The organism is Helicobacter pylori (assembly GCF_006439795.1).
GTDB lineage: Bacteria > Campylobacterota > Campylobacteria > Campylobacterales > Helicobacteraceae > Helicobacter > Helicobacter pylori_CR.
Map to the genome: position 1 here is coordinate 1 of NZ_VEYL01000010.1, position 57,671 is coordinate 57,671.

The window sequence follows — 57,671 nt, forward strand, 5'->3', positions numbered from 1 at the left end:
AACTTTTAGAAGAAGCCAAAGAGAGTCTTAAGGCTTATAAAGATTGCGTATCTCAAGCCAAAACTGAAGCTGAGAAAAAAGAATGCGAAAAATTGCTCACCCCTGAAGCGAGGAAACTCTTAGAAGAGGCTAAAGAGAGCGTTAAAGCTTATAAAGACTGCGTTTCAAGAGCTAGGAATGAAAAAGAGAAAAAAGAATGCGAAAAATTACTCACGCCTGAAGCGAAAAAACTTTTAGAGCAACAAGCGCTAGATTGTTTGAAAAACGCTAAAACCGAAACTGAGAAAAAAAGGTGTGTCAAAGATCTCCCCAAAGACTTGCAGAAAAAGGTTTTAGCTAAAGAGAGCGTTAAGGCTTATTTGGATTGCGTATCAAAAGCTAGGAATGAAAAAGAGAAAAAAGAATGCGAGAAATTACTCACCCCTGAAGCGAAAAAACTTTTAGAAGAAGCCAAAGAGAGTCTTAAAGCTTATAAAGACTGCCTCTCTCAAGCTAGAAATGAAGAAGAAAGGAGAGCTTGCGAGAAATTGCTCACCCCTGAAGCGAAAAAACTCTTAGAGCAAGAAGTTAAGAAGAGCGTTAAGGCTTATTTGGATTGCGTATCAAAAGCCAAAAACGAAGCTGAAAGAAAAGAATGCGAGAAATTGCTCACGCCTGAAGCGAGGAAATTTTTAGCGAAGCAAGTGCTAAGTTGTTTGGAAAAAGCTAGAAATGAAGAAGAAAGAAAAGCATGTCTTAAAAATCTCCCTAAAGACTTACAGGAAAATGTTTTAGCCAAAGAGAGCCTGAAAGCTTATAAAGACTGCCTCTCTCAAGCTAGAAATGAAGAAGAAAGAAAAGCTTGCGAAAAATTACTCACCCCTGAAGCGAAAAAACTCTTAGAGCAAGAAGTTAAGAAGAGCGTTAAGGCTTATTTGGACTGCGTTTCAAAAGCTAGGAATGAAAAAGAGAAACAAGAATGCGAAAAATTACTCACGCCTGAAGCGAGAAAATTCTTAGCGAAAGAACTCCAACAAAAAGATAAAGCGATCAAAGATTGCTTGAAAAACGCCGATCCTAACGACAGAGCGGCTATTATGAAGTGTTTGGATGGTTTGAGCGATGAAGAGAAGCTCAAATATCTGCAAGAAGCTAGAGAAAAGGCTGTCTTGGATTGTTTGAAAACGGCTAGGACCGATGAAGAAAAAAGGAAATGCCAAAACCTTTATAGCGATTTGATCCAAGAAATCCAAAATAAAAGGACACAAAATAAACAAAATCAATTGAGTAAAACAGAAAGATTGCATCAAGCAAGCGAGTGCTTGGATAACTTAGATGACCCTACCGATCAACAAGCCATAGAGCAATGTTTAGAGGGCTTGAGCGATAGTGAAAGGGCGCTAATTCTAGGAATTAAACGACAAGCTGATGAAGTGGATCTGATTTATAGCGATCTAAGAAACCGCAAAACTTTTGATAACATGGCAGCTAAAGGTTATCCATTGTTGCCAATGGATTTCAAAAATGGCGGCGATATTGCCACTATTAACGCCACTAATGTTGATGCGGACAAAATAGCTAGCGATAATCCTATTTATGCTTCCATAGAACCTGACATTACCAAGCAATACGAAACAGAAAAAACCATTAAGGATAAGAATTTAGAAGCTAAATTAGCTAAGGCTTTAGGTGGCAATAAAAAAGATGACGATAAAGAAAAAAGTAAAAAATCCACCGCAGAAGCTAAAACAGAAAGCAATAAGATAGACAAAGATGTCGCAGAAACTGCCAAGAATATCAGTGAAATCGCTCTTAAAAACAAAAAAGAAAAGAGTGGGGAATTTGTAGATGAAAATGGTAATCCCGTTGATGACAAAAAGAAAGCAGAAACACAAGATGAAACAAGCCCTGTCAAACAGGCCTTTATAGGCAAGAGTGATCCCACATTTGTTTTAGCGCAATACACCCCTATTGAAATCACTCTGACTTCTAAAGTAGATGCCACTCTCACAGGTATAGTGAGTGGGGTTGTAGCCAAAGATGTATGGAACATGAACGGCACTATGATCTTACTAGACAAAGGCACTAAGGTGTATGGGAATTATCAAAGCGTGAAAGGTGGCACACCCATTATGACACGCTTAATGATAGTCTTTACTAAAGCCATTACGCCTGATGGTGTGATAATACCTCTAGCAAACGCTCAAGCAGCAGGTATGTTGGGTGAAGCAGGGGTAGATGGCTATGTGAATAACCACTTTATGAAGCGCATAGGCTTTGCTGTGATAGCGAGCGTGGTTAATAGCTTCTTGCAAACTGCGCCTATCATAGCTCTAGATAAACTCATAGGTCTTGGCAAAGGCAGAAGTGAAAGGACACCTGAATTCAATTACGCTTTGGGTCAAGCTATCAATGGTAGTATGCAAAGTTCAGCTCAGATGTCTAATCAAATTCTAGGGCAACTGATGAATATCCCCCCAAGTTTTTACAAAAATGAGGGCGATAGCATTAAGATTCTCACAATGGACGATATTGATTTTAGTGGCGTGTATGATGTTAAAATCACCAATAAATCTGTGGTAGATGAAATTATCAAACAAAGCACCAAAACTTTGTCTAGAGAACATGAAGAAATCACCACAAGCCCCAAAGGTGGCAATTAATTCAAGAGAAAGGATAAAATATTATGTATGTTATTAAACTCGGTTCTTTACAAAATAAAAGACAAAACCAACAACAGGCTCTTCTAGAGGATATAGTGGCGAAAAAAAACCAAGCAAAAACAATGAAAGGAAACAGCAATGGAACTCGGTTTCAATGAAACAGAAAGACAAAAGATCTTAGATAGCAATAGCTCTCTTATGAGGAATGCAAATGAAGTAAGGGATAAGTTTATTCAAAATTACGCCATTTCTTTAAAAGACAGCAACGATCCGCAAGATTTTTTGAGAAGAGTTCAAGAGTTAAGAATCAATATGCAAAAGAATTTTATTAGTTTTGACGCTTATTACAACTATTTGAACAACCTTGTGTTAGCCAGTTACAATCGTTGCAAACAAGAAAAGACTTTTGCAGAAAGCACGATCAAAAATGAACTAACGCTTGGAGAGTTTGTTGCAGAAATTTCTGACAACTTCAATAATTTTATGTGTGATGAAGTGGCAAGAATTTCAGATCTAGTGGCTTCTTATCTGCCAAGAGAGTATTTACCGCCATTCATAGATGGCAATATGATGGGCGTGGCGTTTCAGATTCTAGGGATAGATGATTTTGGGAGAAAGCTCAATGAGATTGTCCAAGATATAGGGACTAAATATATTATTTTGAGCAAAAATAAGACTTATCTCACTTCTTTAGAAAGAGCTAAATTGATAACCCAATTAAAATTAAATTTGGAATAAGAACATGACTGAAGACAGATTGAGTGCAGAAGATAAAAAATTTCTAGAAGTAGAAAGAGCTTTAAAAGAAGCGGCATTAAATCCTCTAAGGCATGCTACTGAAGAACTTTTTGGTGATTTTTTAAAAATGGAAAATATCACTGAGATTTGTTACAATGGGAACAAGGTTGTATGGGTTTTAAAAAATAATGGCGAATGGCAACCATTTGATGTGAGAGACAAGAAAGCTTTTAGCCTGTCTCGTTTAATGCATTTTGCTCGGTGTTGTGCAAGTTTTAAGAAAAAAACAATAGACAACTATGAAAATCCTATTTTGAGCAGCAATTTAGCGAATGGTGAAAGGGTGCAGATTGTCCTTTCCCCTGTTACAGTTAATGATGAAACCATTTCCATATCTATAAGGATACCTAGCAAAACAACCTATCCTCATAGCTTCTTTGAAGAGCAGGGTTTTTATAATCTACTAAATAACAAAGAACAAGCGATCAGCGCGATTAAAGATGGTATTGCTATTGGTAAGAATGTGATTGTTTGTGGTGGCACAGGAAGCGGTAAAACGACTTATATCAAAAGCATCATGGAGTTTATCCCCAAAGAAGAAAGGATCATATCCATTGAAGACACCGAAGAGATTGTATTCAAACACCACAAGAACTACACGCAGCTTTTTTTTGGTGGGAATATCACCTCTGCTGATTGCTTAAAGTCATGTTTGAGAATGCGACCTGATAGAATCATTTTAGGAGAACTCAGAAGCAGTGAGGCATACGATTTTTATAATGTGCTTTGTAGCGGTCATAAAGGCACGCTAACCACTCTGCATGCAGGGAGCAGTGAAGAAGCGTTTATTCGTTTAGCCAACATGAGTTCATCTAATAGCGCAGCAAGGAATATCAAGTTTGAAAGTCTCATTGAGGGCTTTAAAGATTTGATTGATATGATTGTCCATATCAACCACCACAAACAGTGTGATGAATTTTATATCAAACATAGGTAGTAGGCACAATGGAAGACTTTTTGTATAACACCTTATACTTCATAGAGGATTATAAGTCGGTTGTTATTTTTAGTTTCATAGGGTTAATAGCGTTATTTTTTCTTTACAAATTCACAAAAGCTCAAAAAAAGGCTTTTAAAGATAAAGCTAACCAACCTCAAAAGAAAAAAAACTTTAAAGAAATCATTATAGAGGGGCTGAAAGAAAGGGTTAAAACCTTTGGCTTTTGGTTACAAGCTATACTATTACTATCCTATTCTTTTATCACATCGGGGTTATTTTTCTTAATTCTCTTAGGTAATTTTTATGATGATAATCGATCGCCTGAGAGTGATGATGATCTTTTTGATATATGGATCTATGCGATACAAGATTTTCCTAATTACTATTTTAAAGCGCTTGGTTTTAGTTCACTCAAGATTTATGGGTTCAATATATCCTTAGTCGTATATAGTTCTATTTTATGCTCTTATATCTTCATTACCTTTTTTGTGTGGTTCTTAAAATACTTAACTCGGACTAGAGACATAGGAGCGAATAAAAAAGTTGATGATCTCTTTGGGAGCGCGAGTTGGGAAACTGAAGAAAAGATGATCAAAGCCAAGCTCATCACACCCAATAATAAAAAACGCGCCTTTGACAAACGAGAGGTTATTGTAGGCAGGCGTGGTTTAGGGGATTTTATCGCTTACGCAGGACAGGCGTTCATTGGCTTGATTGCTCCTACTAGAAGCGGTAAAGGTGTGGGTTTCATCATGCCCAATATGATCAATTATCCTCAAAATATCGTTGTGTTTGACCCTAAGGCGGACACTATGGAAACTTGCGGAAAAATCAGAGAAAAACGCTTCAATCAAAAAGTGTTCATCTATGAACCTTTCTCCTTAAAAACACACCGATTTAATCCTTTCGCTTATGTGGATTTTGGTAATGATGTGGTTTTGACTGAAGACATACTCTCTCAAATTGACACACGCCTAAAAGGTCATGGGATGGTGGCTAGTGGGGGGGATTTTTCCACTCAAATCTTTGGATTGGCAAAGCTCGTGTTCCCTGAAAGACCTAATGAAAAAGATCCCTTTTTTAGCAATCAAGCGCGAAACCTTTTTGTCATCAATTGCAATATTTATAGGGATCTCATGTGGACTAAAAAGGGGCTTGAGTTTGTCAAAAGAAAAAAAATCATCATGCCTGAAACCCCCACGATGTTTTTCATAGGATCTATGGCAAGCGGTATCAACTTGATTGATGAAGACACAAACATGGAAAAAGTCGTGTCTTTAATGGAATTTTTTGGAGGTGAAGAAGATAAGAGTGGCGATAATATAAGAGTGCTTAGTCCTACCACTAGAAACATGTGGAATAACTTCAAGACAATGGGTGGCGCTAAAGAAACTTATAGCTCGGTTCAAGGGGTATATACTTCAGCCTTTGCGCCTTATAATAACGCTATGATTAGAAATTTCACGAGCGCTAATGATTTTGATTTCAGGCGCTTAAGGATCGATGAAGTGAGTATTGGTGTGATCGCTAATCCTAAAGAAAGCACTATTGTTGGACCGATATTAGAGCTGTTTTTCAACGTGATGATTTATAGCAATTTGATTCTACCAATCCATGATCCACAGTGCAAAAGAAGTTGCTTGATGCTCATGGACGAATTCACTTTATGTGGCTATTTAGAAACCTTTGTTAAAGCGGTAGGAATTATGGCAGAATACAACATGCGCCCCGCTTTTGTGTTTCAAAGTAAGGCGCAACTAGAGAATGACCCCCCACTTGGTTATGGCAGGAATGGCGCTAAGACTATTTTAGACAACCTTTCCTTGAATATGTATTATGGGATCAACAACGATAACTACTATGAACATTTTGAAAAACTTTCTAAGGTGTTAGGGAAATATACAAGACAAGATGTGAGCCGAAGCATTGACGACAATACAGGTAAGACCAACACTTCTATCAGCAACAAGGAGCGGTTTTTGATGACCCCTGATGAATTGATGACTATGGGCGATGAACTTATCATTTTAGAAAATACGCTCAAACCTATCAAGTGCCACAAGGCGCTTTATTATGATGATCCCTTCTTCACCGATGAGCTCATTAAGGTGAGTCCAAGTTTGAGCAAGAAATACAAATTGGGGAAAGTGCCTGATCAGACGACTTTTTATGATGATTTGCAAGCCGCTAAAACCAGAGGTGAATTGAGCTATGACAAGTCTTTAGTGCCTGTGGGTTCAAGCGAACTGTGATTTTAATTTCTAATCATTGATTTCGTTCTGGAAATCCTTCAAAATCAGATCAAACGCTTCTTTGTTAAAAAAATAATCTTTGTCTTGCATGAAGCGTTTGAGTTTTCCTATATCTTTAGTGAAATTTTCACTCATCAAAAGCTTGTGTGTTCTTTGATTTGCCAGCCATCGCTCTTATTGGATTGCTGCATGCGCTAGATTAAAATTCATCAATCCATTTTTACAGCACCTATGCCTAGAGAAAATGGCATGAATTGGAAGAATTCTTACGCTATATGTCTTTATAAGGAAAGCAAAAGCCTATTCCAAAAAATAAAAAGACAAAATATCTTAACAAAAAGAAGCAAAATATATTTTAGAAAAATTAAAAGATAATGATGTAAATGATATTATTATAAATTCATAAGATAGTAGAAGTGTATCACCAAGATTGCTTATAAAAATTACAAAGATTCAAAAATAGTTAGTATGCTCTACTCGTTGTAACGCACCTGCGAATAAATGCAACGAAACTTTTTCACATAAGCGCCATTAGGGTTGTGTTTCATTCCCCCATTGTAAGCGCCTATTGCCATTTCCACTAATTGATACACGCTTTTGTTGGGATATTTCTGTTTGTAGTAGTCAAAATTTTCTTTCAAAATTTGTTTGGCTAATTGAATCGCAAAACCCACATCATTGAGCAATTTGGTTTTGAGGAGCGTTTTAGAATAGGTAGGATAGAATTTTTTAGCGGTGTTCAAAGTGATATGAAACATGGAATAAGAAGTGTCTTTTAGGGAAATTTCGTGCTTGTTGTTCAACCCTAGAGAACTTTCTAGTAAAGCGATAGAAATGAGCGTTCTGCACATTATTTCATTGTCGCAGCCTTTTTGATGGATATGGATAAGATTTTCGTATTGCTTGAAACTGATGGTTATTTTTTGGCATGGATAGGCTAAGGAATTAAGAAGTAAAGCTAGACCAATCCATTTCCCAAACAAAACTTTAATTTACTTTGAATCTTTCAGTAACGCTTTTTGTAACTTTTGCTTGTCGTATTTGAGCTTGTCCTTTAATGGCAAAAGTAAAGTTTGAACGCTCTCATAACCACACAGCATTCCCTCTTTATAGGGGTCGTTTTTGATTTTTACATAGAGGTTAATGCCATTAGTATAACACAAGCCATTAGACTTGATATAGTAGCTCTTAATTTCTTCTTCTAAGCTCCTCAAGTCATTAGGGTTGATGGGCGATTTTTTGCTGTAAGAATTTTCACTGATCAAAGTCCCCTCATAGCTTCTTTTGATCGTGGTCTCCTTATCCACTAATAACCCATTATAGTTCTCTTTTTCTTTGACAACTCTCATTGTTTCATCAGAATTACTTGTTTGAGGAGAAACAGGCACTTCCACTACTCTAGGTTTCTTAGCGTTTTTCTTTTTCAACTCTGCTTCTAAAGCTTTTAGTTTCTTTTGATTTTCTAAGTCTTTGAGCTTGTATTTAGCCAATTCAGCCTCTTGTTTTTCTTTTTCTGCTAAGAGTTTCTTTTCCCTCTCTTCTTCATTGGCTATGAGTTGGGAGTTAGCGATTAGCTCTTCTATGAGCTTCTCTTTGCTGTTTTCAGGAGCGGTTTGAGTGGCATAAGGTGATGGTTGGGCCTCATTGGCGTTATTTGTCTCTTTTAGTCTATACAGGCTATAAGGAGCAATGATATTGGGTTTTTGAGTAACGCTATCGCTAGTGGGCATAGCGACCATCTCATCTCTTAGGGGCGAACACACTTCATCATCGGGTCTGCAGATCACATCGTTGGCATAGTTGAAATACGCGCGTTTTTGTTGTTCAAAAAGCTTGTTCTCATCAATTGCCGCTCCCTTGTCAAGCGTGTGGGAATTGGGATCGCTTCTTTTTGGCACTCTCAAAAAAGTCGCTTGGGCATAAGGCATGTTCTCATTGATTTTTAACACAAACTTAGCGTTTCGTTTGTTGAGCGCTTTTAGAATGTTGTAATACCCATTGACTTGTTCTAATGAACCTGTGATGATGATGAGATCCGCATAAGTCCCCATCGCTCTTGTTTTGATAATGGGATTTTCTATGGATAAGTAATTGTTATAATCCAATAGATCCATAGCGTAGAGATAGGTTTTGTCTTTCAAAGCGCTATTACCAAACCAATCCCCAAAGCTTTTATCATTCACGTTCAAGGTGTCGTATATATCAAAAAGCGCTTGAGTTTTTGTATCATCAACAGAGGCATATTGAGGTTTCTTATGATCAGGGATCTGTCGGCGCTGTTTAGCTTCTTTTTTGAGTCGTTTAGCTTCTTTCTTGGTCTCTTTAGTTTCTTTAGTGGCTTTAATAACCTTATCGGCTTCACTTATTTCTTTAGCATAAAGAGTGTTAGAGATTAGTAAGCCTATGAGCAATACAGCGGTTGCCAGTTTTCTAAACATTAGTTTCCTTTTTTTTCAGATTGATATAGAGACAAAATTCCCTTGCATTTAAGGTAAGTGATGTAGCTGTAAAAAACTCATTGGGAGTGAATTTTCTGTTAGGAAACCCTAAAAGAACTTTTTCTTCATCAGCCACATTCTTGTTGAAGCAATCATTCTCTGAGTCCTTGTAAATCTTATATAAGTTTTTTTTGAAAGTCTCTTCAAACAAATATTCAGTAGGATAGCTTATACGCCCTTTCATGTATAGTTTTTGGACTAACTCTAATATCCGATTAGGGCTGATTTTTAACAGAGAGATTGCCTTTTTTTGTAGGGTGCTCAAGTTGTAGCCTATAGACTCTTGAAAGTTGAGCCCTACCCCTTGATCCAATTTAGCCCTTAAAAACCCCCTATTGGACAAATTCTCATACTCTTTGTTGTTTTTAGCTTCTTTGATACTTTCTAGCGTTTCTGAAACGACCCCTTTAGATTTCAAACTTGTCTCTAATGCGTTAATGACATTCTCATCAATCTTTTCTTTGGGTTTGATGTTGAACTTATTTGAATCGTCAGTGTGTCTTGAAGCCATTTTTTGCATGATTTTTTTTTGTGCGTGTTCGCAGATAAAAATAGAGAATCCTATGATATTAGAAGTCTTTAGAGAAAAAGAATTTATAGGTCGCTTGTGTGGGTCATGCAGTGAGTAATAAACCACTAGAACACCTAAATTTTTGAAATTTTCTCTCATTCTTTCTTCAGTCAAAATCGTTGTTTTACCTCAATCTTTAGTCTCTTTAGCTTCAGTTGGTTCGTTGGTAACGCTTGTTGCTTGAGATTTTTGGGTTTCGTTATTGACAGTTGTTGCCGCTTTAGATTGTTTTTTGGACAATTTTTCAACTAATTTCACTAAGTTGATATTAGAAAAAGACAAAAAGATTCCTATTGCGACAAAGATTATCCCAATAATCCCCATAGCACCGCTCAAGACACAACATAAAACCCCTGCTCCAATGAGACCTAATGCATCATAACGCTTGTCAGTCAAACTGTTTTTGAAAAAATTTACAAAAGCGTTTGGTTTCTTTGTTTCATGGGTTGTTTCAGTTGTATTGATTGTGTCAGCCATAGTGTTACCTCCATTAAGGTATATTCTCAATTTGTTACTATGAAACAAATTCATGTTATTATAGCAAAAAATATGAAACCATCTCCCTATTGCTTGTTGCCATTATGCTGTTGTTTGTAGTCTAAAAAAGAGATGATTTGATAGAATGAAGCGTTTAAGTTAGATTGATTAAGCTTGCTCTTTTGTTTGACATTTTTAAGTTTAGCTTTGAGTTTAGCTCTTTTAGTCTTGTTCTTTACTTGCAATTCTTCAACTGCTATCCATTCAAATTGCTTTGAAAGTTCGCTTGTGATCTGGCTAGAAAAACAAGCTAAAGAATGGCTCAAATTGTAAAAGGATCTGACATGTTTAAAGATTTTTATCGCACCACCCTCTCTTTTTTAAAGCCTTTATTGCTTTTATTGGGTTTATTGTTGTCATTTTCACTTTGTATAGCTGATGAATATATTAGCATCAGTGATGATTGGGATGAAAGGGCGCGAAATCAGTGGGATGAAATTGCGCGAAATCATAAGACATATTATTTTGAAAATGGTTTAGACCATTTTAATCAAGGCCAATACAAACAAGCCTTTAAAGATTTTAAATTGGCCCAAAAATACAGCATTGGGCTTGGCAGCGTTTATTTAGCCAAAATGTATTTGGAGGGAAAGGGCGTGAAAGTGGATTACAAAAAAGCGCAATTCTATGCACAAAACGCTATCAAAGGGTATGGGAGCGGATTGTTAGGGGGCGCTCTTATTTTAGGACGCATGCAAGCGCAAGGCTTAGGGATGAAAAAGGATTTGAAACAAGCGCTTAAGACTTACAGGCATGTGGTTCGCATGTTTTCTAATAAAAGCACAAATTTTGCTAACAATTTTAGATTACCAAACCTTGCGGAATTCACTAGCATGCTTATTGGATCGCGATTCATTGATCTTTCAGGTTTGAGCGCAAATCCTATAAAATTTGGAAAGAAGTTTGGAATACTTGTTATGAAATCCACTCAAATCAAAGATAAGACACTTCTTTGGGAAGACATTGCTGAAATTTCAAGCAATATTATTTTACTCAAACAACAAATGGGGGAGATCCTTTATAGGATTGGGATCGCTTATAAAGAAGGGCTTGGCACTAGAAAGAAAAGGGACATGGCTAAAAAATTCTTGCAAAAATCCGCAGAATTTGGCTATGAAAAAGCCATGGAAGCTCTGTAGTTTTAGAAAATACACCTACCTAATCTTTACTATCACTTGGCTAAAATCAAATTCTTTGCTTTAATCTTAAAAAATGCCTTTAAGCTATTTTTTAAATTTTATGATCAATACCCTATTAGAACAAAACTAAAAAGCAAAGAAAATCAATTTTTCAACCACTCTTTTAAAAATAAGGTATTTTTGCCTTATTCTAAACTTTTAAGGTGGGATTATTGATTTGCTCATTGTTTTAGCATGAATAAGTGGTGATAAATTCAAAAGGATGGGGCTTGCTCTCCCATGGGAACACTTCAGCGTTGAATTTAAGAGACTGATAGGCCTGAATAAATTCTTCGCTAAAGACATGACCCTCTTTTAAATATTGCTTATCGGCTAGCATTTCTTCTAACGATCGCCTTAAAGTGTGGGGCATTTGTTTGATACCCTTTTCTCTGATTTCATCTAAAGTCAATTTGAAAAGGTTAATATCCATCGCTTCGCCGGGATCCATTTTGTTTTTAACGCCATCCATGCCCGCCATTAAAATAGCTGAAAAAGCCAAGTAGGGGTTTGATGAGCTGTCAGGAAACCTGAATTCAAACCTAGCACTATTTTTAGAAATCCCATAAGGGATGCGCACGCTCGCGCTCCTGTTATTAGCTGAATAGGTTAAAATAGACGGAGCTTCATAGCCAGGAATCAGGCGTTTGTAAGAATTGGTGGAAGCGTTAGTGAAAGCGGCTAACCCTCTAGCGTGGTGCAACACGCCCCCTAAAAAATGCAACGCCAACTCGCTCAAGCCCTTGTAAGTTTCGCCGCTAAAAAGGTTTTCGTTGTTTTTCCAAATACTCACATGGGTGTGCATCCCGCTCCCGTTATCCCCATATAAAGGTTTTGGCATGAAAGTGGCGGTTTTGCCGTTTAAATGAGCGACCATTTTAACCACGTATTTGAGTTTTTGGACATTGTCAGCCGCTTCCACTAAATCCCCAAATTTCACGCCCACTTCGCCTTGCGCTTGCGCGACTTCATGATGGACGACAAAAGTTTCTAGCCCCACTTGGTTTAAGACTTTCACAATTTCAGTGCGAATATCCATCATCGTATCCGTTGGCGGCACAGGCATATAGCCCCCTTGCTTGCCCGGTCTATGGCCAAAATTCACGCCATTTTCAAAACTTCTATCCCGATTCCATTCGCCCTCTTCGCTATCCACTTCGTAGTATTGGGAATTGGAAGCGTCTTTGATCTTAATGGAGTCAAAGATGAAAAATTCACTCTCCGCGCCAAAATAAGCCACATCGCCCAAACCTGAATCTCTTAAATGTTGTAAGGCTTTTTTAGCGATACTTCTAGGGCATTTTTCATAAGGCTGGTTTTTATACACATCATACACATCGCAAAACACGACCACGCTCACATCCGCACTAAAAGGATCAATGAAATAACGCACCAAATCGGGGGTTAAAATCATATCGGAGTGTTCAATGCCTTGCCAGCCTTTAAAACAACTCGCATCAAAAGGAATCCCCTCTTTAAACATGCCATGCGTTAAAGCCCCAAAAGAATAAGCGATGTGATTCCAAGTGCCTTTAATATCGCTGAATCTAAAATCCACAAATTCCACTTCATTTTCTTTGCAAAATTCAAAAAATTCTTTGATCTTGCTTTCACTATTTTGAGTTCTTACTATCATTAACCACCTTTAATTATTATGAATTGAGTTTGATTGATAGGGGTGATTATAGCATTTATGGGGTAAAAAAGTAAAATCTGTATCAAGTTTGATTAAGATGCATGCGGTAAAATCCGCTAAATCAAGGAGTGTATTATGAAAGCAAAAGAAGCCACACTATTAGGATTTTTTGAAGAAAATCAAAACAATCAATTTGTCATCCCCATCTATCAGAGGTTGTATAGTTGGGAAAAGGAACAATGCGAACAATTATGGGATGATATTATAAAAATTGGCGGGAATGATAAGGCGAATGGGCATTTTATCGGTTCTATTTTGTATGTACTAGATGGTAATACGCCCTCTAGCCCATTACTCATCATTGACGGCCAACAAAGGCTCACCACTATCACGCTTTTACTCATTGCTTTGAGAGATTATTTAAACGATGAAAACGATGAAGATGAATTTTTAGAAAAATTTTCGCGCTCAAAAATCCAAAATCGCTACCTTACTAACAGCGATAAGAAAGGCGATAAGAAATTCAGACTCATCTTATCAGAGTCTGATAAAGATACTTTGCTATCTTTGATTGATAAAGACAAAAGAAAGCCGAGCGAGCCTTCATCAAAAATAGTGGAAAATTTTAAATTATTTGAATAATGGGTTAGTAACACCGACAAATTAGAAACGATTTTTAAAGGATTAGAAAAACTCATGATAGTTTGGATTGCTTTAGACAAAGAAAAAGATGATCCTCAACTTATCTTTGAGAGCATGAACTCAAAAGGTATCGAACTCACGCAAACGGATTTGATCAGAAACTATATCGTAATGGAAACGGAGGCTGAAAAACAGGAAGGCTTTTATAATAAATATTGGAGGGCTATGGAGGAGGATTTTAAACAAGATGAAAAATTGTTTGATCGGTTTGTCCGGCACTATCTCACGATCAAAACAAGAGACATCCCTAATCTCAATAAAGTTTATGAAGCTTTCAAGGGTTACCAGCAAAAAGAGGGGATAGAAATAGAGGATTTATTAAAAGATTTGCAAAAATATTGTGGGTATTTTTGCCAGATTGCATTCAAAAAAGAAGCCGATAAAAAAGCTGATAAGGATTTAAACAAGGCTTTAAGTTTTTTGGTGGATTTGGATATGGATGTGGTGTATCCGCTATTACTAGAGCTTTATAGCGATTATAGCAATGGCGTTTTATCCAAGCAGGATTTTATCCCTATTATCGCTTTAATAGAGAGTTATCTTGTCAGAATAGCGGTGCGTGGTAGCACAAATGGTCTTAATAAACTCTTTGCCTCTTTTGCAAAACATATCCAAAAAGATGAATATTTTGAAAGCCTAAAGGAACATTTTGGGTTGCTAAAGGGGGGGCAAAGATTTCCAAACGATGACGAGTTTAGAAATCTTTTTATTACGATAGAATTTTATAAGAAGTTTAAGAAAAAAACTAAATGCTTTCTTGAAAGGTTAGAAAAATTTGACACAAAAGAGCCGGTCGATACTCAAAAATGCAATATAGAACATATAATGCCTCAAAAACTCACGGAAGAATGGAAAAAGGATTTGGGTGAAAATTTTAAAGCAATACACGATAAATACCTCCACACAATAGGCAATCTCACTCTAACCGGCTATAACTCTGAATACAGCAACAAATCTCTCCAAGAAAAAAGAGATATGGAAAACGGCTTCAAGAATAGCCCATTGAGACTCAATCAAGGTTTGAGGGATTTAGAATCTTTTGGAGAAGAAGAGATTAAAAAAAGAGCTAATGATTTAGCGGATTTGGCTTTAAAGATTTGGACTTATCCAAAGCTAAATGCAGAAACGCTAGAGAAGTATAAACCCAAGAAAGACAAGAAAGAAAAAAAGGTTTATGATTTAAACTCTTATAAGTTTGGCTCTCATTCAAGGGAATTGTTTGATATTTTAAGAAAAGAGATCAAAGCTCTTGATGAAAAGATCGCTGAAAATTTTAATCAAGATTATATCTCTTATAAGTTTAGCAAAAATTTTGTGGATATTGTTGTGCAAACAAAAGACTTAAAATTGTATTTAAATATGAAATTCAATGAACTGCAAGATGAAAAAAATTTAGCAAGGGATATGACTAATAAAGGCCATTTAGGGAATGGGGACATAGAAGTCAAGCTAGAAACAAAAGAGAATATCCCTTATTGTTTGGGATTGATCAAAAAGGCTTTAGAAAAACAGATGGGTGGTAGGAATGGGCAATAAAAACCCAACTTATTAAAATAAAGAGTATAATTACAAATTACTTACAACTTAAAGGGGATATGATGAAAGTTCTATTATTAGAAGATGTGAAAAATTTAGGAAAAGCGGGTGAAGTGTGTGAGGTTAAAGATGGCTATGGGAATAACTTTTTAATCGCTAACCAAAAAGCCAAACTCGCCACTAACGAAGTGATCAACAAATACAAAGCCGAAGTCAAAAAGAAAGCGGAAAAAGAAGCCCTAGAAAAAGCACAAAAATTGCAAATGGTAGAAACTTTACAGACCATCACGCTGACTATCCATAAAAAAGTCGGCGCGAACGGCTCTTTATTTGGAGCGATCACGAAAGAAGAGATTACGGAGCGTTTGAAAGAACAGCATGCGAATTTGGATTTAGATAAAAAAGACATCGAGCTCAAACACCCAATTAAAAGCACAGGAATTTATGAGATTGAAGTCAAGCTTGGATTTGGAGTTGTGGGTGCGTTTAAAATTGATGTGGTAGCTGAGTAGAAAATGTTTGAAGCGACGACGATTCTAGGCTATAGAGGGGAGATGGGGGGCAAGAAGTTCGCACTCATTGGAGGCGATGGGCAGGTAACTTTGGGCAATTGCGTAGTCAAAGCCAATGCGACAAAAATCAGAAGCTTGTACTACAACCAGGTTTTAAGCGGGTTTGCCGGAAGCACGGCGGACGCTTTTAGTTTGTTTGATATGTTTGAACGCATTTTAGAGAGCAAAAAAGGGGATTTGTTTAAAAGCGTAGTGGATTTCAGCAAAGAATGGCGCAAAGACAAGTATTTACGCCGACTAGAGGCGATGATGATCGTTTTAAATTTGGATCACATTTTCATTTTGAGCGGCACGGGCGATGTTTTAGAGGCTGAAGACAATAAGATCGCTGCTATTGGGAGTGGGGGGAATTACGCTTTGAGTGCGGCTAGGGCTTTAGATAATTTCGCTCATTTAGAGCCTAGAAAACTTGTAGAAGAGTCCTTAAAAATCGCAGGGGATCTTTGCATTTACACCAACACGAATATTAAAATTTTGGAGCTTTAATGTCTAAATTGAATATGACCCCACGAGAAATTGTCGCTTATTTGGATGAATACATCATTGGGCAAAAGGAAGCTAAAAAGTCTATCGCTATCGCTTTTAGGAATCGTTACAGGCGTTTACAACTGGAAAAATCCTTACAAGAAGAAATCACGCCTAAAAACATTTTAATGATTGGCTCTACTGGCGTGGGTAAAACTGAAATCGCAAGAAGAATAGCAAAAATCATGGAGCTCCCCTTTGTGAAAGTGGAAGCGAGCAAATACACAGAAGTGGGTTTTGTGGGACGCGATGTGGAGTCTATGGTAAGGGATTTAGTCAATAACAGCGTGCTTTTAGTGGAAAATGAGCATAAAGAAAAATTAAAAGACAAGATTGAAGAAGCGGTTATAGAAAAAATCGCTAAAAAACTCCTACCCCCCTTGCCTAATGGCGTGAGCGAAGAAAAAAAACAAGAATACGCTAACAGCCTTTTAAAAATGCAACAAAGAATCGCGCAAGGCGAGTTGGACAGCCGAGAAATTGAAATTGAAGTGCGTAAAAAAAGCATAGAGATTGATTCTAACGTGCCGCCTGAAATTTTAAGGGTTCAAGAAAATGTGATTAAGTTTTTCCATAAAGAACAGGATAAAGTCAAAAAAACTTTAAGCGTTAAAGAGGCTAAAGAAGCCCTAAAGGCAGAAATTAGCGACACGCTTTTAGACAGCGAAGCCATTAAAATGGAAGGCTTGAAGCACGCGGAAAGTTCAGGGGTGATTTTTATTGATGAAATTGATAAGATCGCTGTAAGCTCTAAAGAAGCAGGCCGTCAAGATCCCAGTAAAGAGGGGGTTCAAAGGGATTTGTTGCCGATTGTAGAGGGGAGTGTGGTGAATACGAAGTATGGCTCTATTAAAACAGAACATATTTTATTCATTGCAGCAGGGGCCTTTCATCTTTCTAAGCCAAGCGATCTCATCCCTGAATTGCAAGGCCGTTTCCCTTTAAGGGTGGAGTTAGAGAATTTAACCGAAGAAATCATGTATATGATTTTAACCCAAACTAAAACTTCTATCATCAAACAATACCAAGCCCTTTTAAAAGTGGAGGGCGTAGAAATTGCGTTTGAAGACGATGCGATCAAAGAGTTAGCCAAACTTTCTTATAACGCCAATCAAAAAAGCGAAGATATAGGCGCTAGAAGGTTGCACACCACCATTGAAAAAGTGCTAGAAGACATTAGCTTTGAAGCGGAGGATTATTCTGGGCAAAATGTTACTATCACTAAAGAGTTGGTCCAATCAAAGCTAGAGGATTTAGTGGCTGATGAAAATTTAGTGAAGTATATTTTATAATGAAAACTAAGGCGGGCTTTGTAGCTCTTATAGGCAAACCAAACGCTGGAAAAAGCACTCTTTTAAACACTTTATTAAACGCTCATTTAGCCCTCGTTTCGCATAAGGCTAATGCGACAAGAAAATTAATGAAATGCATCGTGCCTTTTAAAGATAAAGAGGGGTATGAGAGCCAGATCATTTTTTTAGACACGCCAGGGCTTCATCATCAAGAAAAATTACTCAACCAATGCATGCTCTCACAGGCTTTAAAAGCGATGGGCGATGCTGAATTATGCGTTTTTTTGGCTTCTGTGCATGATGATTTAAAAGGCTATGAAGAGTTTTTGAGTTTGTGCCAAAAACCCCATATCTTGGCTTTGAGCAAGATTGACACCGCCACGCATAAGCAGGTTTTGCAAAAATTACAAGAGTATCAAAAATACGCTTCACAATTTTTAGCTTTAGTGCCTTTGAGTGCGAAAAAATCTCAAAATTTAAACACGCTTTTAGAATGCATCAGCAAACATTTAAGCCCTAGCGCATGGCTTTTTGAAAAGGATTTGATGAGCGATGAAAAAATGCGCGATATTTATAAGGAAATCATTAGGGAGAGTTTGTTTGATTTTTTGAGCGATGAAATCCCTTATGAAAGCGATGTAATGATTGATAAATTTATAGAAGAAGAACGCATAGATAAGGTGTATGCACATATTATCGTGGAAAAAGAAAGCCAAAAAAAAATCGTGATAGGCAAAAACGGGGTGAATATCAAACGCATCGGGACTAGTGCACGATTGAAAATGCAAGAAGTGGGCGGAAAAAAGGTTTTTTTAAACTTGCAAGTGATCGCTCAAAAATCATGGAGCAAGGAAGAAAAGAGCTTGCAAAAACTGGGCTATATCCATAAAAGGGGTATGGATTGAAAAAAATATTACCGGCTTTGTTAATGGGGTTTGTGGGCTTGAATGCTAGTGATCGTTTGTTAGAAATCATGCGCCTTTATCAAAAACAAGGCTTGGAAGTGGTGGGTCAAAAGCTGGATTCTTATTTAGCGGATAAATCTTTTTGGGCAGAAGAGCTTCAAAATAAGGACACGGATTTTGGCTATTATCAAAACAAGCAGTTTTTATTTGTGGCTAATAAATCCAAGCCTAGTTTAGAGTTTTATGAAATAGACAACAACATGCTTAAAAAAATCAACAGCTCTAAAGCCCTTGTAGGCTCTAAAAAAGGCGATAAGACTTTAGAGGGCGATTTGGCCACGCCTATTGGAGTGTATCGTATCACGCAGAAATTAGAGCGCTTGGATCAATATTATGGCGTTTTGGCTTTTGTAACGAATTACCCTAATTTGTATGACACCTTGAAAAAACGCACCGGGCATGGCATTTGGGTGCATGGAATGCCTTTAAATGGCGATCGGAATGAATTGAACACCAAGGGTTGTATTGCGATTGAAAACCCGCTTTTAAGCTCTTATGACAAAGTGTTAAAAGGCGAAAAAGCGTTCCTCATCACCTATGAAGACAAGTTTTTCCCAAGCACTAAAGAGGAATTGAGCATGATTTTAAGCTCCCTTTTTCAATGGAAAGAAGCTTGGGTTAGGGGCGATTTTGAACGCTACATGCGTTTTTATAACCCCGATTTCACTCGCTATGACGGCATGAAATTCAACGCTTTTAAAGAGTATAAAAAAAGGGTGTTTGCAAAAAATGAAAAAAAAAATATCGCTTTTTCCTCTATCAATGTGATCCCTTACCCCAACTCTCAAAACAAACGCTTGTTTTATGTGGTGTTTGACCAAGATTACAAAGCCTACCAGCAAAACAAGCTCTCTTATAGCTCCAATTCTCAAAAAGAACTCTATATGGAGATTGACAACAATCAAGTGTCTATTATAATGGAAAAATAAGCTAGAGATAGACGCTGAAGTCAAGACCACGATAAAAGACAAAGTAATGGAAGCCAAAGTCATTGGCATTAGAAATAATCGTGCAACTTTACAGAGTGAAAAAGGGAATGGAGCTTTAAAAATAACAAATGATTAAGAAACATTAATTAAGAATTATGAATAGAGGATTTTAGGAGCTATAAGGATGAAGCATGACACTGGTTTTATAGATGTGAGTATTCCATATCAGGGATATAAATTAAGTCTTTGTTTGGAAAGAATTGAAGATATAGGGGAATTCACTCTATTTTGCTTGCATGCTTTTAGAGATGGATTAAATCTTAATGAATTATCACAAGTTACAGAGATTGATTTTATGACCATTCAAAAACACCTAGATTTTTTAGTAAAGCGGGGGTTTGTCAATGAAAAACACAAGATCAGTGTTTATGGGTGCAACATTTTAAAATTACATGATGAAATCAACAAATTTAATCGCACAAATCGGGTGGTGTTTTTAGAAAATGCAGTGAGAGAAAAAGTAAAAAAATGGCGTGAACGCCAAGAGCTAACAGATCGTTCTTGTGGGTGGCTCATTGCAGGAGAAGATTTAAGCCTACAAGAATTTGAGGAACTTTATAATGCGTGCAAGGATATTGATTAGGTATTGCGCTTATTGGATAATGCGAAAGACTTCAAAGATGTTTCAGATGAGATCAGGGTGCGTTTAGAACCAAAGGGAGTAGAGCGGTTTTTAATTTTTAAAATCAATCCAAAGGCACTAACACCTACAAAGATCGAAAGGATAACATATATTCGTGCAATCCATGGGGAGCAAGAGTGTTTTATAGAGATAGAAACACTCTGCAAGCAACTATGATAAGCATCGATCTCTTTAAAACCGATGGGCGTTTTGCGCGTGGTATGCACAACACAAAAAATCATCTATAGTGCCATACGCTATGGAGCAAAAGGAATCGCTAAAGTGAGTCCAGTCTTAGTCTGTGTGGATGTGGTGCTTAGTTTGGCTGATATGATCCATTCTTATGGCCAATATCGTGCCGCTAAAGAGCAAACCAAACAATTAGAAATAATACGCAATACTTTAAGAAAACAATATGAAAATCTTTTGATAGAATTAAGATTAGACAAACAGAAGCTCAGATTACAGCTTGCCCAAGACTTAGAAAAGATAGATGCTAGAATACACAAGAATGCGGATAAAATGCATCAGCTTAAATTAGCTTATAAATGTAGCTTTATGGTTTTAAAATGTATCAAGGAACATTTAGATGAATATGAGAAAAAATTCCCTTATGACAATGCCCAAAGAATTGTAGCCTTGCGCTAACAATACCATGAAGTGCTCACAGCGCATTGCTAAGCGTCTTTAAACTTTATAGGAGGTTAATATGAAAAGCGTTAATTTACCCACGCCAAAAGAAATTCTAAAGGGGGTTTTCTTGACAATCTCTCTTTATCAGATATGTTAAAGTTGGTAACTACTTCTAAAGACTTGATTTCATCAGCGATCAATGCCCAGAAAGAAATTAGCAAAGAGCAAGAAAAGACTAAACAAGTAGAAATACAAGCAAATCAAGAGATGATAGCTTCAAACAACAGATTGAAAGAAAGATCGCTGAATTCCAAAGAGATATAACGGCACTCAATAAGATGCATGAACAAGAAATGCTCAGACTCTCCAATGAGCATGAAAAAGACATGAAGCTTTTAGAAATAATGCAAAGCATCATCAATAAGATTGATTCGCTGAATCAATTTTTAAGCTGCGAACATGGGGAATACCAAATGGTGGATGGATTGCATGCGCAACTGATTCATTACCAACAAGCTTTGCTTGCATTAACATCTAAGGTGAATTAATGCTACCCTTTATTGTGGGTGGGGCTATCCTAGCAGTTGGTTTTGGGGTGTTGGCGGCTTTTTTTGATGTTGAAACCGAAAAAGAAAAAGAACGCCAAAACACGCTCAAAAAAAATATAGAGGACTACACGCACAAAGCGCAACAGGCTAAAAAACGCCACAAACACCAACAAACCCTAAAGATCGCAGACCATTGTCTCAATATTATCCAACGCTATTTGCAAGAAATTGAAAGATTGCAACAAGAAAAGAAAGAGACACCCACGCAATTAGAGGCTGTTCTAGAGCAAATCCAACAAGAAATGAAATCTCTACCCATACAGCAAAAACATGCACTGCAAATATATTACAACCGCTTTGAAGACGCGCAACGCCGCGCTTTAGCTTATTTGGATTATTTGTCTTGTTTAAAAACTCAATTACAAGAGAAAGAAAAACGCCTTAAAAGTGATTTGGGTGAGATTAAAAAATTAAAACAAAAGGTCAAAGAGAATGAAAAGGATATTAAGAAACATCAAGAGGTATTAGAACAATTTGAAGAATGGCGTGATGAATCGCAATCTAATAACCCAAAGAATGCTGTTAAAATGCAAGAGTGGATGGATGAGAGACAAGAAAAAATTGACAGGGCTTGGCATTTTATCAATAAGGATCAAAGCCGGATAAAGAAAAAAGAATGTGCCATAGATGAAATTTTAAAGCATATCCAAACTATGGAGCCAAACTATCTCTTGCCTCAAGACTTTCTTTATGTTGGAAAACTTGCTTGTGTCAATAAAAGTGAAATCTATGCGCATGATGGAGATGAAGAAAGCAATATTTATGGGCAACGCCTAAGTTTGGAATCTGGAGAACATGAAAAAAAGTTATGGGATTCTTATAACTCTCAAGAGGAATTTTATATTTTAATCACACGGCAAAATAAAGAAGACAACAAACTTTTCAAAGCTAGCTTGTGTAAAGGTTTGATCTATAAGCACATTTTAGAAGAGAGCGTTTTTGAAGTGTCGCCTAGGTATGAAGATGCAATTGATAAGAAAATGACCAAGTGTTTGTTTCATGGGATACAACTTTCACTACCCATTGCATACAAGGAATTTAAACATAAAAAGTACACACCAAGGGATACTCTCAAGGTGTGGGTAACAAATTATGACAACTTGCTAAAAAGTGTATTCATTGCTGAAAAAGAGCCAGAACCCAAACACATGGATGTGATTATACTCTTTAATGACCGACTGGGATCTCAAATTTTAAAATACGCTTATATTTTTAATGACTTCAATCTTAATTATTCCGTGTTAGATTATCAAAAGAATGGAGCAATCAAAAATACCTCGCAATTTTACGATCCTAAGAATATTATCCGTTGGATTAATGTTGAAGGGGAGCATCAACTAGAAAAAACAAGTAGCTATAACAAAGATCAAGTTCAAAAAATCATAGAGCTTTTAGAGCAAATCAATCGCGCTCTTAACCAAAGAAAAATCAGAAAAACCATAGGAATTATCACACTTTATAATGCCCAAAAAAGACGCTTGCGATCAGAAGTGGGAAAATACGGCTTCAAGAATTTTGATGAGCTCAAAATAGACACTGTGGATGCCTTTCAAGGCGAGGAGGCAGACATTATTATTTATTCCACCGTGAAAACTTGTGGTAATCTTTCTTTCTTGCTAGATTCTAAACGCTTGAATGTAGCTATTTCTAGGGCAAAAGAAAATCTCATTTTTGTGGGTAAAAAGTCTTTCTTTGAGAATTTGCGAAACGATGAGAAGAATATCTTTAACGCTATTTTGCAAGTCTGTAGAATAGGTAATCTTTTCCAAAGATAATCATTAGACATTATTCGCTTCAAAACGCTCCTAAATTGCAAACTTATTTTTTTTGAATGCTTTACTTTATGGTGAGCCATAACTTTATAATCTACCAATCCATCGCATGACTTTTAAAATACTCAAAGATCCTAGATGAGAGCTTGAGTTGGATTGACTTTAGTTTATTTTAATTTTTCTTTATTTTGAAATATCTTGAAATGCTTAGCTCAATCAACATTTAACAAAAAAGCCAAAACATTTTTTAAGAAGAAAAAACCCTAAAACCCAATATCAGTTTGATTGCTAAAATAAAAGCTGCCAAAGTCTTTGGGCGTGTGGTGCGATTCTTTCTCTATAACGGCGTCTTTAACACAAGCAACACGCAAAGCGTCAAAATAAGTCCCAACGCTAGCGCAACCGCCGAGTAAAGACGCTCCAATAAACATGCTATTTCTAATGGTTTTCATTTTATATCCTTTTGTTTTAAAATTTTTAATAACTCAAATACTTTAATCATGCGTTTATGATAGTTAAGATTTATTATTAAACAAAAAGTAAATGAAACTCAAAACAATCACAATAACGCCCTAAATCCAAACCATAAACGCTACCCTTTGTAATCCTTGATAATTTATAATTTTTGCTATAATAAAGCCCTAACTAAAATTTCTCCTTTTATTTTAGTTAGACTTCTTGAATTAAAATTATAGTAGGCTTGTTACACCCACCTTGTTTTTAAATATTGTGGTATAATGATAGTGTTCAAAGACATGAATTGACTGATCAAGCGTGTAGCGATTTTTAGCAGTCTTTGATACCAACAAGATACCGATAGGTATGAAACTAGGTCATAGTAAGGAGAAACAATGATTGACGAAACCGTTAACCAACAACCACAAACCGAAGCGGCTTTTAATCCGCAGCAATTTATCAATAATCTTCAAGTAGCTTTTCTTAAAGTTGATAACGCTGTCGCTTCATATGATCCTGATCAAAAACCAATCGTTGATAAGAACGATAGGGATAACAGGCAAGCTTTTGATGGAATCTCGCAATTAAGGGAAGAATACTCCAATAAAGCGATCAAAAATCCTACCAAAAAGAATCAGTATTTTTCAGACTTTATCAATAAGAGCAATGATTTAATCAACAAAGACGCTCTCATTGATGTAGAATCTTCCACAAAGAGCTTTCAGAAATTTGGGGATCAGCGTTACCGAATTTTCACAAGTTGGGTGTCCCATCAAAACGATCCGTCTAAAATCAACACCCGATCGATCCGAAATTTTATGGAAAATATCATACAACCCCCTATCCCTGATGATAAAGAAAAAGCAGAGTTTTTAAAATCTGCCAAACAATCTTTTGCAGGAATCATTATAGGGAATCAAATCCGAACGGATCAAAAGTTCATGGGCGTGTTTGATGAATCCTTGAAAGAAAGGCAAGAAGCAGAAAAAAATGGAGAGCCTACTGGTGGGGATTGGTTGGATATTTTTCTCTCATTTATATTTGACAAAAAACAATCTTCTGATGTCAAAGAAGCAATCAATCAAGAACCAGTTCCCCATGTCCAACCAGATATAGCCACTACCACCACCGACATACAAGGCTTACCGCCTGAAGCTAGAGATTTACTTGATGAAAGAGGTAATTTTTCTAAATTCACTCTTGGCGATATGGAAATGTTAGATGTTGAGGGAGTCGCTGATATTGATCCCAATTACAAGTTCAATCAATTATTGATTCACAATAACGCTCTGTCTTCTGTGTTAATGGGGAGTCATAATGGCATAGAACCTGAAAAAGTTTCATTATTGTATGCGGGCAATGGTGGTTTTGGAGCCAAGCACGATTGGAACGCCACCGTTGGTTATAAAGACCAACAAGGTAACAATGTAGCTACAATAATTAATGTGCATATGAAAAACGGCAGTGGCTTAGTCATAGCAGGTGGTGAGAAAGGGATTAACAACCCTAGTTTTTATCTCTACGAAGAAGACCAACTCACAGGCTCACAACGAGCATTGAGTCAAGAAGAGATCCGAAACAAAATAGATTTCATGGAATTTCTTGCACAAAACAATGCTAAATTAGACAACTTGAGCGAGAAAGAGAAGGAAAAATTCCGAACTGAGATTAAAGATTTCCAAAAAGACTCTAAGGCTTATTTAGACGCCCTAGGGAATGATCGTATTGCTTTTGTTTCTAAAAAAGACCCAAAACATTCAGCTTTAATTACTGAGTTTGGTAATGGGGATTTGAGCTACACTCTCAAAGATTATGGGAAAAAAGCAGATAAAGCTTTAGATAGGGAGAAAAATGTTACTCTTCAAGGTAACCTAAAACATGATGGCGTGATGTTTGTTAATTATTCTAATTTCAAATACACCAACGCCTCCAAGAGTCCTGATAAGGGCGTGGGTGCTACGAATGGCGTTTCCCATTTGGAAGCAGGCTTTGACAAGGTAGCTGTCTTTAATTTGCCTAATTTGAATAATCTCGCTATCACTAATCCTATAAGGCGTGATTTAGAAGATAAACTAGCCACTAAAGGATTGTCCCTAAATGAAGCCAGTAAGCTCGTCAAAGACTTTTTGAACAGCAACAAAGAGTTGGTTGGAAAAGCTTTAAACTTCAATAAAGCTGTAGCTGAAGCTAAAAACACAGGCAATTATGACGAAGTGAAAAAAGCTCAGAAAGATCTTGAAAAATCCCTAAGGAAACGAGAGCATTTGGAGAAAGAAGTAGCGAAAAATTTGGAGAGCAAAAGCGGCAACAAAAACAAAATGGAAGCGAAATCTCAAGCTAACAGCCAAAAAGATGAGATTTTTGCGTTGATTAATAAAGAGGCTACTAGGGAAGCAAGAGCGGCTGCTTACGCTTCGAATCTTAAAGGCATCAAAAGGGAATTGTCTGATAAACTTGAGAATATCAACAAGAATTTGAAAGGCTTTGATAAATCTTTTGATGAATTCAAAAATGGCAAAAATAAGGATTTCAGCAAGGCAGAAGAAACGCTAAAAGCCCTTAAAGGCTCGGTGAAAGATTTAGGTATCAATCCAGAATGGATTTCAAAAGTTGAAAACCTTAATGCAGCTTTGAATGAATTCAAAAATGGCAAAAATAAGGATTTCAGCAAGGTAACGCAAGCAAAAAGCGACCTTGAAAATTCCGTTAAAGATGTGATCATCAATCAAAAGATAACGGATAAAGTTGATAATCTCAATCAAGCGGTATCAGTGGCTAAAGAAACGGGCGATTTCAGTAGGGTAGAGCAAGCGCTAGCCGATCTCAAAAATTTCTCAAAGGATCAATTGGCTCAACAAGCTCAAAAAAATGAAGATTTCAATACTGGAAAAAAATCTGAAATATACCAATCCGTTAAGAATGGTGTGAATGGAACCCTAGTCGGTAATGGGTTATCTAAAGCAGAAGCCACAACTCTTTCTAAAAACTTTTCGGACATCAAGAAAGAGTTGAATGCAAAACTTGGGAATTTCAATAACAACAATAATGGACTCAAAAACGAACCCATTTACGCTCAAGTCAATAAAAAGAAAGCAGGACAAGCAGCTAGCCATGAAGAACCCATTTACGCTCAAGTTGCTAAAAAGGTAAATGCAAAAATTGACCGACTCAATCAAATAGCAAGTGGTTTGGGTGGTGTAGGGCAAGCAGCGGGCTTCCCTTTGAAAAAGCATGATAAAGTTGAAGATCTCAGTAAGGTAGGGCTTTCAGCTAGCCCTGAACCCATTTATGCTACGATTGATGATCTCGGCGGACCTTTCCCTTTGAAAAGGCATGATAAAGTTGATGATCTCAGTAAGGTAGGGCTTTCAAGGGAGCAACAATTGAAACAGAAGATTGACAATCTCAATCAAGCGGTATCAGAAGCTAAAGCAGGTTTTTTTGGCAATCTAGAGCAAACGATAGACAATCTCAAAGATTCTGTAAAAAACAATTCTGTGAATCTATGGGCTGAAAGTGCAAAAAAAGTACCTGCTAGTTTGTCAGCGAAACTAGACAATTACGCTACTAACAGCCACACACGCATTAATAGCAATATCCGAAATGGAGCAATCAATGAAAAAGCGATCGGCATGCTAACGCAAAAAAACCCTGAGTGGCTCAAGCTCGTGAATGATAAGATAGTTGCACATAATGTGGGAAGCGTTCCTTTGTCAGAGTATGATAAAATTGGCTTCAACCAGAAGAATATGAAAGATTATTCTGATTCGTTCAAGTTTTCCACCAAGTTGAACAATGCTGTAAAAGACATTAAGTCTGGCTTTACGCAATTTTTAACCAATGCATTTTCTACAGGATATTACTGCTTGGCGGGGGAAAATGCAGAGCATGGAATCAAGAACGTTAATACAAAAGGTGGTTTCCAAAAATCTTAAAGGATTAAGGAATACCAAAAACGCAAAAACCACCCCTTGCTAAAAGCAGGGGGTTTTTTAAACTACCCAAGCAGAAATCCCAAATATCTTTAGTGTTTGGGATGAATGCTACCTAATTCATGGTATCATATCCCCATACATTCGTATCTAGCGTAGGAAGTGTGCAAAGTTACGCCTTTGGAGATATGATGTGTGAGACCTGTAGGGAATGCGTTGGAGCTCGAACTCTGTAAAATCCCTACTATAGGGACACAGAGTGAGAACCAAACTCTCCCTACGGGCAACATCAGCCTAGGAAGCCCAATCGTCTTTAGCGGTTGGGCACTTCACCTTAAAATATCCCGACAGACACTAACGAAAGGCTTTGTTCTTTAAAGTCTGCATGGATATTTCCTACCCCAAAAAGACTTAACCCTTTGCTTAAAATTAAATTTGATTGTGCTAGTGGGTTCGTGCTATAATGCGGAATTAATTAAGGGTTATAAAGAGAGCATCAACTAGAAAAAACAAGTAGCTATAACAAAGATCAAGTTCAAAAAATCATAGAGCTTTTAGAGCAAATCAATCGCGCTCTTAACCAAAGAAAAATCAGAAAAACCATAGGAATTATCACACTTTATAATGCCCAAAAAAGACGCTTGCGATCAGAAGTGGGAAAATACGGCTTCAAGAATTTTGATGAGCTCAAAATAGACACTGTGGATGCCTTTCAAGGCGAGGAGGCAGACATTATTATTTATTCCACCGTGAAAACTTGTGGTAATCTTTCTTTCTTGCTAGATTCTAAACGCTTGAATGTAGCTATTTCTAGGGCAAAAGAAAATCTCATTTTTGTGGGTAAAAAGTCTTTCTTTGAGAATTTGCGAAACGATGAGAAGAATATCTTTAACGCTATTTTGCAAGTCTGTAGAATAGGTAATCTTTTCCAAAGATAATCATTAGACATTATTCGCTTCAAAACGCTTTCATAAATCTCTCTAAAGCGCTTTTTATAATCAACACAATACCCTTATAGTGTGAGAGGCCCTTTTGGGGAATTGAGTTATTTGACCCTAAATTTTTATTAGCGTTACAATTTGAGCCATTCTTTAGCCTGTTTTTCTAGCCAGATCACATCGCCGCTCGCATGAAATTCCACTTTAGGGAATGCGTGTGCATTTTTCTTAAGGGCGTATTTTTGCTGCAAATATTCCACAATAGCATCGCCCGAATGGATGAGTAGGGGGGGCGTTGAAAGGGCAAAATGCTCCATAAAATAGCCCTCAATTTTTTGAGCGATCAAGGGAAAATGCGTGCAACCTAAAATAATCACTTCAGGTAAAATCTTTAAGGGAGTGAAATAATAACGCATGCAAGTTTCTAACAATTCGCCCCCTAAAATACTTTCTTCAATCAAAGGCACAAAAAGAGAAGTGGCTAAATGCGAAACATTCAAATAGCCTTGTTGTTTCAGGGCGTTGTCATAAGCGTTGGATTGAATCGTCGCTTTTGTCCCTAGCACTAAAATAGGGGCGTTTTTATCTTTTACTTGTTGCTTGATCGCTAAAATGCTTGGCTCAATCACGCCCACAATAGGGATTTTGGAATGCTTTTGCATCTCTTCTAAAGCTAGAGCGCTCGCCGTGTTGCATGCCACAACCAATAATCCAATCTGGTGCGGTTTGAAAAAATCCAAAGCCTCTAATCCAAATTGCTTGATCGTGGTGGGGTCTTTAGTGCCATAAGGCACTCTAGCGCTATCGCCATAATAGATGATTTCATCAAATAGTTGCGCTTTTAAAAGGCTTTTTAAAACGCTGAACCCTCCCACACCGCTATCAAAAACGCCTATTTTCATGACACTTTTTTTAATTTAATGGGATTAATTAGGGATTTTATTTTTCATTCATTAAATTTAAAAATTCTTCATTGTCCTTAGTTTGTTGCATTTTAGAATACACAAAGCTTAAGGCTTCTATGTCGTCCATTTGTTGCATCACATTCCTTAAAACCCACACTTTAGTCAATCGGTCTTTGCCAAGCAGGATATTATCTTTTCGTGTGCCGGATTTTAAAATATCAAAGGCTGGGTAAATGCGCCTATCCGCAATATTCCTTGCTAAAACGATTTCGCTATTCCCGGTGCCTTTAAATTCTTCAAAAATCACCTCATCCATTCTAGATCCCGTTTCAATCAATGCAGTAGCGATAATCGTCAAGCTCCCGCCTTCTTCAATATTCCTTGCGGCCCCAAAAAAGCGCTTGGGCCTGTGCAAGGCGTTCGCATCCACGCCTCCACTTAAAACCTTACCGCTTGAAGGCGTTACAGCGTTATACGCTCTGGCTAAACGGGTGATAGAATCTAATAAAACCACCACATCTTTTCCCATTTCCACTCGCCTTTTAGCCCTTTCTAGGACTAATTCAGCGATTCGTATGTGGTTGTTTGCGGGTAAATCAAAAGTGGAGCTAAAAACTTGTCCCTTAACGCTTCGTTGCATATCCGTAACTTCTTCAGGGCGCTCATCCACTAAAAGGATAATCAATTCCACTTCAGGGTGGTTAGAAGTGATGCCTTGGGCGAGTTCTTTCATCAGCTCCGTTTTCCCAGTCCTTGGTGGCGCAACAATCAAAGCCCTTTGACCTTTCCCCACAGGGCTGAATAAATCTAACATTCTGCCGGTAACTTTAGTGGGTTCGTATTCTAATTTGATTTGTTCATCAGGGAATAGGGGGGTTAGATTGTCAAACAAAGGGCGGTTTTTAATCTCATCTGAAGGCAAATAATTGATGGCTTCTATTTTTAAAAGGGCGTAGTATTTTTCCTGGTCTTTGGGGGATCGCACTTGACCGGTAACAATATCGCCATTCCTTAAAGCAAAACGCCTGATTTGAGAAGGGCTAACATATGTGTCATTATGCCCGTCTGAAAAACTCCCATCAAACCCTCTTAAAAAGCCATAGCCATCAGGCATGATTTCTAAAATCCCGGTAAAAAGAATGTATCCGCCTTGCGTAACTTGGGTTTTTAAAATTTCAAACATCAAGTCTTGTCGTTTGAATTCTTGGGGGTTTTCCACTTTGAGCTTGTTAGCGATTTCTAAAAGCTTTTCAGTAGGGTAGGTGCGTAAATCTTCAATGTGATAACCGCTCACTGGCGTGTGTGTTTTGACTTTGTGCGAACTTTTGTGCGTAGGCGCGTTTTCGTTCATTAAATTTCCTTTTAACAAAAAGAGATTTCTAGTTTGTTGCAATTAAGATAAAAATACAAAAAGCTAAAGCATTCTTAAAAAATTAGTGTAACCAAAAGATGCTAATAAGTGGCGCATGCCACAAGTGTTGGATTTCGTAATGCTTTGCTATGCTATCATAATTTTTTTAACAAAGCAAATTTTTGTTTTAATTTTAGAGTGTTTTAATTTATTATGACTTATGCTATAATTTTAAGTTTAAATTTAAAAATAAAGGATACTTGATGAAAAAAGGCATTCACCCCGAATATATCCCATGCAAAGTTACTTGCGTAACTAGCGGGAAAGAAATTGAAGTTTTAAGCACCAAACCTGAAATGCGTATTGATATTTCTAGCTTTTGCCACCCTTTCTATACCGGTAGCGATAAAATCGCTGACACTGCAGGGAGAGTAGAGAAATTCAAGCAACGCTACAACTTGAAGTAATTCTTTTAAAAAGCGTGGCTTTTTGTGCTGTATTTTTTGCCCACTCCTATAGGTAATCTCGCTGACATTACGCTACGCACCTTAGAAGTTTTAGAGCGTTGCGAGGTTTTTTTATGCGAGGATACAAGGGTGAGTAAGAGGTTGTTGCACTTGCTTGCACAAAACCCTGTTATTAGCCATTCTTTCCCTAATATCGCTACTCAAAAAAGGGAGTTTATCGCATTCCATTCGCACAATGACCAGGAATTTTTAAACAAAGTAGAGCTTTCTTTTTTTGACAAAGAAATCGCTGTGATGAGCGATGCGGGCATGCCAAGTTTGAGCGATCCAGGCATGAGTTTAGTCGCTCACGCTTTAAAACATAACATTCCCTACGATGTTTTGCCCGGGGCTAATGCGCTCACTACGGCGTTTTGCGCGAGCGGGTTTTTAGAAGGGCGGTTTTTTTACGCCGGCTTTTTACCTCATAAGAGTAAGGAAAGGCGCTTAAAAATCGCTAAAATTTTAAACGCTTTAGCGTATTTAGAAGAAAAAACCCCGGTGGTTTTTTATGAAAGCCCGCACCGATTGCTAGAGACTTTAAAGGATTTAAACGATTTGGCTAAAGGCATGCATTTGTTTGCAGCTAAAGAGCTTACCAAACTCCACCAACAATATTATTTAGGAGAGGTTTCTCAAATCATGGAGCGGTTGCAACAAAATAATATCCAAGGGGAGTGGGTTTTAGTGCTTTTGAATGAGAAAAAAATAGAGCCTTGCATGGGGCTATCGGCGTTATTGGAGTTGGATTTACCTCCTAAAATTAAGGCTAAAATTGAAGCCGCTATGACACAAAAAAACGCTAAAGAGCTTTATTTCCAGCGTTTGTTAGAAGAAAAAAATCAATAAAAGGGGTTTAGCATGCAAGCAGTAATTTATGGCAAGCAGGTGATTATGCGCATTCTAAACTCTCATCAAGAAAAATTGCAAGAAATCTATCTTTCTAAAGAAATAGACAAAAAGCTTTTTTTCGCGCTCAAAAAAGCATGCCCTAATATCATCAAAGTGGATAATAAAAAAGCGCAAAGCTTGGCTAAGGGAGGGAATCATCAAGGGGTTTTAGCTAAGGTGGAACTGCCTTTGGCGGTTTCTTTAAAAGAGGTTAAAAAAGCGCAAAAACTTTTAGTGCTTTGTGGGATTACGGATGTGGGGAATATTGGGGGTATTTTTAGGAGCGCGTATTGCTTAGGAATGGATGGCGTTATTTTAGATTTTGCTAAAGAATTGGCTTATGAGGGGATTGTGCGATCCAGCTTGGGGCTTATGTATGATTTGCCTTTTAGCGTTGTGCCTAACACGCTGGATTTAATCAATGAATTGAAAACGAGCGGGTTTTTATGTTTGGGTGCGAGCATGCAAGGCTCTAGTCAAGTAGAAAATCTATCCTTAAAAAAATGCGCTCTTTTTTTGGGGAGCGAGCATGAGGGGTTGTCTAAAAAAATCCTTGCTAAAATGGATACTATATTAAGCGTAAAAATGCGAAGAGATTTTGATTCGCTCAATGTGAGCGTGGCAGCAGGGATCTTAATGGATAAAATCAACTAGGTGGTCAATTGAATGGAACAGCATAAAAAAAGTTTAGAAAATTTAGATCTTTCTGGTGTTCAAAACATTTCTAAAGATATTTCTGGTGCGGCATTAGAAGAATTATCGCTTAAAAATTTAGATAAAAATTTGCAGATTTTAAAAGAAGTTGGAGTAACAGAAATTTGCAGGGCGACTAAAATCGCTTCTAAAAATATCCATTCTATCTTGGAAAAACGCTATGAGTCTTTATCAAGGGTGCATGCTAGGGGATTTATACAAATTTTAGAGCGCGAGTATAAAATGGATTTGAGCGCATGGATGAAAGAATTTGACAAAGTGTGTGTTTTTAAAGAGGGCGTAAGTAAAGAGAAAAATCAAGAAACAGATCCTGAAGAAACAGCAAAAAAACCCCTTAAGGTTGAATTGGATTACAGCATCAATCAAGCCAACACTTCATTATCCAAAAAATCTTCCAAATGGAAACCCTTTGTTTTGGTTTTAGGGGTGGTTGTCATTATTTTAGTGGTCGTTATCATTCAAGACAGCTCTTCTTTAAAAGAAGAGAGAGAGCAAGAAAGCGCTATTAAGCCCGACACCAAAAATAGTTCTTTCAATGAAGCTAATCCTACAGAAGAAAACAAGCCAGAGCCAACGCCTAAACCAGAAGAAAAACCAAAAGAACACTACAAGCAAGGAAAAGAAGCGATCAAAGAAAATCCCAATACCATTTATATCATCCCTAAAAAAGATATTTGGGTAGAAGTGATTGATTTGGATGAGAAAAAAAATTCCTTTCAAAAGGTTTTTAAAAAAAATTATTCTTTAGAAACCAAAAACCACCGCCTGTTGTTGCGTTTTGGGCATGGGCATCTTAGTCTTAAAAACAACCATCAAGAACAAGATTATAACGACAGCAAAACCAGGCGGTTTTTATACGAGCCAAATAAAGGCTTAACGCTCATCAACGAGGCCCAATACAAAGAACTCCAGCAATGAAAAACCTTTTTTTAGCTTTTATTATTGGAGGAACGCTATTAAACGCTGATGCTTTAAACGATAAGATTGAGAATTTAATGGGGGAGCGGGCTTATCATACGAACAAGCTTTTTTTAGAGCGTTTGTTTAAAAATCGTAAGGATTTCTATGTAATGGGGCGTTTGGATTCCTTGAAACTGCTCAACACTCTCAAAGAAAATGGGCTTTTGTCTTTTAATTTTGACAAGCCAAGCATGTTGAAAATCACTTTCAAGGCTTCAAGCAATCCCCTAGTGTTTGCCAAAAGCATCAATAATTCTTTGAACATGATGGGGTATTCGTATGTTTTGCCCATTAAAATGCAAAGCTCTTCGGGCGAGAATGTTTTTTTATATGAGCTTAAAACGGAATATGTTTTAGACCCTAACATTTTGATAGAGACGATGAAAAGTCATGGTTTTGATTTTGTGGATATTAGGCGCATATCCTTGAAAGAGTGGGAATACGATTTTTCTTTACAAGAAGTCAAGCTCCCTAATGCGAGAGCTTTAGTTTTGAGCAGCGATCCTGTGGAATTTAAGGAAGCGAGTGGGAAATACTGGCTGAGCGTGAATCAGAATGCGTATTTAAAAATAAGCTCTAATAACCCTTTGTGGCAACCCAAAATCATTTTTTATGATGAAAACTTAAAGATTATTCAAATCATTGCTAAAGAAAACAAGCAACAAGAAATCGCTCTTAATTTGCTCAATGGCGTGCGTTTTATCCATATCACTGACGCAAAAAACCCTATCATTTTAAAAAATGGGATTAGCGTGGTTTTTGATGCGATGCCTTAAGTAGGGGTAACCCTTATCCAATTGATTGGAATATAAGAAAATCCGCTTTCAGGCTTAAAAAAAGAGGGCCTTAATAATAGCGATCCACCCAATATTTACCAAAAAAAATCTTTTGTATCACACAGCCCACCAATAGACCAGATCCCGCTTCTATAAAAAGGACAGCCCACCAATTAATAAAACCAAACCATACAAAAAATAAATGCACTGGTAAAGTGCCAAGCAATAGTGAAACGCCGCTCACAATAGAAATTCCAAAGCGGGTTTTAAAGATTTTACTTTTTTTGCCAAACGCCATGTCTGCTACAAATTCCCCACTAAAAGAAATCAAAAACCACCAAATCAAATGTTCAGGCATCAATAACCAATCAACTGCACTACTTCTATTAACCGCTGTAATGACAAAAAGTGAGAAAAAATACACGCTTGAAGATGCAAAATGCCTGCCCCTATTCCTTAAAGACCAATTCCTAGAAAAGCGGCTTTTGATTTTTTCATATATAACCATGGGATTTCTTTCTTTTTTAAAATACCATTAGACCTAACTTTTGTATTGTAAAATAAGAATGCTTTCATTCAATACTCTGATCATGATAATTGTCTTTTTATATTCAAACAAAAGGAGAGATAGCAGATTGGTAACACAATGATGTTTTTTATATTATTATACAAACTATGTAAAATATTCGCTTTTTTCTAAAATGATAGCAAGTCGTGAAAAATTCGGCTTTGTTTTTATTGAGCGTTGGTTATAAAAAAATATTGCATTTTTTAAGATTGGATAGTAGAGAGTTTGATTTTATTCAAGCGGTATTTTTTAAAGCGTTCTTTAGGGGGGATTTTAGTTGTAGGGGGAGAATGATTTCAAAACACCCCTTATTTCTTTAAGAGAATGAGTTTAAAATAAAGTTTAAACACACAATTTTAAAAGTTAAAGAACCAATTATCAAGATTTCATTAAGGCAAAGTTTTTTATAGATCTAATTCATGCTCTCCACAAACGAGCCAAGCGACATCAATTTTTGATAGCGGTTGTCAAGGAAATGAGGGTCTTGTTGGATAGTCCTTAGAGCGTCTAAAAAATACTCTTTGATCGTGTTAGCCGCTGAAAATTTGTCTCTATGAGCCCCTTTGCTAGGCTCTAAGATAATATCATCAATAAGCCCCGCCTCCTTTAAGTCTCTAGGCGTGATTTTCATCGCTTTAATAGCCACTTCAGTCTTGCTAGGGTCATCCCAAAGAATCGCTGCACAACCTTCTGGGGATATAACGCTAAAAATGGAATATTCCATCATAGCCAACTTGTCAGCTACCGCAATCGCTAGTGCACCACCACTGCCCCCTTCACCGATAATTACAGAAATAGTAGGGACTTTTAAAGAAGCGAACTCTTGGAGGTTTTTAGCGATCGCTTCACTCTGGCCTCTTTCCTCTGCACCAATCCCCGGATACGCCCCGGCTGTATCTACAAGCATTAAAATAGGCAAATTAAATTTTTCAGCAAATTTCGCCATTTTCAAAGCTTTACGATAGCCACAAGGGTTAGGCATGCCAAAATTTCTTAAGAGCTTGTTTTTAGTCCCTCTGCCTTTTTCTTCTCCGATCACCACAACCGGAACATTATCAATTTTCCCTATAAAACACACGATCGCTTTATCATCGTTATAGTGCCTATCCCCAAAGACTTCATACTTATCTTTTAAGATGAGATCAATGTAATCCATAGCGTAGGGTCTGTCAGGGTGTCTTGCTAATTGGAGTTTTTGAAAATCAGTGAGATTGGAATAAATGCTTTTAACTTCCTTATCCAATCTTTTTTCTAAGATTTCTTTAGCGTCCTCATCGCCTCTAATAAGGGCTAATTCAATTTCATTTTGAATCTCTTTAATATGATTTTCAAAATCTAAATAAACGGCCATTCAAAATCCTAACTTTATAAAACTAGGCTTTTTTGAAAATCACAACACCATTAGTGCCACCAAAACCAAATGAGTTACTCATCACTGCATCCACTTGTTTTTCTTTGGCCGTATTAGGGATATAATCCAGATCGCATTCTGGGTCAGGCGTTTCTTGATTGATGGTAGGAGGTAAGATTCCTTGATTCATGGCCATGATAGAAATAACGGCTTCTAACGCGCCCGCAGCGCCCAAGCAATGCCCAATCTGCCCTTTAGTGGAGCTAACAGGAGGGACTTTTTCTTTAGAGCCAAACACATTTTTTAGAGCGATGCTTTCATACCAATCATTATAATGCGTGCTTGTCCCATGAGCGTTCACATAGCCTACTTCCACTTTCGCCATTTCCAAAGCCATTTTCATGGCTCTAAAAGCCCCTTCGCCCTCAGGGGCTGGGGCTGTGATATGGTTAGCATCGCCGCTCTCGCCATACCCGGCAAATTCTGCATAAATTTTTGCCCCTCTTTTTTTCGCGCTCTCGTATTCTTCAAGCACCAAAGCCCCAGCGCCTTCGCCCATCACAAAACCATTGCGATCCTTATCAAAAGGTCTTGAAGCTTTTTTGGGATCATCATTCCTTGTAGAAAGGGCTTTAATGCTCGCAAACCCCCCAATCCCTACAGGACAAATGGTGGATTCCGCTCCCACGACTAGCATTTTGTCAGCCCCATTAAGCAAAATGGTTTTAACCGCTTCAATGATGGCATGAGTGCCTGCTGCACAAGCCGTTACGCTAGAGAGATTAGGCCCTTTAATACCAAACTCAATGGAAGTGAAACCACCAATCATATTCACTAACGCAGAAGTGATGAAAAAGGGATTAACTTTTCTAGGGCCTTTTTCAAAACAAAAAATGGAATTCGCTTCAATATTGCCTAACCCGCCAATCCCAGAGCCAGAGCTTACGCCCATGCGGTTTGCCAATTCTTCAGGGCATCTATTGTGAGCGTCTAAAATCCCACTATCTTTCATCGCCTCTCTTGTGGCTTTCAAGGCTAATTGAATGAAACGACCCGCCTTTTTAACATCTTTGGGATTCATCACCTCTGTAGGGTCAAAGTCAGTGATTTCTCCAGCAATACGCACAGGAAACGCACTTGCATCAAAACTTTCTATGTTCTTGATACCGCATTCCCCTTTAGCGATCGCTAAAAAAGAATCTTCTTTATTTAAACCTAGCGAATTGATCATTCCCATTCCAGTTACTACAATCCGACGCACCAATAGCTCCTCATTTCAAAAACTTTAATTCAATAAAACTAGATTTTTAGCTAAAGCTAAATTTTTGACTAAAACTTGGAGACAGACGCTCCAAGTTAAAAAGATTAAGCTAGTTTATTATCCTCAATATACTTCACCACATCGCCCACATTGACGATTTTTTCCGCTTGTTCATCAGGAATCTCAATGCCAAACTTTTCTTCTAACGCCATGATTAATTCCACGACATCTAAAGAGTCCGCACCCAAATCCTTCACAAATTCCGCCTCTGGCGTAACTTGTGCCGCATCCACATTCAACTGCTCAGCAATAACTGCCTGAATATCTTCAAATAAAGCCATAATTAAAACTCCCTTGTTTTGTAAAAATTAAATCAATCATTATTGGAGCGTTTATTTTTGCTCCAAAACATCTAAAATCCTATACAACAAATAAATTACAATGAGAAACAATATTAAGTAAATAATCCCCATTTGATAATAACCTCTTTGTTTTAGAATAACCTCATAATGTTAGCATGATTTTTGCTACTTACAAACTTTTATCGCTAAAAGAACCCTTTGTTTAGGACTACATATAAAGCCCGCCATTGACTTTGAGAGTCTCTCCAGTGATGTAACTAGAGTGATCACTCAAAAGAAACGCTACCGCTTCTGCCACTTCTTTAGCAGACCCTAGCCTGTTTAAAGGAATGTTTTTAACATAATCCGCTTTGAGTTCGTCTTTCAAATTAGCGTTCATGTCGGTTTCTATAAAGCCTGGCGTTACACAGTTGAAACGAATATTCCTTAAAGCTCCCTCATAAGCAAAGGACTTGCTCATCGCAATCATCCCCCCCTTACTCGCTGAGTAGTTTGTCTGCCCCATATTGCCTCTTTCACCAATGATAGAAGCGACATTAACCACGCTCCCAAAACGACTCTTACTCATCACCTTTAAAGCCTCTCTGCAACCTATAAAAGCTGAAGTAAGGTTATTTTCTATGACATGGTGAAAATCTTCTGTTTTCATTTTGATCGCTAATTTATCGCGTACCACACCGGCGTTATTCACCAAGTAAGACAAACCCCCATCGCTTTGGACAATGGTTTGTATCGCTTCAACAAAATCGCTTTCAGAAGTCGCATCAAATTTAATGACAGCCGCTTTATAGCCTTTTTCTTCAAGCTCATTTTTCAAAGCGTCAGCCACTTCAGCATTGCTGCGGTAATTGATCCAAACTTTCAGCCCCATAGAAGCGAGAGTTTTGGCGATTTCAGCCCCAATGCCTTTAGAAGCCCCGGTAATGAGAACATTTTTCCCTGTGAATTGCATTATTCAATAATCCTTAATTTTTAAATTTTTCTCAAAGCTTATTATAGTCTTGACTCATAACGCCTTAACATATAAAGACGCTTCAAAACTTTCTTTTTAGCGCTGATTTTTTGTTTTTTGCGTTTTTCGGTTTTAGACTCAAAGAATCTCCTTGCACGGCATTCTGTTACCACCAAATTGCGATCGGTTTGTTTTTTGAATCTCCTACAAGCTTCATCAAACGCATCGCCTTCTCTAACCTTAATCCCTGGCATACTGCTATCACCTCTTTTCCATAGCTTAAAATCATTGCTTAACAATGGCTGCAAATGAAACAGCATTATATAAGACGAATTAACTGGTTGTCAAGAATTTTCACTTTTTTCTAGCAATTTTGTTAATAAGGTTATAAGGATCAAAGGCGACCGTCATATACACTTGGTAAGATTCTGACCAAGGCAAGCTCCTATCAAAGCCCCCACGCATCGCATTAAGCACGAAGTTGATGCGGACCGATGCGAAGTCGTTTTTCCAGTTATAATAAAAATCAAAACGATTATACATGTTCGCTTGAAAGAATGGCACGCCACGATAAATAGGCGTGGGGCAATACGAAGGCGTGCAATACATTTCAACATACTGGTATTGGTTATAAAAAGGCATCTCTGGGGTCTTGGCGAAGAAAAATAAATTGTGGATGCCAAAGCCTTTGTATTGGATCTCCACATCAAATTGCCCGCCCACGCTGTTCATAAAAGGCACATTTTTGTGGATTTGCCTTAATCGGCTTGATTCAGAAACCATGCCAAAACTGGCGTTGAGCTTTTCCATAAAGGGGGCGATGTCTAAAAGGCTTGTCCCTATGTAAGCGTTAAAGTAGAGGCGATCCATAAGATAAATATTATTGTTGTCAATCGCTTTTTTTTCATTAAACTGCATGCCATCAGCCCCATTCAAAAGGTATTTGTCTTCATTATGGAACAAGACAAAATACCCTCCAATACCCAATAAATCCTTAAAGAAATTATAAGCGACAGAGCCGTTCATTTGAAACCTGTCCATTGCGTTCCCATAAGGGTTTCTCCCGAATTTGCAAGTGTTGTAACAATTGCCTCCAAACCAATCTAGCATGAACTCCGCATGCCCATAATAGGGTTTTGAAGGCGAATAATGGTTTTGAAATTGCAATAAAAACCCTCTAGCGTTGGGATCTATAAACCAATAATAAGGGGCAAAAATATTCAAACCATACCTTCCTAAGAGGTTTTTCCTGGGAAAAATCCCTCCATAAAAAGTAAAACGCTTCCCCCTAGCCTTATAATACATAGTAGGCCCCCAGCGGTAGGGAAAATTAGTGCTGTAGTTATGGAAGTTTTGAAAAAAATACGCCCCCACAGTAAGGCTTTGCTCCACACCTTTTGTATAAAATTGGATCCCAAAATTTGGAGTCAAACGGGTTTTAAGATTGGTGTTAGTATTGACCCAATAAGGCGTTGATCCTTCATGGTCCATGATAAACATATTGAAACCCAAATTGTATTTAAAAATGTTCCAATCAAAAGCGTAAGAATTAACCGCTAACAAACAGACCAGAAAAGAATGTTTTAAAAAGGTGTTTATTGCCACTTGTTGCCCCTATGCCATCATTATTTTTGATAAACAAGCTTATCTTGTAACCAATGGGTATTCTAGCACATCTAAAAATATTTTTCTTTAGATTTAATATAAAATAGCGCTTATTTCATGTTAGAATAGCCGTCATGATGTTACATTACATACTAACTAAAAAAGGAAATTTTAATGGAATTAGGAAATAAAAATATAAAACCCGGTCGTAAGCGTGTCGCTGTAGATGAGTTGAAACGCAATTTTTCAGTTACTTTTTATCTCTCTAAAGAAGAGCATGATGTTTTAAGACGACTAGCGGATGAAGAAGTAGAAAGCGTCAATTCCTTTGTCAAACGCCACATTTTAAAAACAATCATTTATAAAAAAGGCACTAACCAAGATCTTCCTGTTAATTGTGATTCTTCTAGTAGGCTTTAAGCCTACTTTAAGGCGTTCGTTCTTTAAGAGCAACACCCGCTAGAGCATTTAGTTTTAATCCCCACCGATGAGCGATCCATCAGGCAAAACCCTTTACCCTCCAAATAGCGTTTCGCATCAAATCCGGCCACAAACAAGCCTCCAGCAAATAACGCCAAGTCTTTAACCACTAACCTTCCAGCCCCAGAAAGCCATGGGAAATGCTGATTGACAAACACTTCTGGCGTTGTGAATAAAAAGGATAGAGTCGTGATCGTCATTCCAGCGACAAGCAAGCCCCCAATCACGCCCATTAAAGGCATCCAAAGCCCTAAAAGCACCAAAATACCTAGGATCATAATCGTGATCCCTAAAGCTTCAGCCACTAAATAAGTGTGGTTTTCCTTATGCCATTCTTTGTTTTCAACGATTTTAGGGTTATCTTGCATTTCTTCTTGCATAGACTGGGATTCAGACATTTTGTGTTGTTTGTATGCGGGTTTTTCAAATTTATACATGAAAGAAAAGAAAGGGGAGTTAGCCACAAAAGGAGCGATCCCTTCGGCTTCATACGGCACAAACTTAAGCCCTCCGATCCAAATAAAAATGATGAAAATAGCTATATGCATCAAATAGCCGCCTAAATTTTGAAGTTTTGTAATCACTTCAAGCAATGATTTTAACGCTTGCATGGTTTTATTCCTTTAGGATATTTTTTATATTGCTAAAAACAGCCTAGAAATGATAGCGCATTATGTTTAATTACGACAAAATCATTTTGATCACTATTACAAGAAATAACGATCAAAAACACTCATGCCCAAAACATTCATGCCAATATAACGCACCGCACCTTTATAAAAAATTTCATCATTTTTTAAAGAAAGCTCTAAAGATTCGTTGCTTTTAGGGATGAGAGCGGCTTTTTTAGGCGTGTTATAAAAAGTGTGCGCGGTGATAAAAACCGCCGCCATGCCTGTCCCGCAAGCCAGCGTGAAATCTTCAACCCCTCTTTCATAAGTTTGTAAAAAAATCGTCTCTTTATTTTCTATAAAAGCGATGTTAATATTAGCGTTAAACTCATGCCTTAAAGCCCTTAATTCCAGCGCATTAAGGGAATTTAACCCCTCTTTATTTTTCACAAATCCCACTAAATGCGGCACTCCTGTATCTATGAGATAGAAAGTAGGGATATTTTCTAAAACGCTGTCGCTTGAAAAAAATTTTTCGCATCTTAAGGTGGGTATGGTGCCTAGGATTTTGTAGTTACCAAGATTGCTCTCTATAATATTGGGCTCTTCTATGCGAATAGAAATCTCTCTTTTTCCGGCTAAAAAAACATGGTTTTTAGAGGCTATAGCATGTTGGTAAGCAAATAACCCCACGCAACGGCTCGCATTCCCGCACATGCCAGCTTTAGAGCCGTCTGAATTGTAAAAATCCCATTCGTAGTCATAATCTTTACTCGGTAAGACGACCACAAGCCCATCAGCCCCAAAACCCTCATGCCTATGGCACACCTGTTGGGCTAAATTGGAAAAATCTTTTTTTTTGAAGCTTTGCGTGATTAAAAAATCATTCCCGCTCCCTGAATATTTGTAAAACACCATCTATATAAGCCTTTTTGATTTTAATTATAAGTTAAAAGAGGTTTTTTATCCTTAAAAGAGCGTTTTTTAGCTAACATTTGATAATTTTTGGTTCAGTTTTAATGGGGATAATTTCATGAAAGCTCAGTATTTCTTTTGGATTCTTTTTTTGATTGGTTTTTATTGGATGATCTATTTGTATCAAGATTTTTTAATGGATGTGCTGATTGCTGGGCTTTTGTGCGTGGGATTTTTTCAAGTGAAAGTTTTTCTAGATAAGCGTTTTTTCAATGTTGTCAGTTCGTTTTTATGCGTTTTAATTTTAGCGAGCGTTTTGATCGTGCCGTTGTATTTTATTGTTTATAAAAGTTCTAATATCATTTTTGAAATCAATTTTGAAAAATTTTCAGCCCTAATCAAATGGCTTAAGGGGACAATCACCGAAAATTTGTCGCATTTTCCTGCCATTCATGATGGAGCGAGCAAGTTTTTAGAAAATTTTAGTGCCGCTTCAATCACGGGTTATTTGTTGAAAATAAGCAGCTATGTGGGAAGATACAGCTTGAAACTCATTACAGACGCTTTGTTTATCTTGGGGCTGTTGTTTTTCTTTTTTTATTACGGGGAGAGATTTTATCGTTATTTTTTAGGGGTCTTGCCTCTTGGAATGAATCAAAGCAAAAAGATTTTTGAAGAAGTGGCTGGGATTTTACGCATCGTGCTTTTAACTTCTCTCATCACGGTTATTTTAGAGGGCGTGGCGTTTGGGGTGATGATCGTATGGTTTGGGCATGACGGCTGGTCTTTAGGGATTTTATACGGCCTAGCGTCTTTGGTGCCGGCTGTTGGGGGGGCTTTGATTTGGATCCCTATAGCGATTTATGAGCTTTATCATGGGAATGTGAATGAGGCTATTTTTATCGCTTTGTATTCCATTTTATTGATTAGCGTGTTGATTGATAGCGTGATCAAGCCAATTTTAATCGTCTTCATCAAAAAAAGAATCTTTAAAACCACCCTTAAAATCAATGAAATGCTGATTTTCTTTTCCATGATTGCTGGGATTTCACAATTTGGTTTTTGGGGGATTATTGTAGGGCCTACTATCACGGCGTTTTTTATTGCGTTACTGCGATTGTATGAAAATTACTTTATTCAAAATGAGCAAAAAGCATGCGAGTGTTGAATGAAATAACGCAAAACAACTAAAAAGCGTGGAAATCAAAGAGTGGGGTCAATTAGTGTTTTTGAATGGCATCAAGAGAAGCCCACGATTTTTCCGACCCCGCAAGCTATTACAAAAGAAAAGGACCTTAATTCTTTAAGCTCTCTTGCTCATCCTACCATATTAACCTTTAAATTTTTGACAATTCTATCGGTACCAACCCAAACATAAAAGATAAGAATATAAAGAGTAAAAGTTTTTAATCGCTGTTTATTACTGAAGAGAACTAAACGCCACCACAATTGCAAAACCAATGACTAATGAGCTATTAAAAGGATTACAAAACGCGCTAAAAATAACAGCCTTTTCAAGGAATAAGCAGGGCTAATCCCTAAGGGAGTGGTTTCATTTTTTGTAGCGGATCAAAGGGTAGGAGCAGTTTTTGCATAAGAGTTCTAACGCTTCGCCCTTTAAAAAATGGGTTTTGATAGCCATAGCTTTTTGGCTCTTTAAAATATCTTTTAGGGGCATATGGTTTAAATCGCCAAGGTTGATATTAGCTTGCGTGTCCATGCAGCACGGCACGACAACGCCATTAGATAAAATAGCGACTTGCTTGATTAGGCCGTAACAATAGGGGATTTTTGATTTCTGGTTTAAAGGATTTGGGGCGTTCAAATTCGGCCATTTAAAGGTTTTTTGGATATTCAAAAAACTTTTTTTAAACAAACGAGCGCAACCTTGCGTTTTTAAGCCTTCTAAAGAAACACATTCAAAGCTTTCTAAAAAAGGCTTGATCAAATTCTGATGTTTGTCAAGGGTGCTGTCTTGAATGCGTAAATTCAAAAACACTTCGCTATTTTTTTCACATTTGTAGCGGCAAAATTCTAAAATCTTTTGGATGTAGCGGTGCTGGTTGATTTTGTTGTGATTATCTAGCCCTGCGTCCAAAGAAATAGAGATTTGATAGATTATATCTTGTAAAAGCGTCTCAAAATTGTGCAAATACACCCCGCTAGTAACCAAATCCACTTTCAAAGAAAAGCGTTTAGCGGTGCTTAAATAGCGGTTTAAATTTTTGAGCTTGCAAGGATCGCCTAAGACATGCAAGGTGATAATTGGGGTTAAGGGGGCCACTTCTTTGCAAACTTTTTCAAATAATTCCAAAGGCATCACGCCTCTGATATTTTTAGGGTTAGGGCAAAAACTGCATTGCAACCCGCAAATATCGCTTAACTCTATATAGATTTTTTTAAAAAGTTTCTTGTTGGGTGTCAATTCTTATGAGAAAATAGTAACGAAGAGAACTAGACATTGAAGCGAAAATGCAACACATCGCCATCTTGAACGATATAATCCTTACCTTCAATGCGTAACACTCCCTTTTCTTTCGCTCCGGCTTCGCCCTTATAAGCGATAAAATCATCATAACTGATGGTTTCAGCTCTAATGAAGCCTTTTTCAAAATCCTTATGGATCACCCCAGCAGCCACAGGCGCGCTAGAGCCTTTTTTAATCGTCCATGATCGCACTTCCTTGACTCCAGCGGTAAAATAATTGATCAAGCCTAATTCCTTAAAACTCAAACGAATGGTTTTTTCTAGCCCGCTTTCTTCTACGCCCAAACTTTGCAAAAATTCTTTGACTTCATCTTCACTCATAGAAACCATTTCTTCTTCTAATTTAGCACACAAGGCAACAAACTCGCTATTTTGGGCTTTCGCATGGTTTTTGACTTTTTTAGCATGCTCACTGAGGGCGTTTAAATATTCTTCGCCCACATTAGCAACATAGATCATTTTTTTATGAGATAAAAAACGCAATTCCTTGTCCAATTCTAAAAAAGCCTCGCTTGCATTCAAGGGAAAAGTTTTCGCCGGCTTTAATTCTTCTAAATGCATTTTTAAACTCAAAGCGCATTCTAAAAGATTTTTAGCGTCTTTTGAGCTTTTTAGGGCTTTTTGCAAGCGATCGATCCTTTTGTCTAAAGTGGCAATATCCGCTAAAATCAACTCCAATTCAATGGTCTCTATATCATTTAGAGGATCAATTTTATCGTTTACATGCGTGATATTGTCATCTTCAAAACAGCGCACCACTTGCAAGATCACTTCGCATTCCTTGATATTGGCTAAAAACTGATTGCCTAAACCCTCCCCTTTGCTCGCTCCCTTAATCAACCCAGCAATATCCACAAATTCCACCACAGAATGCAAAATGCGTTCAGGCTTTACGATTTGAGCCAACGCATCAAGCCGTCTATCAGGCACATTCACGATGGCTTTATTGGGTTCAATGGTGCAAAAAGGGTAGTTCGCACTTTGGGCGTTTTGGGTTTTAGTGAGCGCGTTAAAGGTGCTGGATTTGCCCACATTAGGCAAACCCACAATGCCTACAGACAAGCCCATTTCAAGCCTTTTTCAAAAGCTCTTCCACAAAAGCTGTGCAAGCTCTCACGCCAGCCCCACTCGCTCCAAAGCTATTCACATCCCATTCTTTTTCCACATAAGCAGGGCCTGCAATGTCAATGTGTAGCCATTTGTCTTTAAATTCATCTCTAATAAATTCATTTAAAAACAAGCCAGCTGTGATCGCACCGCCATAGCGTGAAGAAGAAATATTGCACACATCAGCGATTTTAGATTCAATCAATTTCTTTAAATGGCGGTTAAAGGGGAGTTTGGCTAACAATTCGCCGGATTCTAACCCTGAAGTTTCAAAGAGATTTTTTAACTCTTCATTATGCCCCATGATCGCTGAAGTGAATTCGCCTAAGCCTACAACGCATGCCCCAGTAAGGGTCGCAAAATCCACGATCACATCAGGGTTTAAATCTTGAGCGTAGCTCAAACAATCCGCTAAAACCAAACGCCCTTCAGCGTCGGTATTACGCACTTCTATGCTCTTGCCTTCTTTAGAGATCAAAATATCATCTGGTTTATAAGCAGCCGGGCCTATCATGTTTTCTGTAGCCCCAATAATGCCATGCACTTCAGCCTCCACGCCTAGTTTGGCTAACGCGTTTAAAAGCCCAATCACCGCAGAGCCACCGCCTTTATCCGCTTTCATGGTAACCATGTAATCGGCCGGTTTCAAGCTCAAACCCCCACAATCATAAGTCAAGCCCTTACCCACTAAAGCGATTTTTTTCTTCGCTTTTTTAGGCTTATAGACTAAATGGATCAAGCGAGGAGGATTGACGCCAAGAGAGGCTTTATTGACCGCCAAAAAGGCGTTCATTTTCTTTTCTTCTAAAAATTTTTCATCATGAACATGGATTTCTAAATGGTTTTCTTTAGCCACTTTTTGCGCCACTTCAGCCATATAAACCGGAGTAGCAATCATAGGGGGGGTATTGACCAAATCCCTAACGATATTCAAGCTTTCTGTCATGATTTCAGCGTATTTTAACGCTTCTTTAGCGCTCTTTTCTAAAGAATTCGCGCAAGTTTTTTCGCAAGGTTTGTGCAATTCTAAAGCGACAACCGCTTCTTTTAAAACGCTTTCTTTTTTGTTGGATTTAAAAGTGTCGTATTCATACAAGCCTAATTTCAAGCCCAAAAACAACGCTTTCAAGTTTTCTAAAAGCGCGTTATCTTTAGCAAGCGTTTTGCAAGTATAAACCCCCACTTTAACGCTTTTAAAAGCGAGTTTTTTAAGGGTGCGAACGGCTAAACACGCACTCTCTCTCAATAAATGCACATCGTATTCTTTAACGCCCACATACAAGATTTTATTTTCTTGGTCTAAAAACGCGCCTTCGCCTTCGTATTTAAAGGTTTCTAGCAATTCTTTATTTTTGACCCAAGCGTGATCAAAATCCTTATTGATAATAAAAACTAAACCGCATTCAGCTTTTGCGTTTTCAAAAGTGGTTTTTTCTAATTTGATTTTTAACATAAAGTCTCCTTTTTTAATTTCATATCTTTCAAGAATTGTATTGCACTCTAGCGGTTTTTCTTACTATAGTATTGGAAATACCATAGCACTAACGCCAAGAAAGATACTAATAGTAATATTAGCGCATAAGGGTGTTTTTTAAGCCACTCTAACGCATGCAATAATTCTTCTCCCAAACACCACGCCAGAATAATGGTAATGCTCGCCCACACCATCGCGCTAATGAGATTGATGATAGCGAATTTTAAAGCGCTATAGCGCGTGAGGCCTATGCTAATGGGAATGATGGTGCGCATGCCATACATGTAGCGTTGGATAAAAATGATAAACCAGCCGTGTTTTTGCAACAATAAATGGGCTAGGGCTAGTTTTCGGCGCTGTTTTTCTAGCTTTTTTTGGATGTAAGCTTTATTGGTGCGCCCGATGTAAAAATAGATCTGATCCCCCACAAAACCCCCAATCCCTGCGACTAAAATGGCTAACCCTAAATGCATATGACCGGTATAGCTGGCAATCCCTGCTAAAATTAACCCAATTTCGCCTTCTAAAATGCTCCACCCAAATAAAATGAGATACCCCCAAGTCGCTGCATGCTGATTCCACAAATCAATGATGTATTCTTCCAAAATTCACCCTTATCCTAGCATTCTAACAAACAAAAGGTTTTCACGCGTTCTTCTAAAAGTTGGATACCCGGTAATTCTTTTAACCCTATCAAAAAGCATGCTTCTATGCATTCGGCTTGTAGGGCTTTGATAAGCTCAAGGCTCGCTAAAGCTGTGCCTCCAGTGGCTAATAAATCATCAATCAACACCACCCTTACCCCCTTAATTCCCCTAAAAGCGTCAGAGTGGATTTCTATGCTGTCGCTCCCGTATTCTAGGCTGTAGCTTTGAGACAGGGTGTGCGCGGGGAGTTTGCCTTTTTTCCTCACAGGCACAAAACCCACCCCAAGCGCATAAGCTAAAGCAGAGCCTAAAATAAACCCTCTCGCTTCAATGCCCACGATAAAGTCTATATTGAGAGCGAGATAGCGTTTTTTGAGCGCGTCAATGAGTTTGTTAAAGAGTTTGGGGTAGTTGAGTAGCGTGGTAATGTCTTTGAATAAAATCCCTTTTTTAGGGTAGTCTTTCACCTCTCTGATGCTTTGTAAAAGTTCTTCTTTGAGCGTTTCATTCATTTTAATATCCTTTAATATAACTGATTGGTTGTAGAATTTTGATTTATTATAGCGTTTTTAAAGGAGAGCTTCTATTTTTTGCTCCAATTCTTTAATACGATTTTTATATTTATCCGATTCGCCTTTGTATTCAGAGTTGCGCTGTTTAAGGGCTTTTAGTTCTGTTTTTAACGAGCTCATTTCTTGGGTAAGAATATCAATATTGCCTAAAGCCCTTTGGAGTTGCAACTGGTGTTTTTGGATCAAAATTTCAGCTTCTTGTAAGGTGAGCTTCATGGATGCGTTGGTGCGTTCTTGCCGTTTAGCCACGGTTTTAAAAAAGAAAGTACGCACACCCATATAAAGGATAAAAACAATAGCGATAGTGATGATAAACCATTGGGTGAACATGCCTATTAAAATATCCTTTTTAGCGAAACGATGTAATTATACTACATTAGGTTTATGATTTCAGCGATTCATCTAGTTTTTGGATGCGCAATACATGACGGCCTTGTTCAAATTCTGTAGAGAAAAACGCTTCTAAAATGCTTCCCACCACGCCAATACCACTAATCTTTTCGCCCAAACACAAGACATTAGCGTTATTGTGCAAGCGAGTCATTTTAGCCATGTAAGCATCAAGGCACAAGGCGGCTCTAATACCCTTAAAACGATTAGCGCCCATGCTCATGCCTATCCCTGTAGCGCACACTAAAATACCATAACTTTGCGGGTTTTCTAAGACCTTTTGGCACACTAATTTGGCGTAATCAGGGTAATCCACTCTCATAGCGGGTAAGAAAGCTTGGATCTTAAAATCCTTGTCTTCTAAAAAATGTTTAACAAACTCTGCAAGACGCAACCCCGCATGATCGCTGCCTATAAAAACTTGAGAAGACTTTAAGGGCTTATTCATCAACTCTCCTTGATAAAAGATTAAGAAAGGAGTAAGGAAAATAAAAATCTTGTGGGCGCATGGATAAAAAACTCCGATAAAGGGGGGATAAACAAAAAGATAAACACTACCAAAAAGCCGTAGCGTTCCATTTTAGAAAACCATTCCAATAAAAACGCGCTTTTAAAATGCAACGCTAAAAAGCCTAACGCTTTGGAGCCGTCTAAGGGTGGGATAGGGAGGCTATTGAAAACGCCTAGGACAAGATTATAAAGAACGCCTTGAATGAGAAAGGTTACTAAAGCGAGCTGATAAAGATTCAATTCATTAATACTCAAAGTGTTGATCCCTAGTTTTTGGAAGCTCAAATGCGTAATGAAAGCGAGCAGAACGGCTAGGGTGAAATTATAAGCCACCCCGGCTAAACTCACCACTACGCATGCCAGAGAGCCTTTTTGAGAAACAATGTAGCGCATATCCACAGGTACGGGCTTAGCCCACCCAAACAAAAAGGGGGCTTGAAAAATGAGTAATAAAGCCGGTAAAAGCACCGATCCCATCATGTCTAAATGCCTGATAGGGTTTAAACTCAAACGATTGGCGTCTTTTGCGCTCCTGTCCCCAAATAAAAACGCGCTCAAGCCATGCATGATCTCATGCCCTATGATAGCGATTAAAAGGGTTAGGATTTTCATTAAGGTGGTGATAAAACTTTCTAAAGAGAAATCAAAAAATTGCACAAAAAAACCTTAATGCGTTGCTTTTTCTTTTTTAATGATTTTTTCTAAACCTTCAACGCTTTTAAACATGCGCTCCCAACGTACCAGATAGCGTTTTTTGGGGTTATTTTCTGCATCCATTTCCAGGCTATTTTTTAAACTCAAACTGAAATAAACAAACCATGGCGAACCCACGATGTTTTTATAAGCCACACTCCCCCAAAAGCGCGAGTCGCTAGAATTGTCTCTGTTATCGCCGATCATGAAAAATTCATCGTCATTGATTTTCTTATAAAACACCTTTTCGCCCTCCATTTGAATGAGTTGCATGCTGATATTAGCTTCCGCGCCTTGAGTGGCTAACTGCTCCATTAAGTGGAAGGTTTCATTGTCCTTTTGGTAATGGATACCCGGATGCTTACTTTTATAAGGGTTTAAAACAAAAATTTTACCCATAAATTCTTTAGTCATAGCATCTGGGTAATGTTTAGCGATGTAAGTTTTGTCCGTGTCGCTCTCAAAAGGGTGCAAATAAAACCCCTCATTAGTGAATAACACCTCATCGCCCCCAATGGCAAAATTCCTTTTGACATAGTAAGATTTTTTTTCATGGGGAGGGATAAACACCACCACTTCGCCGCGCTTGGGGCGATCCCCCTCTATCAAATGCCCGTTATTTTTAAAATCAGGCATAACAGGAAGCTCAATCCATGGGATTTTAGGAATGGGTATGCCGTAAGAAAATTTTTTGACAAAGAGCATGTCGCCCTCATAGAGCGTGCCTACCATAGAGCGAGAGGGAATGATAAAGGCTTGCGCGATAAAAAAGATAACCAACAGCACGATAATGATCGTCCCCACCCAACTGGAGCAAAACGCATAAACAGAGCGTAAAAATTTCATTAAAATCCCTTCCTTTGTTGTTTTTCAAAAGCGATTAGAGTGTTTTCTAAAAGCGAAACGATCGTCATAGGTCCCACACCTTTAGGCACAGGGGTGATAAAACCGGCCACTTTTTGCGCATTTGTAAAATCCACATCGCCCACGATACGCCCATCATTCAAATGATTGATCCCAATATCCACCACTACAGCCCCTTTTTTTAACATGCTCGCTTTAATCAAATCAGGCTTACCCACGCCCACGCAGACGATATCAGCGTTTTGGGTGTAAAAACTAATGTCTTTAGTCAAAATATGGCACACGCTCACGCTAGCCCCAGCGTTTAACATGAGCATGCTCAAAGGCTTTCCAATGATATTGCTCGCCCCAATAACCGCCACATCCTTGCCCTTGATTTCAATATGATAATGCTTTAAAAGACGCATCACGCCCATAGGGGTAGCTGGCAGAAACGATTCTTTTTGGGTGCAGAGTTTGCCGATATTAAGGGGGTGGAAACCATCCACATCTTTGTTTGGGTCAATGGCTTCTAAAACCATTTTAGAATCAATGTGTCTGGGCAAAGGGAGCTGGACTAAAACGCCTGAAATGTTTTGATCGATATTGTAATCTTTAATGAAGGACAGCAATTCGGCTTCAGTAATATTTTCTTGGAGGGTTTTTAAATCAAAATCCATGCCCACCCTTTGGCATGCTTTGATCTTCATATTGACATAAGTGATACTCGCAGGGTCTTTTCCCACTAAAATCACGGCTAGTTTGGGGCGTTTATGCGTTTGCGCGGTTATTATTTGGATTTTATTTTTCAAATCTTTTTCTATATTATAAGCTAGCGCTTGCCCGTCTAATAAAACAACGCCCCTATTTGGCATGCCTATTTGTCCTTTATCAATTAAAATCCTATTATTGTAGCAAAAATCATGCGTTTAAGGGAATAAAAACCCAGTTTGTCAATCTTTAAGATTAGCCCCATGATAGAGCAAGTAGAAACTAAGGGCTTTTAAGGATTCTAATTGCTGGTAAAATTTAGAAGCTTCTGTTTTGTCGTTTTGTTTATCCTCTTGCTCTTTAGGGCTTTCGTTCAAATACCTTAACCCCAAACTCGGGTTATAAAAATAATCTTTGGTAGCGATCGCTTCATAGCCTAGCGCATAATTGGGGTGGCTTGGGGGGTTTGTTGTGTTGTTAGAAAATAAAGGCTTCCCAAAACTCACGAATTGAAAGCCTTTAGGGGCGACTAATTCAATAATCGTAGGGGCGATGTCTAAATGCGATCCGACCTGACTGATTTTTTTAGGCTTTAAAGTAGGGGCATATAAAATAAGCGGCACGGATTTAATGGTATATAAATCGTTTTTAGCGTATTCATAGCTCCTGTCAAAGTGATCTCCTGTGATGATAAAAAGCGAGTTAGGGAATTTTTGGCTGGCTTTTTTGATGAAATTGACTATTACTTTGTCATACCAGTAAATATGCCCTAAAGAATTAGCATCCGGTAGATTTTCTGATTTGGGGGTTTTTTCCACAAATTTTTGGATTTTTTCTAAAGGCACGCCAAAGGCTTTGAGATTCACATTTTTGATCGCATGATTGCTTAAAGTCATGACCATGCTGAAAGTTTTTTCATTGGGGTTGGTGTTTTCTAAAATATAGTCAAATAAAATATTATCATGCACTCCCCAGTTGCTCTCTATGGGCTTAGGGTAGGGCTTGTTTTTGGCAAATTCTAAGAGATGGTTATTGAAATAAAGGGCATGAAAACCTTGTTTTTTGGTGAAACTGGTTAGTTTGTTCCAAATCCCACTACCCCCATAATAAAAGTTGTTTTTATAACCCAGAGTTTTTGTGATATTGCCAATCGCCATAGGAAAGCTTTTAAGAATCACTCCTGAATTGACTAAATTATTATCATTGATATAAGGCAAGCCTGTGATTTGGACATCCAGGCTTTTAACGGTCCGTGGGGCGCTTTCAATAAAAGCAGAAAGCATGTAGGCATGCTCTTTTTTAACCAAATCTTGTAAAGCGCTCGTTAGCCCTATAGCGTCAAATTTTGGATCAAAATGCCATGAACTCAAAGACTCTGAAACGATATAAAAAACATGTTGAATGGTTTGATTGGAATTGTTGCGGCTTGTCTGAGTTAGCAACTCATAGAGGTTGTTTTGGGGGTTTTCTTTAAGATTGAAATAATTTTTCGCCACTTCTAGGGGCGATCCTTTAGCAAAATTGCTGAATTTAAGGTTATGGCTTTGTCTGTAATTGCGCGCTAAAAGATAAAGGTTACGAAACGCCCCGGGGGTAATTTTCATTAAAAAAGGATCTTTGGCTGGCTCTATGCTGAGATCTAAAGACGCACCCACAAAACTCAATTGCGCGTTAATGTAAAACATTTGCGTGAGGGAAAAAAGCGCAAATAAAATGAAAGTTTTAAGGGGTTTGGTGCGGGCGGCTTGATACACATTTTTGGGTTTAAAAAGGGCGTTTTGGAGTTTGAAATAGATAAAAGAGATTAAAACGCTAAGGATCACAAAGAGTGAAAAACTAGAAAAAATAGGGTATTCCGTGCTCATTTTTAAAATCGTGAGCGTGTCTTCATGCAAAAATTCCAATAAATTTTCATCAAACACATTCCCATAAATGCCATAATAAACAATGTTTGCAATATTTAAAAACAGGATAATAGCGATAGAAAAATACGCCGTAATATTAAGCATTTTAATTTGGTGTTTAGGGGCAAATAACCCCAATAACCCAATGATGATAAAAAGAATCGCCAAGCTTGAAACCACACGATTATCGTATCTTGCTCCATTGAATAGGGTTTTGATGATTTCATCAAAAATAGGGTTTTTTAAAGCATGCTTATAATAGCCTGTATAAAGGATAAAGCCGATACGATTAAACACAAACAACAAGCTCATAAAAAAGGTGAAATAGAAACCTTTTAAAAAGAGCGAAAAAAGGGCATGGGATAGGGATTTCATGAGTGTTAATACAACCTTTTTTTAACAAGATATAAAGTCTTAAAAAAGACAAAAAGAAGCAAGGGGAAATCCAATAAAGAATCTAATATTTGAAAATTAGAACGCATCAAAAGCGAACTGGATAACGCTACTAAAGCGATCATGCCTAATAAGGGGCTGCTCAAAAACAAACTGATGCAAAAAAGCGCGCTAAAAATAAGAGAAGCCATGAAATGATGATAAATTGAAAAAGGCAAAAACCCTAAAATGTCTATCAAAAGCAACAGATTGAAAAACAGCATGACGCTATAAGATTGCAAGGTTTCTAAAGGGGGCTTTTGAAGAAGGCGGCAAGAAAAGAGCGTATAAGCAAGGATCAAAAGACAGCTAAAGGGGCTTAAGGGGGCTGTAAAACTGCTTAAAAAGGCGTTGAGCGATAGAGAGTCTTTAAAAGCGATATTGCTTAAAATCACGCTTATAAAAGAGAGCGAAAACCTCAAACCCAATGGCTTATTTTTGAAAAAAAAGAAAATTAAAAAAAGCCATGCAAAACTCAGTGTGTAAGAAGATATAAACATCGTTAATCACTTGAGAAGGGATTTTAAATAAGCCATATTAAAACGGATGTGTTTGATATGAGAGCGGTTATAGGTATAGACAATATCTATAAAACGAGGATTAAAGCTATAGCTTGGGTAACTCACTTCATTGGCTTTGTCTAAAACTTTTAAGGTTTTAAACGAGTTGGAGTTTTCTAATTTAGAAAGCAAGAGTTCTTTACGACGCAAAGATGAATCACTAGGGTTGTGGATCAAATACAATTCTTCGTTTAAATTGATCAAATTCAAAGCGTCATTCAAGTTTTTCAAATTCGTAAGCATGGGTTTTTGCCAAGCGGTAGGGGTTTTACAGGTTTCTAGCATGAGACTATCTTTAAAAGAATGGTTTCTAAACGCCATGATGGCGCAATCTTTAAAGGGGGTTAGGCTTGGCTGGAGCTGGTGGTTTAGGGCATTAGGCCTTAAAAGCTCTCTTGGGTTATTGTGTTTGTCAAATTTTAACAATAAGGGGTATTGGGTGGCTAATTCGTGATAAAGCGGTAGCATAAACCCGCCATCAGTGGTGTTTAAAGGCTTATTCCTTACCAAATGGCTTAAGTTTAAAAAAGGGCTTAAAGAGAGTTTTCGCGCAAATTTAAAATGAATCGGCTCTAAAGCGCTTTCAAATTGATAGATTTTAGAAGTGGCCCACCCACCCATGCTCACCCCTACGACAAACAACAAAATTTTATCATCATGCAAAAAAAGCAAGGGGTTACCTAGTTTTTTGATGTATTCATGCGAATAATGAGAAAGCTCTTCTTTGGTTAAAAGAATGAAGGCTTCGCTCCAGCGATTAGTCTTGCCATCAAAAAGATTCGCGCTGATTTTCACATCTTTTGCCCCTTCTTTAGTGCCGCTGAAATAAGCGCTCAAAAGATTGTTGTTAGGCAAGCTGATTAAAGCGCTCGCATGCACGCTTAAAGCGTCATTTGGTTTAGGGATGGTGAGCTGTGTGAAATAGGGGGGATTTTGGGTTGAAAGGGTTTGATTGTGCGTAAAAGCATAGGGGGGGGTTTGATGCGTCATTATAATTAAAAATAAAACGATAAAAAGCCCCACGAAAAAGGCGGCATGTTTTAGGCGATTTCTTGAAGGTTCCAAGATAGCGTTTCGCCCCCTCTTAAGATAGCGATTTTTTCACTCAAACAAAGCGCGTGCGTAGGGATCATAAAGGGTGTTTTAGACAAACGCGCTTTTTTACTGGGTAGATTGTCTAGCGCATAGATTTTTTTAGCGTTATCGCTGATAAAGGCTTGCAAGTTTTCTAAAGCGTTGTGTTTTTCAAAAAGTTCGCACAACGCAGGCAGCAAAATAGGGGCAGAAAAAATGCCTGCCGGGATGTTAGTGCTATGCTTTTTAGAGACAAAATGCGGGGCGCTATCAGAGCCAAAAGAGATTTTAGGGTGGGCTTTTAAAGCAAGGGATAAAAGCCTTTCTTGGTCTTTTTTGGTTTTGATTAAGGGTTTGCAAAAACAATGCGGGTTCAAACTCCACCCTAATAAATCATCTAAAGTCATGCTGATATGGTGTAAAGTTAAAGTCGCATAGAGGTTGTCATGTTTTTCAATTAAAGCGATACTGCGCCAATCGCTCAAATGTTCTATAATGATTTTGAGTTTAGGGAATGAAAGGGCGAAAGTTTCTAAAACGCTATGGCATAAAAATTCTTTATCCAAACAAAACCCGGCTTGTTCTGCATGGATACACAAAATAAAGCCTAATTTTTGGGCGTTTTCTAAAATCTCTAAAGTTTTTTCACCCAACAAATCCGAAGTGCCGTTTTGCGCGTTTGTGGTCATGCCTTTGGGGTAGAGTTTTAAAAACCTGACGCCTTTTTCTTGGGCGTGTTGCAATTCTATTAAAGTCAAGCCATCATTAAAATACAAACTCATTAAAGGCTTGAAATTTGAAGAATGTTTTAAAATTTCTTCTTCGTATTCAAGGGTGGTTGGAGTGTCAATCAAGGGCTTACTGAGATTAGGCATGATCACCGCAGCGCTAAAAGGCTCGCTAGAATATTTTAACACCGCTTTTAAAAGTGCGTTTTCTCGCACATGCAAGTGGGCGTCTATGGGATCAAAAAGCGTGATTTCCATTTTTTAATTGCCTCCTAAGTAATAACGCACTCTAATGCGAATGAGGGTTTTAGTTTTGGGGCGTGGGTAATCCTTATAAGCGATCTGAATGGTCTTTAAGGTGTTGTCATCAAGCATTTTATATTCAGAGCCAATGATGATTTTAAGATCGCTAATATCGCCATTAGGGTGCAAGTAAAACTCTACCGCATTCGTCCCGTCTTGCCCTAAATAAGCCGCCACTTGAGGGTATTCTAAATATTTTTGCGTGATGCGCCCGATATCCCTTAAATTATTCCTGATGAAATCTTTTTCGGCTGTGCCTAAATCCCCAAATTCTTCGCCATACAATTCATCAATATCCCTCCTGGTTTGGTTATCCAAACCTTTATTATTTTCTTGTCTGGGTGGTGCAACTTCTTTAGGCAAGAAAGAAAGCTGATTAGGGTCAAATTCTTTTTTGACAGGTTTTTTCTCTTCTATTTTTTTCTGTTCTACTT

The 57,671-nt window shown here is 37.8% G+C and carries 57 protein-coding genes and 3 pseudogenes (1 of these 60 running past the window's edge); 25 read left to right on the top strand and 35 right to left on the bottom strand.

Annotated elements, in window-relative coordinates; translation table 11 throughout:
• The 4 genes and pseudogenes from cagY to cag5 all read left to right on the top strand — a co-directional run.
• Nucleotides 1–2,642: pseudogene (gene cagY / locus FIM66_RS05130) on the top strand (type IV secretion system apparatus protein CagY); the annotation flags it as partial.
• A gap of 138 nt (nucleotides 2,643–2,780) precedes the next feature.
• Complete coding sequence (gene cagZ / locus FIM66_RS05135; protein ID WP_140600151.1) at nucleotides 2,781–3,380, top strand: cag pathogenicity island translocation protein CagZ; 600 nt, start codon at nucleotides 2,781–2,783, stop codon at nucleotides 3,378–3,380.
• Between the two features lie 4 nt (nucleotides 3,381–3,384).
• Nucleotides 3,385–4,377: a cag pathogenicity island type IV secretion system ATPase VirB11 gene (virB11, locus tag FIM66_RS05140; RefSeq protein WP_101006259.1), complete on the top strand. Its 993-nt coding sequence runs from the start codon at nucleotides 3,385–3,387 to the stop codon at nucleotides 4,375–4,377.
• Nucleotides 4,378–4,385: 8 nt separating this feature from the next.
• Nucleotides 4,386–6,632, top strand: a complete 2,247-nt coding sequence (cag5, locus tag FIM66_RS05145; protein ID WP_140600152.1) for a VirD4 family type IV secretion system ATPase Cag5 — start codon at nucleotides 4,386–4,388, stop codon at nucleotides 6,630–6,632.
• Nucleotides 6,633–6,641: 9 nt separating this feature from the next.
• Here the strand turns inward: cag5 and FIM66_RS08235 are convergent, their stop codons facing one another.
• The 6 genes from FIM66_RS08235 to FIM66_RS05170 all read right to left on the bottom strand — a co-directional run bounded on the left by FIM66_RS08235 (nucleotide 6,642) and on the right by FIM66_RS05170 (nucleotide 10,504).
• Nucleotides 6,642–6,767, bottom strand: coding sequence for a hypothetical protein (locus tag FIM66_RS08235; RefSeq protein WP_001293460.1), 126 nt, complete (start codon nucleotides 6,765–6,767; stop codon nucleotides 6,642–6,644).
• A 338-nt stretch (nucleotides 6,768–7,105) separates the two neighbouring features.
• On the bottom strand, nucleotides 7,106–7,615 hold the full coding sequence (gene cag4 / locus FIM66_RS05150; RefSeq protein WP_140600153.1) for a VirB1 family T4SS lytic transglycosylase Cag4: 510 nt from the start codon (nucleotides 7,613–7,615) through the stop codon (nucleotides 7,106–7,108).
• Between the two features lie 9 nt (nucleotides 7,616–7,624).
• Entirely contained in the window at nucleotides 7,625–9,070 is a 1,446-nt protein-coding gene (gene cag3, locus FIM66_RS05155; RefSeq protein WP_140600154.1) for a type IV secretion system outer membrane cap subunit Cag3, read from the bottom strand.
• Nucleotides 9,063–9,815: a hypothetical protein gene (locus tag FIM66_RS05160; RefSeq protein ID WP_140528749.1), complete on the bottom strand. Its 753-nt coding sequence runs from the start codon at nucleotides 9,813–9,815 to the stop codon at nucleotides 9,063–9,065. The genes cag3 and FIM66_RS05160 overlap by 8 nt, the downstream gene beginning before the upstream one ends.
• Nucleotides 9,816–9,830: 15 nt before the next feature.
• Nucleotides 9,831–10,178: a cag pathogenicity island protein Cag1 gene (gene cag1, locus FIM66_RS05165; protein ID WP_140600155.1), complete on the bottom strand. Its 348-nt coding sequence runs from the start codon at nucleotides 10,176–10,178 to the stop codon at nucleotides 9,831–9,833.
• An 86-nt stretch (nucleotides 10,179–10,264) separates the two neighbouring features.
• Nucleotides 10,265–10,504 carry a transposase gene (locus FIM66_RS05170; protein ID WP_140548250.1) on the bottom strand — a complete coding sequence of 80 codons (240 nt, stop codon included), beginning with the start codon at nucleotides 10,502–10,504 and terminating at the stop codon, nucleotides 10,265–10,267.
• A gap of 18 nt (nucleotides 10,505–10,522) precedes the next feature.
• On the opposite strand from FIM66_RS05170, the gene FIM66_RS05175 reads away from it, so the two are divergent.
• Nucleotides 10,523–11,377 carry an SEL1-like repeat protein gene (locus tag FIM66_RS05175; RefSeq protein ID WP_140600156.1) on the top strand — a complete coding sequence of 285 codons (855 nt, stop codon included), beginning with the start codon at nucleotides 10,523–10,525 and terminating at the stop codon, nucleotides 11,375–11,377.
• Between the two features lie 229 nt (nucleotides 11,378–11,606).
• On the opposite strand, the gene glnA is transcribed toward FIM66_RS05175, so the two are convergent.
• A complete protein-coding gene (gene glnA, locus FIM66_RS05185; RefSeq protein ID WP_140548252.1) occupies nucleotides 11,607–13,052 on the bottom strand; it encodes a type I glutamate--ammonia ligase in 1,446 nt (481 codons plus the stop codon).
• Between the two features lie 135 nt (nucleotides 13,053–13,187).
• Here glnA and FIM66_RS05190 point away from each other — a divergent pair.
• The 10 genes and pseudogenes from FIM66_RS05190 (at nucleotide 13,188) to FIM66_RS05230 (ending at nucleotide 23,271) form a co-directional block, all read left to right on the top strand.
• Nucleotides 13,188–15,290, top strand: a pseudogene (locus FIM66_RS05190) (GmrSD restriction endonuclease domain-containing protein).
• 62 nt (nucleotides 15,291–15,352) lie between these two features.
• Nucleotides 15,353–15,802 carry a 50S ribosomal protein L9 gene (rplI, locus tag FIM66_RS05195; RefSeq protein ID WP_024112207.1) on the top strand — a complete coding sequence of 150 codons (450 nt, stop codon included), beginning with the start codon at nucleotides 15,353–15,355 and terminating at the stop codon, nucleotides 15,800–15,802.
• Between the two features lie 3 nt (nucleotides 15,803–15,805).
• The gene (gene hslV, locus FIM66_RS05200) at nucleotides 15,806–16,348 is read left to right on the top strand and encodes an ATP-dependent protease subunit HslV (RefSeq protein ID WP_140472567.1); all 543 of its coding nucleotides are present in this window, start codon (nucleotides 15,806–15,808) and stop codon (nucleotides 16,346–16,348) included.
• A complete protein-coding gene (gene hslU / locus FIM66_RS05205; protein WP_140490682.1) occupies nucleotides 16,348–17,679 on the top strand; it encodes an ATP-dependent protease ATPase subunit HslU in 1,332 nt (443 codons plus the stop codon). Before hslV ends, hslU begins: the two co-directional genes overlap by 1 nt.
• Nucleotides 17,679–18,584 carry a GTPase Era gene (gene era, locus FIM66_RS05210; protein ID WP_194146989.1) on the top strand — a complete coding sequence of 302 codons (906 nt, stop codon included), beginning with the start codon at nucleotides 17,679–17,681 and terminating at the stop codon, nucleotides 18,582–18,584. The genes hslU and era overlap by 1 nt, the downstream gene beginning before the upstream one ends.
• Complete coding sequence (gene csd6, locus FIM66_RS05215) at nucleotides 18,581–19,573, top strand: cell shape-determining L,D-carboxypeptidase Csd6 (RefSeq protein ID WP_140548256.1); 993 nt, start codon at nucleotides 18,581–18,583, stop codon at nucleotides 19,571–19,573. Before era ends, csd6 begins: the two co-directional genes overlap by 4 nt.
• A 184-nt stretch (nucleotides 19,574–19,757) precedes the next feature.
• Nucleotides 19,758–20,216, top strand: coding sequence for a hypothetical protein (locus FIM66_RS05220; RefSeq protein WP_238698576.1), 459 nt, complete (start codon nucleotides 19,758–19,760; stop codon nucleotides 20,214–20,216).
• Between the two features lie 240 nt (nucleotides 20,217–20,456).
• Nucleotides 20,457–20,903, top strand: coding sequence for a hypothetical protein (locus tag FIM66_RS08160; RefSeq protein WP_238700565.1), 447 nt, complete (start codon nucleotides 20,457–20,459; stop codon nucleotides 20,901–20,903).
• Between the two features lie 323 nt (nucleotides 20,904–21,226).
• Complete coding sequence (locus tag FIM66_RS05225; RefSeq protein WP_120928236.1) at nucleotides 21,227–21,436, top strand: hypothetical protein; 210 nt, start codon at nucleotides 21,227–21,229, stop codon at nucleotides 21,434–21,436.
• The gene (locus FIM66_RS05230) at nucleotides 21,436–23,271 is read left to right on the top strand and encodes an AAA domain-containing protein (protein ID WP_140600157.1); all 1,836 of its coding nucleotides are present in this window, start codon (nucleotides 21,436–21,438) and stop codon (nucleotides 23,269–23,271) included. The genes FIM66_RS05225 and FIM66_RS05230 overlap by 1 nt, the downstream gene beginning before the upstream one ends.
• A gap of 260 nt (nucleotides 23,272–23,531) precedes the next feature.
• Here FIM66_RS05230 and FIM66_RS05235 read toward each other — a convergent pair whose 3' ends face one another.
• On the bottom strand, nucleotides 23,532–23,720 hold the full coding sequence (locus FIM66_RS05235) for a hypothetical protein (protein ID WP_000849503.1): 189 nt from the start codon (nucleotides 23,718–23,720) through the stop codon (nucleotides 23,532–23,534).
• A gap of 399 nt (nucleotides 23,721–24,119) precedes the next feature.
• Here FIM66_RS05235 and cagA point away from each other — a divergent pair, with 399 nt between their 5' ends.
• Nucleotides 24,120–27,659, top strand: coding sequence for a type IV secretion system oncogenic effector CagA (gene cagA, locus FIM66_RS05240; protein WP_140600158.1), 3,540 nt, complete (start codon nucleotides 24,120–24,122; stop codon nucleotides 27,657–27,659).
• Nucleotides 27,660–27,851: 192 nt separating this feature from the next.
• The gene (locus tag FIM66_RS08325) at nucleotides 27,852–28,034 is read left to right on the top strand and encodes a hypothetical protein (protein WP_140600159.1); all 183 of its coding nucleotides are present in this window, start codon (nucleotides 27,852–27,854) and stop codon (nucleotides 28,032–28,034) included.
• On the opposite strand, the pseudogene FIM66_RS05250 reads toward FIM66_RS08325, so the two are convergent.
• Nucleotides 27,991–28,095 (bottom strand): annotated as a pseudogene (locus FIM66_RS05250) (RNA-guided endonuclease InsQ/TnpB family protein); the annotation flags it as partial. The gene FIM66_RS08325 and the pseudogene FIM66_RS05250 sit on opposite strands and share 44 nt — an antisense overlap.
• Before the next feature lie 124 nt (nucleotides 28,096–28,219).
• Between FIM66_RS05250 and FIM66_RS05255 the strand changes: the two are divergent.
• On the top strand, nucleotides 28,220–28,594 hold the full coding sequence (locus tag FIM66_RS05255; RefSeq protein ID WP_238700196.1) for a C-terminal helicase domain-containing protein: 375 nt from the start codon (nucleotides 28,220–28,222) through the stop codon (nucleotides 28,592–28,594).
• 134 nt (nucleotides 28,595–28,728) lie between these two features.
• Here the strand turns inward: FIM66_RS05255 and murI are convergent, their stop codons facing one another.
• The gene (gene murI, locus FIM66_RS05260; protein ID WP_140478917.1) at nucleotides 28,729–29,496 is read right to left on the bottom strand and encodes a glutamate racemase; all 768 of its coding nucleotides are present in this window, start codon (nucleotides 29,494–29,496) and stop codon (nucleotides 28,729–28,731) included.
• 37 nt (nucleotides 29,497–29,533) lie between these two features.
• Nucleotides 29,534–30,850: a transcription termination factor Rho gene (gene rho, locus FIM66_RS05265; RefSeq protein WP_001004709.1), complete on the bottom strand. Its 1,317-nt coding sequence runs from the start codon at nucleotides 30,848–30,850 to the stop codon at nucleotides 29,534–29,536.
• 263 nt (nucleotides 30,851–31,113) lie between these two features.
• Between rho and rpmE the strand changes: the two genes are divergently transcribed.
• The 5 genes from rpmE to FIM66_RS05290 are packed head-to-tail and all read left to right on the top strand — an operon-like array spanning nucleotide 31,114 to nucleotide 34,697.
• Nucleotides 31,114–31,317 carry a 50S ribosomal protein L31 gene (gene rpmE, locus FIM66_RS05270; RefSeq protein WP_000715278.1) on the top strand — a complete coding sequence of 68 codons (204 nt, stop codon included), beginning with the start codon at nucleotides 31,114–31,116 and terminating at the stop codon, nucleotides 31,315–31,317.
• A 24-nt stretch (nucleotides 31,318–31,341) separates the two neighbouring features.
• Nucleotides 31,342–32,205: a 16S rRNA (cytidine(1402)-2'-O)-methyltransferase gene (rsmI, locus tag FIM66_RS05275; RefSeq protein ID WP_140500388.1), complete on the top strand. Its 864-nt coding sequence runs from the start codon at nucleotides 31,342–31,344 to the stop codon at nucleotides 32,203–32,205.
• A 12-nt stretch (nucleotides 32,206–32,217) separates the two neighbouring features.
• Entirely contained in the window at nucleotides 32,218–32,901 is a 684-nt protein-coding gene (rlmB, locus tag FIM66_RS05280) for a 23S rRNA (guanosine(2251)-2'-O)-methyltransferase RlmB (protein WP_140548268.1), read from the top strand.
• Between the two features lie 12 nt (nucleotides 32,902–32,913).
• Entirely contained in the window at nucleotides 32,914–33,879 is a 966-nt protein-coding gene (locus FIM66_RS05285) for a sialidase (RefSeq protein ID WP_140600160.1), read from the top strand.
• Entirely contained in the window at nucleotides 33,876–34,697 is an 822-nt protein-coding gene (locus FIM66_RS05290; RefSeq protein ID WP_140600161.1) for a hypothetical protein, read from the top strand. Before FIM66_RS05285 ends, FIM66_RS05290 begins: the two co-directional genes overlap by 4 nt.
• Nucleotides 34,698–34,767: 70 nt before the next feature.
• Here FIM66_RS05290 and FIM66_RS05295 read toward each other — a convergent pair whose 3' ends face one another.
• The 7 genes from FIM66_RS05295 to FIM66_RS05325 all read right to left on the bottom strand — a co-directional run bounded on the left by FIM66_RS05295 (nucleotide 34,768) and on the right by FIM66_RS05325 (nucleotide 40,796).
• Nucleotides 34,768–35,205, bottom strand: coding sequence for a hypothetical protein (locus FIM66_RS05295; RefSeq protein WP_140600162.1), 438 nt, complete (start codon nucleotides 35,203–35,205; stop codon nucleotides 34,768–34,770).
• Between the two features lie 472 nt (nucleotides 35,206–35,677).
• On the bottom strand, nucleotides 35,678–36,616 hold the full coding sequence (gene accA / locus FIM66_RS05300; RefSeq protein ID WP_000312023.1) for an acetyl-CoA carboxylase carboxyl transferase subunit alpha: 939 nt from the start codon (nucleotides 36,614–36,616) through the stop codon (nucleotides 35,678–35,680).
• Between the two features lie 22 nt (nucleotides 36,617–36,638).
• On the bottom strand, nucleotides 36,639–37,877 hold the full coding sequence (locus FIM66_RS05305) for a beta-ketoacyl-ACP synthase II (protein WP_140548276.1): 1,239 nt from the start codon (nucleotides 37,875–37,877) through the stop codon (nucleotides 36,639–36,641).
• A 104-nt stretch (nucleotides 37,878–37,981) separates the two neighbouring features.
• A complete protein-coding gene (gene acpP / locus FIM66_RS05310; protein WP_001163091.1) occupies nucleotides 37,982–38,218 on the bottom strand; it encodes an acyl carrier protein in 237 nt (78 codons plus the stop codon).
• Nucleotides 38,219–38,447: 229 nt separating this feature from the next.
• On the bottom strand, nucleotides 38,448–39,191 hold the full coding sequence (fabG, locus tag FIM66_RS05315) for a 3-oxoacyl-ACP reductase FabG (protein ID WP_120917658.1): 744 nt from the start codon (nucleotides 39,189–39,191) through the stop codon (nucleotides 38,448–38,450).
• Nucleotides 39,192–39,232: 41 nt separating this feature from the next.
• On the bottom strand, nucleotides 39,233–39,445 hold the full coding sequence (gene rpsU, locus FIM66_RS05320) for a 30S ribosomal protein S21 (RefSeq protein WP_140600163.1): 213 nt from the start codon (nucleotides 39,443–39,445) through the stop codon (nucleotides 39,233–39,235).
• Nucleotides 39,446–39,545: 100 nt separating this feature from the next.
• Complete coding sequence (locus FIM66_RS05325) at nucleotides 39,546–40,796, bottom strand: hypothetical protein (protein ID WP_139533383.1); 1,251 nt, start codon at nucleotides 40,794–40,796, stop codon at nucleotides 39,546–39,548.
• Nucleotides 40,797–40,970: 174 nt separating this feature from the next.
• Here FIM66_RS05325 and FIM66_RS05330 point away from each other — a divergent pair, with 174 nt between their 5' ends.
• Entirely contained in the window at nucleotides 40,971–41,216 is a 246-nt protein-coding gene (locus FIM66_RS05330) for a ribbon-helix-helix domain-containing protein (RefSeq protein ID WP_139534571.1), read from the top strand.
• 23 nt (nucleotides 41,217–41,239) lie between these two features.
• On the opposite strand, the gene FIM66_RS05335 is transcribed toward FIM66_RS05330, so the two are convergent.
• The gene (locus tag FIM66_RS05335; RefSeq protein ID WP_108399950.1) at nucleotides 41,240–41,887 is read right to left on the bottom strand and encodes a YkgB family protein; all 648 of its coding nucleotides are present in this window, start codon (nucleotides 41,885–41,887) and stop codon (nucleotides 41,240–41,242) included.
• A gap of 96 nt (nucleotides 41,888–41,983) precedes the next feature.
• Nucleotides 41,984–42,805, bottom strand: coding sequence for a diaminopimelate epimerase (dapF, locus tag FIM66_RS05340; protein WP_140600164.1), 822 nt, complete (start codon nucleotides 42,803–42,805; stop codon nucleotides 41,984–41,986).
• A 115-nt stretch (nucleotides 42,806–42,920) separates the two neighbouring features.
• On the opposite strand from dapF, the gene FIM66_RS05345 reads away from it, so the two are divergent.
• The gene (locus FIM66_RS05345) at nucleotides 42,921–43,970 is read left to right on the top strand and encodes an AI-2E family transporter (protein ID WP_140600165.1); all 1,050 of its coding nucleotides are present in this window, start codon (nucleotides 42,921–42,923) and stop codon (nucleotides 43,968–43,970) included.
• A gap of 384 nt (nucleotides 43,971–44,354) precedes the next feature.
• Here FIM66_RS05345 and FIM66_RS05350 read toward each other — a convergent pair whose 3' ends face one another.
• The 15 genes from FIM66_RS05350 to FIM66_RS05420 form a co-directional block, all read right to left on the bottom strand.
• Nucleotides 44,355–45,227 carry a radical SAM/SPASM domain-containing protein gene (locus FIM66_RS05350; RefSeq protein ID WP_194149261.1) on the bottom strand — a complete coding sequence of 291 codons (873 nt, stop codon included), beginning with the start codon at nucleotides 45,225–45,227 and terminating at the stop codon, nucleotides 44,355–44,357.
• A gap of 29 nt (nucleotides 45,228–45,256) precedes the next feature.
• Entirely contained in the window at nucleotides 45,257–46,357 is a 1,101-nt protein-coding gene (ychF, locus tag FIM66_RS05355) for a redox-regulated ATPase YchF (protein WP_140478929.1), read from the bottom strand.
• A gap of 1 nt (nucleotide 46,358) precedes the next feature.
• Nucleotides 46,359–47,849 (bottom strand): leucyl aminopeptidase, encoded by a 1,491-nt coding sequence (locus tag FIM66_RS05360; RefSeq protein ID WP_140548288.1) that lies wholly within the window; start codon nucleotides 47,847–47,849, stop codon nucleotides 46,359–46,361.
• A 47-nt stretch (nucleotides 47,850–47,896) separates the two neighbouring features.
• Nucleotides 47,897–48,475 carry a DedA family protein gene (locus FIM66_RS05365; RefSeq protein WP_000393397.1) on the bottom strand — a complete coding sequence of 193 codons (579 nt, stop codon included), beginning with the start codon at nucleotides 48,473–48,475 and terminating at the stop codon, nucleotides 47,897–47,899.
• A 14-nt stretch (nucleotides 48,476–48,489) separates the two neighbouring features.
• Complete coding sequence (apt, locus tag FIM66_RS05370; RefSeq protein ID WP_001006106.1) at nucleotides 48,490–49,029, bottom strand: adenine phosphoribosyltransferase; 540 nt, start codon at nucleotides 49,027–49,029, stop codon at nucleotides 48,490–48,492.
• A gap of 57 nt (nucleotides 49,030–49,086) precedes the next feature.
• On the bottom strand, nucleotides 49,087–49,419 hold the full coding sequence (locus FIM66_RS05375) for a hypothetical protein (RefSeq protein ID WP_000495089.1): 333 nt from the start codon (nucleotides 49,417–49,419) through the stop codon (nucleotides 49,087–49,089).
• Nucleotides 49,420–49,471: 52 nt separating this feature from the next.
• Nucleotides 49,472–49,927 carry a ribose 5-phosphate isomerase B gene (gene rpiB, locus FIM66_RS05380; protein ID WP_140490710.1) on the bottom strand — a complete coding sequence of 152 codons (456 nt, stop codon included), beginning with the start codon at nucleotides 49,925–49,927 and terminating at the stop codon, nucleotides 49,472–49,474.
• A 20-nt stretch (nucleotides 49,928–49,947) separates the two neighbouring features.
• On the bottom strand, nucleotides 49,948–50,646 hold the full coding sequence (locus FIM66_RS05385; RefSeq protein ID WP_140500365.1) for a site-2 protease family protein: 699 nt from the start codon (nucleotides 50,644–50,646) through the stop codon (nucleotides 49,948–49,950).
• 9 nt (nucleotides 50,647–50,655) lie between these two features.
• Nucleotides 50,656–51,528: a signal peptidase I gene (gene lepB / locus FIM66_RS05390; protein WP_140472644.1), complete on the bottom strand. Its 873-nt coding sequence runs from the start codon at nucleotides 51,526–51,528 to the stop codon at nucleotides 50,656–50,658.
• Nucleotides 51,528–52,400: a bifunctional methylenetetrahydrofolate dehydrogenase/methenyltetrahydrofolate cyclohydrolase FolD gene (gene folD / locus FIM66_RS05395; RefSeq protein WP_194149262.1), complete on the bottom strand. Its 873-nt coding sequence runs from the start codon at nucleotides 52,398–52,400 to the stop codon at nucleotides 51,528–51,530. The genes lepB and folD overlap by 1 nt, the downstream gene beginning before the upstream one ends.
• Before the next feature lie 78 nt (nucleotides 52,401–52,478).
• On the bottom strand, nucleotides 52,479–54,515 hold the full coding sequence (locus tag FIM66_RS05400; RefSeq protein WP_140600166.1) for an LTA synthase family protein: 2,037 nt from the start codon (nucleotides 54,513–54,515) through the stop codon (nucleotides 52,479–52,481).
• Nucleotides 54,516–54,520: 5 nt separating this feature from the next.
• Complete coding sequence (locus FIM66_RS05405; protein ID WP_140600167.1) at nucleotides 54,521–55,072, bottom strand: 3-deoxy-d-manno-octulosonic acid hydrolase subunit 1; 552 nt, start codon at nucleotides 55,070–55,072, stop codon at nucleotides 54,521–54,523.
• Between the two features lie 6 nt (nucleotides 55,073–55,078).
• A complete protein-coding gene (locus FIM66_RS05410; protein WP_140600168.1) occupies nucleotides 55,079–56,197 on the bottom strand; it encodes a 3-deoxy-d-manno-octulosonic acid hydrolase subunit 2 in 1,119 nt (372 codons plus the stop codon).
• Nucleotides 56,173–57,192, bottom strand: coding sequence for a dihydroorotase (gene pyrC / locus FIM66_RS05415; RefSeq protein WP_140549006.1), 1,020 nt, complete (start codon nucleotides 57,190–57,192; stop codon nucleotides 56,173–56,175). Before pyrC ends, FIM66_RS05410 begins: the two co-directional genes overlap by 25 nt.
• A gap of 3 nt (nucleotides 57,193–57,195) precedes the next feature.
• Nucleotides 57,196–57,671 carry part of the coding region annotated (locus tag FIM66_RS05420; protein ID WP_120885351.1) for an energy transducer TonB on the bottom strand (this coding region is incomplete at its 5' end). 189 nt of the annotated region lie beyond the right edge of the window, so 476 of the 665 annotated nt are shown.

Excerpts from the sequence above, each read along its gene's own strand:
- rlmB (WP_140548268.1), top strand. The coding sequence starts at position 32,218 with ATGCAAGCAGTAATTTATGGCAAGCAGGTGATTATGCGCATTCTAAAC.
- FIM66_RS05295 (WP_140600162.1), bottom strand. The coding sequence starts at position 35,205 with ATGGTTATATATGAAAAAATCAAAAGCCGCTTTTCTAGGAATTGGTCT.
- FIM66_RS05230 (WP_140600157.1), top strand. The coding sequence starts at position 21,436 with ATGCTACCCTTTATTGTGGGTGGGGCTATCCTAGCAGTTGGTTTTGGG.
- FIM66_RS05285 (WP_140600160.1), top strand. The coding sequence starts at position 32,914 with ATGGAACAGCATAAAAAAAGTTTAGAAAATTTAGATCTTTCTGGTGTT.
- FIM66_RS08160 (WP_238700565.1), top strand. The coding sequence starts at position 20,457 with ATGGGCGTTTTGCGCGTGGTATGCACAACACAAAAAATCATCTATAGT.
- FIM66_RS08235 (WP_001293460.1), bottom strand. The coding sequence starts at position 6,767 with ATGAGTGAAAATTTCACTAAAGATATAGGAAAACTCAAACGCTTCATG.
- rpsU (WP_140600163.1), bottom strand. The coding sequence starts at position 39,445 with ATGCCAGGGATTAAGGTTAGAGAAGGCGATGCGTTTGATGAAGCTTGT.
- FIM66_RS05400 (WP_140600166.1), bottom strand. The coding sequence starts at position 54,515 with ATGAAATCCCTATCCCATGCCCTTTTTTCGCTCTTTTTAAAAGGTTTC.
- FIM66_RS05335 (WP_108399950.1), bottom strand. The coding sequence starts at position 41,887 with ATGCAAGCGTTAAAATCATTGCTTGAAGTGATTACAAAACTTCAAAAT.
- cag1 (WP_140600155.1), bottom strand. The coding sequence starts at position 10,178 with ATGGCTGACACAATCAATACAACTGAAACAACCCATGAAACAAAGAAA.
- murI (WP_140478917.1), bottom strand. The coding sequence starts at position 29,496 with ATGAAAATAGGCGTTTTTGATAGCGGTGTGGGAGGGTTCAGCGTTTTA.
- FIM66_RS05175 (WP_140600156.1), top strand. The coding sequence starts at position 10,523 with ATGTTTAAAGATTTTTATCGCACCACCCTCTCTTTTTTAAAGCCTTTA.
- FIM66_RS05375 (WP_000495089.1), bottom strand. The coding sequence starts at position 49,419 with ATGTTCACCCAATGGTTTATCATCACTATCGCTATTGTTTTTATCCTT.
- rplI (WP_024112207.1), top strand. The coding sequence starts at position 15,353 with ATGAAAGTTCTATTATTAGAAGATGTGAAAAATTTAGGAAAAGCGGGT.
- hslU (WP_140490682.1), top strand. The coding sequence starts at position 16,348 with ATGTCTAAATTGAATATGACCCCACGAGAAATTGTCGCTTATTTGGAT.
- hslV (WP_140472567.1), top strand. The coding sequence starts at position 15,806 with ATGTTTGAAGCGACGACGATTCTAGGCTATAGAGGGGAGATGGGGGGC.
- glnA (WP_140548252.1), bottom strand. The coding sequence starts at position 13,052 with ATGATAGTAAGAACTCAAAATAGTGAAAGCAAGATCAAAGAATTTTTT.
- FIM66_RS05360 (WP_140548288.1), bottom strand. The coding sequence starts at position 47,849 with ATGTTAAAAATCAAATTAGAAAAAACCACTTTTGAAAACGCAAAAGCT.
- era (WP_194146989.1), top strand. The coding sequence starts at position 17,679 with ATGAAAACTAAGGCGGGCTTTGTAGCTCTTATAGGCAAACCAAACGCT.
- FIM66_RS05235 (WP_000849503.1), bottom strand. The coding sequence starts at position 23,720 with ATGAAAACCATTAGAAATAGCATGTTTATTGGAGCGTCTTTACTCGGC.
- FIM66_RS05225 (WP_120928236.1), top strand. The coding sequence starts at position 21,227 with ATGCATGAACAAGAAATGCTCAGACTCTCCAATGAGCATGAAAAAGAC.
- FIM66_RS05345 (WP_140600165.1), top strand. The coding sequence starts at position 42,921 with ATGAAAGCTCAGTATTTCTTTTGGATTCTTTTTTTGATTGGTTTTTAT.
- cag5 (WP_140600152.1), top strand. The coding sequence starts at position 4,386 with ATGGAAGACTTTTTGTATAACACCTTATACTTCATAGAGGATTATAAG.
- FIM66_RS05405 (WP_140600167.1), bottom strand. The coding sequence starts at position 55,072 with ATGTTTATATCTTCTTACACACTGAGTTTTGCATGGCTTTTTTTAATT.
- FIM66_RS05330 (WP_139534571.1), top strand. The coding sequence starts at position 40,971 with ATGGAATTAGGAAATAAAAATATAAAACCCGGTCGTAAGCGTGTCGCT.
- dapF (WP_140600164.1), bottom strand. The coding sequence starts at position 42,805 with ATGGTGTTTTACAAATATTCAGGGAGCGGGAATGATTTTTTAATCACG.
- rpmE (WP_000715278.1), top strand. The coding sequence starts at position 31,114 with ATGAAAAAAGGCATTCACCCCGAATATATCCCATGCAAAGTTACTTGC.
- folD (WP_194149262.1), bottom strand. The coding sequence starts at position 52,400 with ATGCCAAATAGGGGCGTTGTTTTATTAGACGGGCAAGCGCTAGCTTAT.
- rpiB (WP_140490710.1), bottom strand. The coding sequence starts at position 49,927 with ATGAATAAGCCCTTAAAGTCTTCTCAAGTTTTTATAGGCAGCGATCAT.
- cagA (WP_140600158.1), top strand. The coding sequence starts at position 24,120 with ATGATTGACGAAACCGTTAACCAACAACCACAAACCGAAGCGGCTTTT.
- fabG (WP_120917658.1), bottom strand. The coding sequence starts at position 39,191 with ATGCAATTCACAGGGAAAAATGTTCTCATTACCGGGGCTTCTAAAGGC.
- accA (WP_000312023.1), bottom strand. The coding sequence starts at position 36,616 with ATGGCCGTTTATTTAGATTTTGAAAATCATATTAAAGAGATTCAAAAT.
- ychF (WP_140478929.1), bottom strand. The coding sequence starts at position 46,357 with ATGGGCTTGTCTGTAGGCATTGTGGGTTTGCCTAATGTGGGCAAATCC.
- cagZ (WP_140600151.1), top strand. The coding sequence starts at position 2,781 with ATGGAACTCGGTTTCAATGAAACAGAAAGACAAAAGATCTTAGATAGC.
- apt (WP_001006106.1), bottom strand. The coding sequence starts at position 49,029 with ATGAATGAAACGCTCAAAGAAGAACTTTTACAAAGCATCAGAGAGGTG.
- FIM66_RS05220 (WP_238698576.1), top strand. The coding sequence starts at position 19,758 with ATGAAGCATGACACTGGTTTTATAGATGTGAGTATTCCATATCAGGGA.
- FIM66_RS05290 (WP_140600161.1), top strand. The coding sequence starts at position 33,876 with ATGAAAAACCTTTTTTTAGCTTTTATTATTGGAGGAACGCTATTAAAC.
- rho (WP_001004709.1), bottom strand. The coding sequence starts at position 30,850 with ATGAACGAAAACGCGCCTACGCACAAAAGTTCGCACAAAGTCAAAACA.
- lepB (WP_140472644.1), bottom strand. The coding sequence starts at position 51,528 with ATGAAATTTTTACGCTCTGTTTATGCGTTTTGCTCCAGTTGGGTGGGG.
- pyrC (WP_140549006.1), bottom strand. The coding sequence starts at position 57,192 with ATGGAAATCACGCTTTTTGATCCCATAGACGCCCACTTGCATGTGCGA.
- virB11 (WP_101006259.1), top strand. The coding sequence starts at position 3,385 with ATGACTGAAGACAGATTGAGTGCAGAAGATAAAAAATTTCTAGAAGTA.
- acpP (WP_001163091.1), bottom strand. The coding sequence starts at position 38,218 with ATGGCTTTATTTGAAGATATTCAGGCAGTTATTGCTGAGCAGTTGAAT.
- cag3 (WP_140600154.1), bottom strand. The coding sequence starts at position 9,070 with ATGTTTAGAAAACTGGCAACCGCTGTATTGCTCATAGGCTTACTAATC.